The 57,671-nt window shown below is 42.7% G+C and carries 45 protein-coding genes, 2 tRNA genes, 1 pseudogene and 1 riboswitch (1 of these 49 running past the window's edge); of the genes and pseudogenes, 16 read left to right on the top strand and 32 right to left on the bottom strand.

Annotated elements, in window-relative coordinates; genetic code table 11:
- The 7 genes and pseudogenes from AC1DPK_RS26300 to AC1DPK_RS26330 all read right to left on the bottom strand — a co-directional run.
- Positions 1-665, bottom strand: a pseudogene (locus AC1DPK_RS26300) (hypothetical protein); the annotation flags it as partial.
- A gap of 23 nt (positions 666-688) precedes the next feature.
- Complete coding sequence (locus AC1DPK_RS26305; protein WP_477512141.1) at positions 689-1,417, bottom strand: DUF6081 family protein; 729 nt, start codon at positions 1,415-1,417, stop codon at positions 689-691.
- Between the two features lie 29 nt (positions 1,418-1,446).
- The gene (locus AC1DPK_RS26310) at positions 1,447-2,358 is read right to left on the bottom strand and encodes a UbiA family prenyltransferase (RefSeq protein ID WP_477512172.1); all 912 of its coding nucleotides are present in this window, start codon (positions 2,356-2,358) and stop codon (positions 1,447-1,449) included.
- 73 nt (positions 2,359-2,431) lie between these two features.
- The gene (locus AC1DPK_RS26315; RefSeq protein WP_477512142.1) at positions 2,432-3,475 is read right to left on the bottom strand and encodes a hypothetical protein; all 1,044 of its coding nucleotides are present in this window, start codon (positions 3,473-3,475) and stop codon (positions 2,432-2,434) included.
- Entirely contained in the window at positions 3,472-5,244 is a 1,773-nt protein-coding gene (locus tag AC1DPK_RS26320; RefSeq protein WP_477512143.1) for an HSP90 family protein, read from the bottom strand. Before AC1DPK_RS26320 ends, AC1DPK_RS26315 begins: the two co-directional genes overlap by 4 nt.
- A 163-nt stretch (positions 5,245-5,407) precedes the next feature.
- Entirely contained in the window at positions 5,408-7,165 is a 1,758-nt protein-coding gene (locus tag AC1DPK_RS26325) for a methyl-accepting chemotaxis protein (protein WP_477512144.1), read from the bottom strand.
- An 85-nt stretch (positions 7,166-7,250) separates the two neighbouring features.
- A riboswitch (cyclic di-GMP riboswitch) is annotated at positions 7,251-7,335 on the bottom strand.
- 72 nt (positions 7,336-7,407) lie between these two features.
- Positions 7,408-8,178 (bottom strand): DUF1836 domain-containing protein, encoded by a 771-nt coding sequence (locus AC1DPK_RS26330; protein WP_339208676.1) that lies wholly within the window; start codon positions 8,176-8,178, stop codon positions 7,408-7,410.
- A 256-nt stretch (positions 8,179-8,434) separates the two neighbouring features.
- Between AC1DPK_RS26330 and AC1DPK_RS26335 the strand changes: the two genes are divergently transcribed.
- Complete coding sequence (locus AC1DPK_RS26335) at positions 8,435-9,754, top strand: hemolysin family protein (protein ID WP_076268110.1); 1,320 nt, start codon at positions 8,435-8,437, stop codon at positions 9,752-9,754.
- 66 nt (positions 9,755-9,820) lie between these two features.
- On the opposite strand, the gene AC1DPK_RS26340 is transcribed toward AC1DPK_RS26335, so the two are convergent.
- Positions 9,821-10,951, bottom strand: a complete 1,131-nt coding sequence (locus tag AC1DPK_RS26340) for a glycerate kinase (protein WP_477512145.1) — start codon at positions 10,949-10,951, stop codon at positions 9,821-9,823.
- 85 nt (positions 10,952-11,036) lie between these two features.
- On the opposite strand from AC1DPK_RS26340, the gene AC1DPK_RS26345 reads away from it, so the two are divergent.
- Both AC1DPK_RS26345 and AC1DPK_RS26350 read left to right on the top strand, forming a co-directional pair.
- Positions 11,037-11,112: transfer RNA gene (locus AC1DPK_RS26345), tRNA-Thr, on the top strand.
- 8 nt (positions 11,113-11,120) lie between these two features.
- A tRNA-Pro gene (locus tag AC1DPK_RS26350) sits at positions 11,121-11,197 on the top strand.
- Positions 11,198-11,262: 65 nt separating this feature from the next.
- On the opposite strand, the gene AC1DPK_RS26355 is transcribed toward AC1DPK_RS26350, so the two are convergent.
- The 6 genes from AC1DPK_RS26355 to AC1DPK_RS26380 form a co-directional block, all read right to left on the bottom strand.
- The gene (locus AC1DPK_RS26355; protein WP_477512146.1) at positions 11,263-12,648 is read right to left on the bottom strand and encodes a M48 family metallopeptidase; all 1,386 of its coding nucleotides are present in this window, start codon (positions 12,646-12,648) and stop codon (positions 11,263-11,265) included.
- 133 nt (positions 12,649-12,781) lie between these two features.
- Positions 12,782-15,949 carry an ATP-binding cassette domain-containing protein gene (locus AC1DPK_RS26360; RefSeq protein ID WP_477512147.1) on the bottom strand — a complete coding sequence of 1,056 codons (3,168 nt, stop codon included), beginning with the start codon at positions 15,947-15,949 and terminating at the stop codon, positions 12,782-12,784.
- Positions 15,950-16,182: 233 nt separating this feature from the next.
- Positions 16,183-16,599, bottom strand: a complete 417-nt coding sequence (locus AC1DPK_RS26365) for an SRPBCC family protein (RefSeq protein ID WP_477512148.1) — start codon at positions 16,597-16,599, stop codon at positions 16,183-16,185.
- Complete coding sequence (locus AC1DPK_RS26370; RefSeq protein ID WP_372238995.1) at positions 16,596-16,904, bottom strand: ArsR/SmtB family transcription factor; 309 nt, start codon at positions 16,902-16,904, stop codon at positions 16,596-16,598. Before AC1DPK_RS26370 ends, AC1DPK_RS26365 begins: the two co-directional genes overlap by 4 nt.
- A gap of 552 nt (positions 16,905-17,456) precedes the next feature.
- Entirely contained in the window at positions 17,457-20,213 is a 2,757-nt protein-coding gene (locus tag AC1DPK_RS26375) for a glycoside hydrolase family 2 protein (RefSeq protein WP_477512149.1), read from the bottom strand.
- A gap of 255 nt (positions 20,214-20,468) precedes the next feature.
- Entirely contained in the window at positions 20,469-22,205 is a 1,737-nt protein-coding gene (locus tag AC1DPK_RS26380; protein ID WP_477512150.1) for a hypothetical protein, read from the bottom strand.
- A gap of 158 nt (positions 22,206-22,363) precedes the next feature.
- On the opposite strand from AC1DPK_RS26380, the gene AC1DPK_RS26385 reads away from it, so the two are divergent.
- The 5 genes from AC1DPK_RS26385 to AC1DPK_RS26405 all read left to right on the top strand — a co-directional run bounded on the left by AC1DPK_RS26385 (position 22,364) and on the right by AC1DPK_RS26405 (position 27,986).
- The gene (locus tag AC1DPK_RS26385) at positions 22,364-23,359 is read left to right on the top strand and encodes a sugar-binding protein (protein WP_477512151.1); all 996 of its coding nucleotides are present in this window, start codon (positions 22,364-22,366) and stop codon (positions 23,357-23,359) included.
- A complete protein-coding gene (locus tag AC1DPK_RS26390) occupies positions 23,356-24,807 on the top strand; it encodes a sensor histidine kinase (RefSeq protein WP_477512152.1) in 1,452 nt (483 codons plus the stop codon). Before AC1DPK_RS26385 ends, AC1DPK_RS26390 begins: the two co-directional genes overlap by 4 nt.
- On the top strand, positions 24,782-26,116 hold the full coding sequence (locus AC1DPK_RS26395; protein ID WP_477512153.1) for an AraC family transcriptional regulator: 1,335 nt from the start codon (positions 24,782-24,784) through the stop codon (positions 26,114-26,116). The genes AC1DPK_RS26390 and AC1DPK_RS26395 overlap by 26 nt, the downstream gene beginning before the upstream one ends.
- A 234-nt stretch (positions 26,117-26,350) precedes the next feature.
- Positions 26,351-27,724, top strand: a complete 1,374-nt coding sequence (locus tag AC1DPK_RS26400) for a sugar porter family MFS transporter (RefSeq protein ID WP_477512154.1) — start codon at positions 26,351-26,353, stop codon at positions 27,722-27,724.
- 52 nt (positions 27,725-27,776) lie between these two features.
- A complete protein-coding gene (locus tag AC1DPK_RS26405) occupies positions 27,777-27,986 on the top strand; it encodes a YrzA family protein (protein WP_076268099.1) in 210 nt (69 codons plus the stop codon).
- Positions 27,987-28,212: 226 nt separating this feature from the next.
- On the opposite strand, the gene AC1DPK_RS26410 is transcribed toward AC1DPK_RS26405, so the two are convergent.
- The gene (locus AC1DPK_RS26410; protein WP_477512155.1) at positions 28,213-29,664 is read right to left on the bottom strand and encodes an amidase family protein; all 1,452 of its coding nucleotides are present in this window, start codon (positions 29,662-29,664) and stop codon (positions 28,213-28,215) included.
- 305 nt (positions 29,665-29,969) lie between these two features.
- On the opposite strand from AC1DPK_RS26410, the gene AC1DPK_RS26415 reads away from it, so the two are divergent.
- Together AC1DPK_RS26415 and AC1DPK_RS26420 are read left to right on the top strand one after the other, a co-directional pair.
- On the top strand, positions 29,970-30,989 hold the full coding sequence (locus tag AC1DPK_RS26415; protein ID WP_477512156.1) for an alpha/beta hydrolase: 1,020 nt from the start codon (positions 29,970-29,972) through the stop codon (positions 30,987-30,989).
- Positions 30,990-31,083: 94 nt separating this feature from the next.
- Complete coding sequence (locus AC1DPK_RS26420) at positions 31,084-31,941, top strand: SDR family oxidoreductase (protein ID WP_477512157.1); 858 nt, start codon at positions 31,084-31,086, stop codon at positions 31,939-31,941.
- A 127-nt stretch (positions 31,942-32,068) separates the two neighbouring features.
- Here AC1DPK_RS26420 and AC1DPK_RS26425 read toward each other — a convergent pair whose 3' ends face one another.
- On the bottom strand, positions 32,069-32,374 hold the full coding sequence (locus AC1DPK_RS26425; protein WP_477512158.1) for a hypothetical protein: 306 nt from the start codon (positions 32,372-32,374) through the stop codon (positions 32,069-32,071).
- A 315-nt stretch (positions 32,375-32,689) separates the two neighbouring features.
- On the opposite strand from AC1DPK_RS26425, the gene AC1DPK_RS26430 reads away from it, so the two are divergent.
- A complete protein-coding gene (locus AC1DPK_RS26430; RefSeq protein WP_441882885.1) occupies positions 32,690-33,151 on the top strand; it encodes a VOC family protein in 462 nt (153 codons plus the stop codon).
- A 97-nt stretch (positions 33,152-33,248) separates the two neighbouring features.
- On the opposite strand, the gene AC1DPK_RS26435 is transcribed toward AC1DPK_RS26430, so the two are convergent.
- On the bottom strand, positions 33,249-33,863 hold the full coding sequence (locus tag AC1DPK_RS26435) for a glycerol-3-phosphate acyltransferase (protein ID WP_477512159.1): 615 nt from the start codon (positions 33,861-33,863) through the stop codon (positions 33,249-33,251).
- Positions 33,860-34,954, bottom strand: coding sequence for a glycosyltransferase family 2 protein (locus tag AC1DPK_RS26440; RefSeq protein WP_477512160.1), 1,095 nt, complete (start codon positions 34,952-34,954; stop codon positions 33,860-33,862). Before AC1DPK_RS26440 ends, AC1DPK_RS26435 begins: the two co-directional genes overlap by 4 nt.
- Positions 34,955-35,287: 333 nt before the next feature.
- On the opposite strand from AC1DPK_RS26440, the gene AC1DPK_RS26445 reads away from it, so the two are divergent.
- Complete coding sequence (locus tag AC1DPK_RS26445; protein WP_477512161.1) at positions 35,288-36,037, top strand: class I SAM-dependent methyltransferase; 750 nt, start codon at positions 35,288-35,290, stop codon at positions 36,035-36,037.
- A 57-nt stretch (positions 36,038-36,094) separates the two neighbouring features.
- On the opposite strand, the gene AC1DPK_RS26450 is transcribed toward AC1DPK_RS26445, so the two are convergent.
- The 8 genes from AC1DPK_RS26450 to AC1DPK_RS26485 form a co-directional block, all read right to left on the bottom strand.
- A complete protein-coding gene (locus tag AC1DPK_RS26450; protein WP_477512162.1) occupies positions 36,095-37,456 on the bottom strand; it encodes a sodium-dependent transporter in 1,362 nt (453 codons plus the stop codon).
- Between the two features lie 242 nt (positions 37,457-37,698).
- Entirely contained in the window at positions 37,699-38,670 is a 972-nt protein-coding gene (locus AC1DPK_RS26455) for a hypothetical protein (protein WP_477512163.1), read from the bottom strand.
- A 1-nt stretch (position 38,671) separates the two neighbouring features.
- Positions 38,672-39,157, bottom strand: coding sequence for an RNA polymerase sigma factor (locus AC1DPK_RS26460; protein WP_441882875.1), 486 nt, complete (start codon positions 39,155-39,157; stop codon positions 38,672-38,674).
- Positions 39,158-39,321: 164 nt separating this feature from the next.
- Positions 39,322-40,674, bottom strand: coding sequence for an ATP-binding protein (locus tag AC1DPK_RS26465; protein ID WP_477512164.1), 1,353 nt, complete (start codon positions 40,672-40,674; stop codon positions 39,322-39,324).
- Positions 40,671-41,345, bottom strand: coding sequence for a response regulator transcription factor (locus AC1DPK_RS26470; protein ID WP_441882871.1), 675 nt, complete (start codon positions 41,343-41,345; stop codon positions 40,671-40,673). The genes AC1DPK_RS26465 and AC1DPK_RS26470 overlap by 4 nt, the downstream gene beginning before the upstream one ends.
- 56 nt (positions 41,346-41,401) lie before the next feature.
- Positions 41,402-43,360, bottom strand: coding sequence for a serine hydrolase domain-containing protein (locus AC1DPK_RS26475; RefSeq protein WP_477512165.1), 1,959 nt, complete (start codon positions 43,358-43,360; stop codon positions 41,402-41,404).
- Between the two features lie 167 nt (positions 43,361-43,527).
- Positions 43,528-45,033: a M56 family metallopeptidase gene (locus AC1DPK_RS26480; protein WP_477512173.1), complete on the bottom strand. Its 1,506-nt coding sequence runs from the start codon at positions 45,031-45,033 to the stop codon at positions 43,528-43,530.
- A 13-nt stretch (positions 45,034-45,046) separates the two neighbouring features.
- A complete protein-coding gene (locus AC1DPK_RS26485; protein WP_339208637.1) occupies positions 45,047-45,424 on the bottom strand; it encodes a BlaI/MecI/CopY family transcriptional regulator in 378 nt (125 codons plus the stop codon).
- A 240-nt stretch (positions 45,425-45,664) separates the two neighbouring features.
- Between AC1DPK_RS26485 and AC1DPK_RS26490 the strand changes: the two genes are divergently transcribed.
- Positions 45,665-46,561 carry a diacylglycerol/lipid kinase family protein gene (locus tag AC1DPK_RS26490; protein WP_441882867.1) on the top strand — a complete coding sequence of 299 codons (897 nt, stop codon included), beginning with the start codon at positions 45,665-45,667 and terminating at the stop codon, positions 46,559-46,561.
- 1,318 nt (positions 46,562-47,879) lie between these two features.
- A complete protein-coding gene (locus tag AC1DPK_RS26495) occupies positions 47,880-48,956 on the top strand; it encodes a protein kinase family protein (RefSeq protein ID WP_477512166.1) in 1,077 nt (358 codons plus the stop codon).
- 947 nt (positions 48,957-49,903) lie between these two features.
- Here AC1DPK_RS26495 and AC1DPK_RS26500 read toward each other — a convergent pair.
- From AC1DPK_RS26500 to AC1DPK_RS26520, 5 genes are all read right to left on the bottom strand, one after another.
- Complete coding sequence (locus AC1DPK_RS26500; protein WP_477512167.1) at positions 49,904-51,106, bottom strand: trans-sulfuration enzyme family protein; 1,203 nt, start codon at positions 51,104-51,106, stop codon at positions 49,904-49,906.
- A gap of 7 nt (positions 51,107-51,113) precedes the next feature.
- Positions 51,114-51,941, bottom strand: a complete 828-nt coding sequence (locus tag AC1DPK_RS26505) for a carbohydrate ABC transporter permease (protein ID WP_477512168.1) — start codon at positions 51,939-51,941, stop codon at positions 51,114-51,116.
- A 1-nt stretch (position 51,942) separates the two neighbouring features.
- Positions 51,943-52,833, bottom strand: coding sequence for a carbohydrate ABC transporter permease (locus AC1DPK_RS26510; protein ID WP_339209580.1), 891 nt, complete (start codon positions 52,831-52,833; stop codon positions 51,943-51,945).
- Positions 52,834-52,893: 60 nt separating this feature from the next.
- On the bottom strand, positions 52,894-54,222 hold the full coding sequence (locus tag AC1DPK_RS26515; RefSeq protein ID WP_477512169.1) for an ABC transporter substrate-binding protein: 1,329 nt from the start codon (positions 54,220-54,222) through the stop codon (positions 52,894-52,896).
- 95 nt (positions 54,223-54,317) lie between these two features.
- Positions 54,318-54,998 carry a FadR/GntR family transcriptional regulator gene (locus tag AC1DPK_RS26520; RefSeq protein WP_441882855.1) on the bottom strand — a complete coding sequence of 227 codons (681 nt, stop codon included), beginning with the start codon at positions 54,996-54,998 and terminating at the stop codon, positions 54,318-54,320.
- A gap of 274 nt (positions 54,999-55,272) precedes the next feature.
- On the opposite strand from AC1DPK_RS26520, the gene AC1DPK_RS26525 reads away from it, so the two are divergent.
- Together AC1DPK_RS26525 and uppS are read left to right on the top strand one after the other, a co-directional pair.
- On the top strand, positions 55,273-56,067 hold the full coding sequence (locus AC1DPK_RS26525) for a lipid II flippase Amj family protein (protein ID WP_441882853.1): 795 nt from the start codon (positions 55,273-55,275) through the stop codon (positions 56,065-56,067).
- 34 nt (positions 56,068-56,101) lie between these two features.
- On the top strand, positions 56,102-56,818 hold the full coding sequence (gene uppS, locus AC1DPK_RS26530) for a polyprenyl diphosphate synthase (protein ID WP_441882851.1): 717 nt from the start codon (positions 56,102-56,104) through the stop codon (positions 56,816-56,818).
- Between the two features lie 474 nt (positions 56,819-57,292).
- Here the strand turns inward: uppS and AC1DPK_RS26535 are convergent, their stop codons facing one another.
- On the bottom strand, positions 57,293-57,671 hold the end of the coding sequence (locus tag AC1DPK_RS26535; protein ID WP_477512170.1) for an adenosylcobalamin-dependent ribonucleoside-diphosphate reductase. 2,171 nt of this gene lie beyond the right edge of the window; 379 of the gene's 2,550 nt are visible here — the last part of the coding sequence; the start codon falls outside the window, past its right edge; the stop codon is at positions 57,293-57,295.

The following is a 57,671-nucleotide window of genomic DNA, read 5'->3' on the forward strand; positions in this document are numbered from 1 at the left end:
ATCTTCACTCGCACACCCATGAAGCCATAGGTGAATAATGCAATAACAAATACAGTTACGGCTAAACCAATGATCCATGTATTATAGACCCACATCCGCAGCATCCCGAAGCTCGGAAATACGTAATTCATGACCATACAGAACATAACCGGCGGCAGCACGGTTGAACATATTATCCAGTGTGTGCGAGAAAAAGAGGCATGCAGCTGCCGCTTGAGCAGTACCTGTATCGCCCCGTACATAATATAAGGAACCGCCCACCATACGACAATCTTGAACGAGATGGGATACATCGTATTATAAAATGGAGTAAACAAAACACATAAAACAATCGGAATTAACAGTAAAAAGGGCATAAGCTGCTGCAGCCGTTTTGGAAGCCGTACAGGTTTGTAAGCTATAGCAAACAATGCAAAGGAATACGGCAATCCGTAGTAGGAGGTCAACGAGGAGAACGCTTGCAAGCGATAAAGAAGCTGCTGCGCTACTTGATTCATTCCAGCTTCCGCTGCTGCTGGCAGCCATTGCAGGTCAAGCACGGCAGCAAGCGCACCAGCTCCTCCGCTAAACGCCACAGCGCCTAACCAATGATTAACGGATGCTCGCCGATCGGAGAGCCATATAATGGCTGCAATAGCCCACAAAGCAATAAGAACGAATAGCATAACGCAGCTCCTTCATAACAACTTTACTCTTTAATTTCTATTGTAATGGGAGACCATTCTCCGATCACAGTCTGTCCATGCACCGACACGCTGCCCTCCGGCGACAAATCCTTTTCCGTCATAATGCCTAGCGCAACGATAAATTGGTTAAATTTAACCGGAACATCACGCTCTCTCCGCACTTCTTGGCCATTCACAAAAAATACGACTTCATCATTGGTGCGATTGTACGTAATTTTGTACGTATTAAATTCGCGCGCCGCAAAGTTTGTGTCTTCCTTAAACACACAGAAATATCTCGTTTTATCCGTCTCCGGCACCTTAACTCCCGGAAAAGGAAGAACGGCATATACACTTGCATATTTGTCATTTCCCGCAAAAAAGTCGAGCGCACCGCCCGTCGTGAAATCGAGCAGATTCAAAGAAACAAAACCATCATAAAGATCATCAGGCGCTGTATTTTGCGAACGTGCGCGAATTTGCAGCTCAAAGCTAATCTCACCGGTTTCAGGTACAAGAACAGGTTCAGCAGAATAATACATATGCTTAGCATTATCCAGTATTTGAATTTGATCGTTCGAGCGGCTAAGCGGTGCTCTTACATACAGCAGTCCATTGCGAACAATGACAACCGCATTAGGCTCGCGGTACTGCCAGAAGGTTCCGTCTTGCAGCGGAAAACCGCCGATTTTCCATACTTCCCCTTCATTTAGAATCGTATGAAAATCTCCTAAAGTCCATTGCTTCTCCATATCCATGACCTCTTTCTAAGTTGTATGTTTTAAATAAGACCTTGAATGATTAAGGCAACGATTAAGATCACACCGCATCGCATCGTTGCTTTCAGCGAGGCACCCATAAGCGGCACGTATGCAGTCGATACATTATTTGATGATAACCTGCCGTATACCAAATATAAAGGTATCGCTGTTGGCAGCGCCAGCAGCCCGTAAATAGGCAATGCTTTCACGACCACGCATAGGATAAGCGAAATATAGGCGAGAAAAAGCAAAACGCGCGAGAAAACGAGTGCTCTCTTTTCTCCCCAAACGACGACTAATGTTCTTTTCCCTGCTTGACGATCAGCCTGCCAGTGCAGGAAATGGTGATTAAACAAAATTAGGGTAGTCAAAAGTCCTATTGGCAGCGATAGCAAAAATGCCCGAGAATCTAGCTCCGAGGTTTGTACAAAATAAGCGCCTACGACAGGCAGTATGCCGAAGGAGATCAAGATCGCGACTTCACTGTAGCCTTTGCCGCGGTATCCGAACTGGATCGGCGGAGCTACATAGAAATAAGCAATTAACGCCCCAAGCCCGCCAAATACGAGCACCGGCCAGCCGCTTGTTATACTAAGTATAATGCCGCAAATCGCTGCAATGCCAAATAATGCCCATGTTACAGTCGCAAAGGTGYGAATGCTCCACGTCCCTTTTGTCAAATAGCCAGAGTTGGTTGCAATTACCCCTTCCGTCGATTGAGCGGCCGTATCCGTACCGTTATAATAATCCCATAAATCATTGATCATATTAGAAAATAAATGGGCTGTTCCTGCCCCAACTATGGTGATGATAAATAATAAAGGATTGAAAATGCCGTTCCACACAAAAGCCCCCAGCGCACCTAACGCCACGGGAATAAGCATAACAGGAAGAACGCTCAGCCTGGATGCTTTCATAAATTGTTTAAACATAAGCTGCCACTGCCCTCTCTGTTGTCGATCGTTCAATTGAACCACTTCCATTTGCTATACGTCAACACATGGATTAAAAATGGCTTAGTTTTTGAACTTGTTTAAGCTTCTGTTTGAGCAGCTCGGTGCAATAATGATTTTGGTTTCTTAGATCAAAAGCAGCAGCTAATTGTTCGGTATCCTTTACAATCATCTCATACGTAATATCGCTGCTAACATTCAGCTTTCTCCGACGGTTTTTCGCATGCCACAATTGTAGAAATGCTCTAGCTGAAATCATATACAACAACCGATCCCAGCCTACTCTCGTATCCATTGCATATTGGACGGTTTGTTCAAACCATTTGGCGGCTTTATGAATGTCGGTTGCTGTGTAATAAGCAAGGAAGCTCCCATATTCGCTTAAGTAACCAGGTCCCTTTAACAAACGCGCGCCTTTTTTTGCCATCTTTACAGCTTCATCTGCTTGCTCTGTCTCAAGGAGCGGGAGAAGAAGATGGCTGTACGTATTTTGCGGAATGGATTTGCAGGTCATTCGACCATCCATAATAGGCTTCATAGCTTGCAGTCCTCGCCGATATCTGCCAACTGTAAAATGATAGTAGCCAAAGCCATTTTGCTCACAGGCGCTGCAATCAGACATTCCATCTCTAGCCGTCTTGCGCCAAAGCTCATAGTTTGCTTGAGCCGACTCATGATCGCCTTGAGATAGCGCGTATCGATGAAGACATTGATAATATGGGCGCAGRCTGTGACCGTATTGTAAGCATTTCGCCTTAAAATCATTAAAAATCGAAGTGATTTGATCCGTACCAAATTGCGGAAACCGCCAAATTTGATTAACAAACCATTTATAGTGCCAAATAAGGGTGAAGCTCGAATAAGCAGCCGGATCTTTTTCAAACTGGGTTAAGCACCAGGTAAATGAAACAAGAAATCGCTCTTCATAGCCCGAATCAAGCGCTGCCTCGGAATAAGACATGCGGGCGTAATAGGAGTCTTCCTTCGTCATATGCAAATCGGCTATCCGAATAGCCTCCTCAAGCACCGCAAGCTTCTGTTTTCCCTGCGGCAAGCTCCATGCCTCGCTTCGCAATTGATCATATCGCTGCTTCATAGCTCTCGCTCACCAGCCTGACTAAGACCGATTTCCAGCACCTGCATAAACGATTTGTTCATTAACTTCAGCTCCTCAGGGCCAAGAGGATATTGACCAAGCAGCAAGGCCTGCGTATAAACGGTCTCAATGCTTAGCTTCTGCATATCCGCATTCTGACAGGTCATAGCCTGCTGCATAAGCGGATTGTTAAAGTTGTAGCAAATCGTCGCATATGGCACCTCATATAGCTCATGGATGACGACATCCACAATGTTTGCGAACAAATCATTAGCTTCATCTTTCGTTTGCTCTGCCATTCTCAGAAAATTCACTTCATCATTTGTATTGTATAAAGCGGCCAAATCCACTGGTTCAAATCGCTTTACTACGCTTCTGCATTGAAATGGAGCTAGCAGCTGATCCGAGAGCTCCAGAAAGGAAAGAATGCTTTTATGCTCCGCGGGAGTTATGGATTGGAAGACGTTCGAGAAATTAATCGGATCTAGAACTAACGCCTCGATATCCTCATCCAGCGCAGGCAGCTTGCGCACAAGCTCAAAATCATGGACATAACCGCCATTAATAACCATCACATTTTGCGCTTTGGCAACGCGAGCCACTTGGCGGAATTCATCAAGCGTTGAAGATACAACGATACGTTTGTTCTGTTCCAATATTTCGCTCATCTTCATCATGCCAAATGAAGTCTCAAACGACAAGAAACGGATAAACAATCGATAAAGCTCATCATCTTCGGCAGCCATCGCTTTAATGGAAGCAGAATGAATAACAATAATTTTACCGAATAGTTCAGGGTTTGATTCTGAAAGCTGAATCATATGCTGTTTAATGTTTTCGCCAATTTCATCCTTTACGGTGTGAAAAAGCTCATTTTCCATAAATGACTCCCGAGAAGCCGTTGGTCGAAGTCCATTCGTATTCATGATACACGTAACAAAAAAAGCCCAATCCGGAAGCATATTGTTAACTTGATCGGAAAGCAGCATACGTTTCATATATACCTTATGTTTTTTCTCGGCTTGCAAGCTTACAGCATAAGGAAGAATATAAGCGACACCCTCAAGCTCACCAATTACTGATTTTAAAGGTATGGCATCCAAGAAGGTTTGATACAAGTGATCTTCGCCATAGGTGAGTGCATCACTGCTATTCATGGACCACGGAGGAGATTCCTCGTTAATCCTAATATCTGATTTCCCTTCGGACAAATGAATCGGAACAGGCAGGAACTGACCATAATGGCTCATTAACTCCATCACACGATCCCACTCATAATAGTCCTCGTAACCCTCCTTGCATGTCAAAAACACGGTGGTGCCGATTGGAGCATCCTTCTCAAGCTTGCGGATCGAGTACGTGCCGTCTGGCCGCCCGCGCCATTCTAAAGTATCGCCTTCTAGAGCGGAGCGGGTAATAACAACGATTTCGCCGCTCACTACGAAGCAGGACAGCAAACCCACGCCAAATTGTCCAATATAGTCATCTGCTGAATCCATTTCGTCACGCTTGGAGGTACTTCCGATTTGAGCCAAGAAAAGCTGGATTTCGGATTCGGACAAGCCTATCCCATTATCGTGAACGGCAATCGTTCGAGAACCGTAAATTTCAACTGTTACGCGTGCATCAAAACGATGTCCAAGCCGTTTGCGTGCTGTAATCGCATCAACGCCATTTTGCAGCAATTCCCTAATGAACACGCCTGGGCTAGAATATAAATGCTTTGAGAGAAGCTCGATCATCCCTTGTAAATTAACTTGAAAGTTCATTTCGCTCATCCTGTCTCCCATAGTGGATCTGTTTTTTATTGGTCTATTCCATTCATTGATTCGGCATTATACTCGCTTATCCTTCTTTATTTGCACAAAGAGGCAGGCAGCACCCAAATCCTATGGATGCTGCCTGCCTCACTCGATTATCATTTATTGTTGCTTACACTTTGAAAACAGATGCTTTCTCCTTCAAATCCTGCGAGGAAAGTGAAAGCTTCTCCGCAAGCGTGCGCAAATCATCGGATATATCATTTTGCTTAACTGAAAGCTCGCTCATATGTTCCATTTTCCCATTCACTTCTGAAGACGTCGTCAATAGCTTGTCTACTGCAGACACGATATGAGACATGCCTGTTGTAATTTCACTAATTGCCGTAGAAATCTCGCTCACTTGATCTGACAGCATGCTGCTTTGTGATTCCAATGCTTGGAATGTGCTGCTTGCGGTTTCGGATGCTTGACGAGTCGTGTTAATAACATTCGCGAAGCTGCCGATCGTGCGGCTGCTTGCTGCCACATCGCTTTGTATGAGTGTCAGCTCCTTCGTGATCTGCTTCGAGATCATATCGGTCTGACTGGACAGCTTGCGGATCTCATCAGCGACAACTGCGAACCCTCTGCCATGCTCACCCGCTCTTGCCGATTCAATGGATGCGTTCAGTGACAACAAATTCGTCTGTGTGTTCAAATCCTGAATGCCGTTCAAAAACTTAGCTACATTGTTATATCGTTCATTCATCGTTTCGAAAGCTTCAGTTAGCTTTGAGAACTGGTCTACTGTTTCATTTACCATCGAGACCACGCCAGCCATCTGCTGCGTGCCGTTATGAGATGATTGCTTCATATTTTGCATATCATTGTTTATGTATTCACTCGACGCAGCAATTTGCTGAGAGCTTGCTGAGATTTCTTCCGTAACTGCCGAAATGGATGAAGCATCGTCATACTGCGACAGCAACACTTTTCTGCCCAGCTCCACTTGGCCATTTACATCCTCTGATGCTTTTCGATTAATACCAATCATATTATCCATATTATTCGAAATGTGGAGCACAGATTCGCTCACTTCAAGCGTAGCTTTAATCGTTTCTCGCAGCTGATCGCCCATATTAGCCAAAGCGTGGTCAAGATCGCCAAATTCGTCAGAGCGAACGAGTTTTTCTTGACTTGTAAAATCATTATTGCCATACTGCTTAATTCTTTTTGTAATGCCTACAAGTCCTGTTCTAATCGATTGTGAGATGACAAAAATCATAATAGCAGGAAGAATAGCTAGCAAAATGACATTTATAAGCACAATAAGGTTCGCACTGGATATGTCTTTATCGAGAAGCTTCTGCGTCGCGTTAGCGTCTGCGGTCAAACGCTCGTGCATTGTATCGTTGGAATAACTTAGAATGACGGTATATACGCTTATTAGATTGCTTATGCGGAGCGATTTCTCATCTGATGATAATCCACTCACATCTGTATTCGTCACTTTCAAGTTATCTAATGCAAGCTTAAGAACATTAACCTGATTCGCATAATAAGGACCATCTTCCGTTGCAGGCGGATATTTCTTATCCATATCGATAAGCTGTTTCTCTAATTCATCGATGTTGGCAGGCATCGTTTCCAAATCCTTCATGATCAGCGTTGCATCGCTTTTGCCATTTTCAATGGCATCTACCATTAGAAGCATCACTTTCAGCAGCCTATTCGATATACCTTGATAATTGCGTTCAGCACGCTGCAATTCCTCTGAGCCTTCGACTGAGGTTGCTACTGAATGATTTTGAAAATAAATCAAAACGCCCGAGCCTACATTAAAAAGTGTGATGATTGCGGTAACAAGCAATAATTTGCTCGTTATTTTCTTCAAACTCAATTTCTTAAACAGTATTTTTGCTCTCTCTATCCTATCCTTAAAAACCATCCTGCTTGCTCTCTCCTCTGTCTCCTGAAAACAAAAAAAGCTATCCAGCCACAGGAGGCGGACAGCTCAGTTAGCTTATTATCCTTCCGGCGGTCTGGCAGCCATAGTGCGTACACCTTAGGCCCATAACTTTGCGTCCTTGTCTTTCAACAAGTTTGCCTTTTTCAGTTTGTCTATTTTGTAGTTTACAACTTAAACCAGTATAGGACTATTTAGTGAATTTGTCATCCCTTGAACCATATTTATTCTGTGGCTAAAAATAAGGTTGCATTGCAATAACGCCTTGCTAACGAATGAAAATAGGAGGTTTGGATGGAAATAACCGCAACGAGCAAAATATTTCGCACCGCTTCCCATTGTTTTTCCGTTAAATTCGGCAATCTGCTTGCAAATTGATTCGCTGAAGAGCGAATGACATGCTCTGTCAATAAATCTTGATGCGGATTTTCCTTCAAATGACCGGAAATGTCGAGCAGTTGATCGTTATTCGCATCTAGCTCCTCAAACATACTGGTATAAGATGCATATAATTCAATAGGCCCAACTAAATCGTCTGCTTCATCCTCTGGTTTCTTGAATACGATCTCAAAAAGCTTGCGTATTGATTCAAAATCAAGATTTGACTTTAAATCATCAATAATGAATAATAACGCAGCTTGGTTCAGAGAATATTTTTTCCCAGCTTTCGGACAATCGAAATAAGGTTTGAAATCTCGCTTTACCCAGTTTTGCATGGAGGTAATCGACAGATTCGAATATTCGATTAGTTGGCCCAACGCAGCAATTTCATGTAGTGAAAAGCCTTTAATCTCATTTCCTTTAATGAGCTTTTCAATAATTGGAGGCAGCAGCGTAGACATAAATGCAGGCAGTCCCGTGCCTTTCTCCAAGTCACATTGATGCGTTTTGGTCCATGCGGCTTGCAGCACTTGCAGTGGCTTCAAATTATACTTTCCGTCCAGAGCCAGCAGCAAGCAAGCCATCTCTTTTCGAGTAAGCGTAAAGGACTCCATATCGCTTCCTCCTCGCGCATTCGTCTTGCATTCCTATATTACAAGTTCATATGAACTCATCATATGCCGGAGAATGACGCTTGTAAAGGCTCGAAAATCAATGAGAATAAGCCTTTCATTCTCGTTAAATCGCTTTTAAAGCGCGTATAAGGCTGTTACCGTTGGATATGGCATTTGTCATATCATGTAATCATTCGTTATAGTAGATCATAAGAATAAAAAAAATATAAACATAAAAGGGTAGTGAAAAACGAAAATGGGTATAGGATTCAATTTATTCATGATTGCTCTTCTTATTTTATTAACTGCTTTTTTCGTCGCAACGGAGTTCGCCATCATCAGACTTCGCTCCAGTCGGATCGATCAGTTAGTGCTTGAGGGCCGGAAGAACGCACTTGCCGTTCAACGGGTTACGAGTAATCTGGATGCCTACTTGTCAGCCTGTCAATTAGGTATTACTATTACAGCGCTCGGGCTGGGCTGGCTGGGAGAACCGACAGTTGAAAAAATGCTTTTACCCTTGTTTGAACGTTTTGCTATTAACGATGACATCAGTCATATTCTATCCTTTTTAATCGCATTTATTTCAGTCACATTCCTGCATGTTGTTGTCGGGGAGCTTGCACCAAAAACGTGGGCGATCCAGAAAGCTGAATTTATTAGCTTCTTAACAGCAAAACCGATTATTTTATTCCACAAAATTTTATATCCTTTCATTTGGTTGCTAAATGGCTCGGCTAACGCTTTGGTTCGCTTGTTCGGATTGAAACCAGCTACAGAGCATGAAGAAGCACACTCGGAAGAAGAAATTCAAATTATTCTTAACGAGAGCTACCAAAGCGGAAAGATTAACAATACAGAATACGGATATGTAAGCCGCATTTTCGCTTTTGACGAATTGCTGGCCAAAGAAATTATGGTGCCCCGCACCGATATGATTTGTTTGTATACAAACAAATCATTAGCTGAGAACATGGAAATTATTCGCAAGGAACAATATACGCGTTTCCCGGTTGCACTTGAGAGCAAGGATAACATCGTCGGCATGATTAACACGAAGCAGCTTTTCCTAGAATATGAATCTGATCGTGATTTGGATTTCAAAAAGCTTGTTCATCCTGTACTGAGCGTTTCCGAGGTTACGCCAGTCAAAATGCTTCTAAAGCGAATGCAATTAGAACGTGTTCACATCGCTATTCTCGTCGATGAATACGGCGGTACTTCCGGACTAATTACAATTGAAGATATTTTGGAAGAAATCGTTGGTGAAATTCGTGATGAATTTGATGCTGACGAACGCAAGGAAATCGAACAGTTGGCCGATAACTGCTATCTTCTCGATGGTAAAGTATCACTTAGCGAGTTGAGCGATCTAACCGGCATGAACTTCGAGGAAGAGGATGTGGATACAGTCGGCGGCTGGTTGTACAGTCAAGTGACCGATCCAAAACCAGGCAAAGAGCACTTTTACGAAAATTATAAATTTATCATTCGTGAGACGAGCAAAAACCGGATTCGCAAGGTCGAAATGCTAATTGAGCAAAATCAAGAAGCCGTTGAAGGCGAAACCGCATAACGATAGGTTAACAAGAAAGAAGCAGCCTTTGCTCACTGCATAGGCTGCTTCTTTTTTGTTATGTCTTTATAACAAGCTGAAAATATGAACGATACGATCAAGCAGCCACTCATCCGTGTGGTCTATCGCCTCTTCTACAGAACATGGACCCGGCACGAGCGAGAAGCCTGCACGAAGACCAAGCTCCGACGTGTATGCTGAACTCGCATCAATTGACCCGCAAACGGCGATTACAGGGATGCGCTGCCCCCGAGCGGCATCACATATCGCCTTGATCACCTTGCCTGATCCCGTTTGGCTGTCTAATCTCCCTTCGCCTGTCAAAATCCAATCAGCGCCAACAATATGCTCCTCAAATCCAATTCTATCCATTACAAGTTTTGCTCCAGCGTGCATAGCGGCGTCAAAAAAAGCTAAAAGTGCTGCACCTGTTCCTCCTGCCGCTCCGCTGCCTGGCAAATTCGCCACATCAATCCCAGTATGCTTGGATATACATTCAGCAAAATGAGCTAATGCAAGGTCAAGCTGCTTGACTGCTTCTGACGATGCTCCCTTCTGAGGACCGTAAACCAAAGAAGCTCCACGCTCCCCGCACAATGGATTACTTACATCGCCAGCAATAATGAAGCTGCTTTCGCGAATGCTCGAATGGAAACCAGCATCATCAATCGATGCAAGCTTCGACAAATGAACGCCTCCAAGCGGCAGCTCTGCTCCACTTTCATCTAACAGCTTCATTCCGAGCGCCTGCAGCATGCCCGATCCGGCATCATTGGTCGCGCTGCCTCCTAAGCAAATAATAAATTGACGATAACCAGAACCGAGTGCATGCCGAATCAATTCACCGGTGCCAAATGTTGAAGCGATAAGCGGATTTTTCTCTTCACTCTTGAGCAAAGCAAGACCAGATGCTTCAGCAAGCTCAATAACCGCGGTTTGGCCATCTCCCAGTACGCCATATCTTGCATGAATGCTTCGGCTGAGCGGATCGTGAACAGGAACCTCGATAAAACTCCCGCCTGTAGCTTGTACCAAAATCTCCATCGTACCTTCACCGCCATCAGCCATTGGGAGCTGTACGATTTCAGCATGTGGATGTACTGTGCGAATGCCTGCTTCCATTGTGCTAGCAATTTGAAATGCGCTGCTTGACCCCTTAAACGCATCCGGTGCAATAACGATTTTCACCCTAATCATCCTTTCAGAAAAAAAATTAAAAAAACACTTGCAATTATTTCAGTTTATATGCGATAATACATCTTGTGTTTAGCGAATACATCTTGCCGTTGTAGCTCAACTGGTAGAGCAACTGACTTGTAATCAGTAGGTTGGGGGTTCAAGTCCTCTCGACGGCACCATCTTTTCCCGGGACGTAGCTCAGCTTGGTAGAGCACCTGGTTTGGGACCAGGGGGTCGCATGTTCAAATCGTGTCGTCCCGACCATCCTAAACATAAAGAATTGAATATACATAAAAGAAAGAAGCTTGAGCAATCAAGCTTCTTTTCTTTTATATTTGATCGCCTAAATTTTGCAACAGCTCGGCGAGCTCGTCAAACCCAGCATCAAGCGCATAATCCTCAGCTGTATATCCTGTTTCATCAACTTTCAACGGATCAGCCCCTGCTTTTAGCAAAAGTTCCGCTCCCTCTATGTCACCATTTTTTGCTGCGGTCATTAGCGGTGTCCATCCGGAACTATCCTGTAAATTCGGATTAGCTCCTTCATCCAGCAATAACGCTACCATCTCTATGCTTTCATTATACAACGCTATCGTTAATGCCGTTTCTTCATAACTTTGCTCAATCACATTCAATTGCGCTCCCGCATCTATCAAAGAAGAAGCGATAGCTGTTTCATTTAGCTGGGCTGCCCACATTAGCGCTGTCCACCCTTCATCGTCTGCTGCATTCGGATTTCCTCCAGCATTAAGCAGAGATTTAACGAGCTCCAAATCAGCCTCTGAAGCTGCACCAAGCATTTGATCATCGGTTGGCGGCCCATCAAGAGAAGACATGAAGGTATCAATCGATTTCGAGAAGGTCACTCCGATCGTAACAGATCCCCCGAGAACAAGAATAACAGCCAAAACGATGATAAGTGCTATTCGCGAAGAGGATGTCTTAAAAATGATATTCGATGAGATGCCTGCATATTGCTGAATCGCGTAGATACGCTTCGGCAGGGGCGGGTGAGTCGATAGCTTCTCAGCCAGCCATACAAATAAACCTTTCTCATAGCTGCTTTGCAGCAAATATTCCTCACGGTCTACCCGTTTGTAGAGCGTTTTGCCGATCGCTAATATCGTTAAACCATTCATTGCGGCTTCAGCATCATTGGTGTAATAAGCAGCCATACGGTCGCATGTATATTCGCAAGCCCGCGAGTATGCTTCACCAAGAAATGGAAGCCATAACGCCGGCAATATGAGCAGCTGCTTCGACAAATGATTTCGTTTGATGTGGGCGAGCTCGTGTGAAATGACAAAAGTGAGCTCTTTTTCCCCACCCGCCTGAATCATTTCGAACAAATCGGAATAAAGCACCACCATATTGCGGCCAAAAAAGCGCGAAGCAAACGCATTTAATATCCCGCTCGACTCCATGACATAGAGATCAGGTACAACAGTAAAGCCCATCCGCTCACACTGTGCCTGGGCAATTGCGAACACTTCCGGGAATTGTCTCGGCGTGATCCGAACGCCATTGGTTCGAATGCTTGCCATCATAATCGCTTGAGCGAATAAGGGCAGGAGTATAAGAATCGGTAGGATGAAAATGAAAATAATAGAAATAAACAGACATAAATAAATGAAAACACTAAAGATAAGCGCAAGAACGAAGTAACGATTCTCTTTCTTATGTATGAGCGACGTTTCTAAATCAATTGCATTCAATAAATGGCATCCCCTTCTAAAATAATACCCACATTATACACGATTTCCCAAAGTTATTATACAACCTTCAGCATAACAAAAAAACTCATCTGCAATTTAGGATAGCAAATGAGTTTCTTTCAGTGAATGACATCTAGCTTTGCTCAAGAAACTGATATACAGCCATCATTTCTTGTTTATTCAACTCACGAATGCGATTGAAAATTGGAATATCAGCCACTGCCTCAATATTTGAGCTGTCTTTAACAACATCACTTACTTTGCCGGTCAGCCATGTTTGCACGTCTATGCCTTCAACAATTTCCTTAAGCCCTTCATCATTGATGCCACTTGCATAACAGCTAACACATGGTACCGATAATTTGAACACGCCATCATGGAGCCCATCTTCCGAAATTACTCTTTTCCCTTTACAGAATGGACATGGCTGGCTAGCTTTAATTTTATTTATTAAGGTGACAATTTTTTTGTAACCAAACGCTTCATAGACATAGGTCAGTTTTTTGTATTTACCATTAGTGAAATACTTATCAATGATCGTTTCTCTCGTTTCGGTGATATTGGCAAAATCACAGACGGTGATCCGATTATTAATACTGATGGATTCGATACTGTTGCTAATACTGCCCCAGAATGGCAGCACATTTTGCAAGACCATTTCGTAGTGGGAAAAGCTCGCAACCTCTAGTTCAAGCATTTTCAGCGCAGCTTGCGTCTCCCTAGGCAATAGAGAAACCTCTTCCGTCAAAACCATATCGCCCCCGACAATCGCTTTCATTTTGTCTAGAACCTGTAGATTTCCAACGGTTTTAATGACTTGATCAAGAGGCTGCTGAATAATCTCACGAATATCCGTCTCGCCAAACTTTAGCTTTTTATGATGCTTTAATACCGTTCCTTGACAAATTGGGCAAGTAATCAATTTTTTGGATTCTTTTATACGCTCTTTAATCTCCGATTTCGATACCACCATATACATCCCAATGATGTGATTAAAGCCTTCCCAAGTCCTTGATGCCTTGCCTACTTTATCATAGAATGACTTTTCCCAATATCCGTACAAAAAAGTATGCTTTTCTGCGTCTGTCATCTCTGCATAACTTTTGCTTATATCCTGGCCGAGCTCATTTTTAATCTCTTCAAAAATAAATTTTATTTTTGGGAATTGATAAAACTTCAAAATATCCATCACATCTGGATGCAATAAGCCATCCCAGAATGGCGCGGTTTTGTCCTGAATAACAATATCAAAATCAAATTTTTCAATTACACGGCGGCCCGAGCAGCATGGGCAATGATTGCCTTGATTATAGAAATCGAAGCTATTCGTATCTTTATTGGTTGGATGTGCCGCCACAATATGGTTGATTAAGCCGCCAATTTCGTAGAGAAAAGTATATTGGCTGTACAAGTGGCGTTCCAAATCAATGGCGATGACGGGTGCAATGGTATCCGATTCATATTCGCCATAAATGAGACGAGCCATGGATGATAAGCTTTTTAAGATGCCGCCTTTATAAACGTTTTCTGCATTTTTAAAATAGGTAATCTGGTTTTCTTTTAAATAATTTACGCCATTTTTTTGATCTAGTGTTGAAGGAATATGGAAAGGAGCAGCTTTATCTTCATGGTTTTGTTCCCGGTAATAATCATCATGACTGACCACATCAAGATGCTCCACGGGTGCAAGCTGTCTTTTGCCAAAATCAACGATAAAATCAGAGCTTTCCAGCATATACGAATTATGTTCAATCATGATTATAGAGACGGATTCATCCTGAAGAATGACCCTCACACTATCAATGAATTGATTCAAAATATTTTGTGATAACCCTTTTGATGGCTCGTCAAAAATAAATAGCGTATTCGGGTTTCTGGAGCCCGCAAACAACTCAGAAACTAAATGAACACATTGAAATTCACCCGTTGATAAGGATTGTGTTTTTCTCTCCAACGTCAAATAACCAAGTCCTAGCTTGATCAATAAGCTCAAGCGTTTATGAGCGATGTCTTCATTTGGCAGCTCAACAATAATATCTTCAATCGAGCGCTGAAAAATATCATCAATATCATCACTATATTTTGTAAGCTTCTTTTTAATATCTAGAAAAGTGGCAACGGTTGACCGGCTAGTGATCGATTGGTTTCGATCTTGCCCAACCATAACCAGCTTATCTTTCGGATAGCGCTTCACAAAATCTTTGGACATGCACTCATTAACAAGTGTGGATTTGCCACAGCCTGACTCGCCTGTAAATGTGACAAGTCTATTTTTAGGAATCTGAATTTCACTGATTTGAATATTCCGGCAGTGAAGATCAAGAAATTGATAATATTCTGTTGGTGCTGCCTCGTTTCGTTCCCCGTGGATTGGCTTTGGACGTGGTGATTCTTCCACTATTTTTCCGCCGTATTTACCGCTGCCAGGGCCAAAAAACAAATGCTTATCCGCTGTGTCCAGCACCGTGTCAGAATGGTCAATGAGCCAAATTTGATTTTTAACTCCCAATTGTTTAATCTCAGCTAAAATTTTCAATAACGTTTGATGATCAAGACCTACGGAAATTTCGTCGATAATAATAACCGTATTCTCACTTGTAGCCATAAATTCAGCCAAGTAGAGCCGAGTTACTTCTCCACCTGACAATGTTCCCATAATTCGATTTAACGTTAAGTAACCAATATTCATATTGATTATATTTTTTAAAATGTTTTGTTTACCTTCACTAATCTTTAGAACTTCTGCTAGTGAATAAATTGTTTCCACACTGAAGTCGTTGATGTCCGATACACTCTGTGCTTGATCCAATAACTCAAATTTATATTGTTCAACTTCTTGATTGTAACGTTTCCCCATACATTTTTTACATTCGATATTTTTAGTTGTTCCGCGGCCTTTACAGTCTGGACACCAGCCTAATTCATTATTAAATGAAAAAACTTCTGGAGAAAGATTATACTTTTCAGCAAGCGCAACTCGAATTTCAGTAAAAACGCCAGTATGCGTACCAATAGTTGAACGAGGATTTGAAGAAATGGATGATCGACCTAGAAAAAGGACAAGCGGCATTTCCTCCATCTTAATGGCACTGAAATTGGTTTCCATAATAGTAGGAAATAGATACTGATACTCCGCCTTTGGCAATAAGGAAACAAGACGTTTCTTCGATTCTTCACCAATGGTTTGAGAAAAAGTTGTTTTTCCAGATCCAGATAAACCAGCTATGCCTAACGATTTATCTACTGGCAGTACTTCATCTAATTTGTTAATATTGTTCGCAATCAATTGCTTTATTTTCATTGTGATCTCCTCTCCAATCTCTAAAAATTTGTCTCTGTATATGATAAAAGCAAGCTTCTACAGCCAACCTGCTATGTTTGCTCATTTAAAATGATTTCAATAGGCATCTTATCAAAAAGAAAGAGCACAATTCTTACTGCGGAATTGCGCCCTATTTTAAAAAATGATTTATTTGTATTGATGAATTAAGTTTTGTGCTGAAAAACTAGCATCATGAAAGTTGAAAAATCATATTACAGTTCGGCTAACACTTTTCCAAGCTGATTGCCCTTGTAAGTCCAAGCAGATTTAGCTCCCTCAATTGCTCCCGGACGGGATTTTGTTTCTTCACTAAATCCAGTTTGATCGAGGTGTAGATGAACCGTTCCATCTGAACCCTCTTTCAAAGTCCATGTAATTGTCGTATTTTCTCCGGCACTTATCCAAGTGTAAGATAATGTATGAGGCTCGTCCACTATAAGCACTTCACAATCTACAATGCCGTTCCACCATTCGGAAGGCTCCGTTTTGAACTGAAATTTATGTCCAACAACCGGTTCAAAATCATTATTCCAAATCCATTTCGCAAGCGTATCTGAATCCGTTAAAGCATTCCACACTTGGTCGATCGAGCTTGTAAATTGATAATCTAATGATACATCTGGTTTCATTTCTTTTCCTCCAATATAAGTTTTAATTTATCTATTCTTTCATTCCAGAAACCTTCATAAAAAGATACCCAATCTTTTATTTCTTTCAACGGATTAGCATTCAACCGATATCTCGTTTCTCTGCCAACCTTTTGAGCAATGACAAGATCAGCATCTTTCAGGATTGCCAAATGCTTGGAAACCGCTGTCCGACCCATTTGAAAATGAACCGTTATCTCATGTAGGGGCAAGTCTTCAACTTCTGCCAACAATTGAATTAGTTTTCGCCTTGTTGGATCGGCAACAGCGTCGTAAACATCCCTCATCTGACCTTTATCGTTCAAAACCACCCCCACCTTTTCATTATTATTTACTGTAATGTTGCCGATTAAACGACATAACAGCTTATTAAGACACCTTTTGGAGTCATATTGATTATAGGACACCAAAAGGTGTCGTGTCAAGTTTCTTGCTCATCCATAATATGGCCTTTAAATCTTACTTTGTTAGTTTAACAGAGTACACTACTTACACAAAAAAGACTCTTCAGCCGCTTAGCTAAAGAGTCTCTCTTTCTATCTCTTCTTATCTAAAGTTTAGTTTATCATTACAACTAATGATCTGATTCATCCCATTTTTTCGAATAGGCTTTTTTTGTAACCCAAAGTGTCAGCCATGTGAGCAATACAACGATAATACCCGAAAAAATCCATACACCTGCAGGAACGTTCATCTATATGTACCCCCTCTTTGTCTACTCCCTCTATTTTACAAGATCCCATTCGATTATTTTCAACAGATCCGTTAACAAATTCGTAACTTTTCTAATCATAAATCATCATGGACGGAGTAGCAAATAACGGATTACACTTCATGAATTAACCTCTATGGTGAACGATAATATCGATCGGATAACGACCAGCATTGCGTCCGTAAAGCGTCAAACCGCCTTGTTCAGCTTCGAGCTGAAGCTTAAAGCTGCGGTTTTGGTTCAGCTTAGCAGTCAGCGCACTAGGCAACATGACCTTGCAGAGATAGCCGTATGAGCCTGCATCCTCCAGCTTGTTAGAAACCGCTTGATAGTGCCAAGACAGAACGCCACGGCTATCCGCTGGATCATCTGTCAACACAATCGTATCAACTAGCTGTCCATCAATGAGAACATTTAGCTTAGCTTCATGGCGATCCGAATCCGTCATAAAATACGAGTTTATATTGTACTCAGGATCTGACAGCGCACCATGCATAAAGGAAATGTCCAGCTTTTTCTGAATGCTTTCCTCAAGATCACGTTTTAGCAGACGCTTGGAGCCCGCTTCAAAAAACAGTTCAATATCATAAATCATCGTTTGCTCCGTAATGGATGGCAGTTGTACATCATACGTAAATTGTCCTGCAATTCCGCCATTCACTTTCTGATTCTGCAACGAATTCCAGCTATGCGGCCACTCGCTATCGGTGAAGCTTGCAACCGGCACGCTTATCGTTTGGCCGTCAACCTCGTATTTCCCATTGGTTTGACCGCTGCGAACGTCGAAAGTAACGAAGTTGCGTGTAATCGTTTTGCCTTCGGAAGACAAGAGACGTACTGCAATTACCGCAACCGCATCCTGCTGAGGCATTTTCAAGGAAAGCGGCTGCAATGCACTCACGCCGAATCCGTTCCAGTCAATGATTTCGTGTCCTGATTGTGCGACAGTACGTACACCAAAATGATCATACGACAGCTCCCACGCCAGTTGAAGCGCTTGACCATGATAACGGTCCGAGAAGCTGGAACGCAAAAGCTCCAATGTAACCTGCGAGCCTGTATCCAGCGTTTGACAAGGAGGTGCATCAATAACGATAAAATCTGGCGAGTGCAAATCTGCGATCGTCATGCCGGGAACGAACCACTCGTAGCCAAAATGCTTGTCGGTGCCGTCCAAACGGTAATAACCGTTAAACTCATTTACAACATCGCGGAATTCTGTAAATACGAAACCGCACATTTTATCATGACGGCGGAATTCATTCATCATATAGCGGTAATGCCAGGCTAAGTCGCTATCTCCTGCTCCGCCTTCGATCCCCCACACATTGCCGCATTCGCTGTTCATTAATGGTGCATCTGATTGTACATTGCCCGCAGTATAGTTAAAGGTAGAACCTACGAACGTTTTATCAACGACCTCTGTTACATGGTTTCGTAGCTCATTGTAGCCATTAATGTAGAAATGCCAAGTGTTAATATCAGACTCCACATGATCATAGTTACATGGTGAATTATCTTCAACTATACGGGTTGGATCAACCTGTTTGGCCCAACGATAGATGGAACGAACCCACTCCTGCGTYTGCGGCAAATAATTTTGCGGATGTGATGCATCTGTTGTTAGTGACGCGGATTCACTTTCCGTTTTCAAGCCCCATGTCTCATTAAACATGACCCAAGAGAAAATCGACGGGTGATTGTAGTCACGATCAATAATTTCACGCGCTTCACTCTCGTAAGCAAGCCGTGCCTGCTCATCCGGGTCCCCCCAGAAGCATGGCATATCCTCCATCACGAGGATTCCAAGTTTGTCGGCCCAGTAAAGCTTGCGCGGCTCTTCCGGCTTAATGTGAATCCGAACAAAGTTCAAGCCCAAACGTTTTAAAAGGAAAATTTCATCATGCATTTCTTGATCGGACGGGTACGTGAAAAATCCGGTTGGATGGAAGGATTGATCCAACGTTCCATTCAAATAAACAGGCTTGCCATTCAACATAATCCAGCGATAATTCCGATCACCTACAAGTGCAGTCGAAATTTCACGAATACCAAAATAAGTGCTTATAACATCCGACTGACCATTGCTGGATAAGGAAACTTCGCCTTCATATAAGAAAGGAGATTCTGGACTCCACAGCTTAGGATCTGCCACTACAAATGAAGTGCTGATCGTATTGGCTCCTTCTGTCAGCTCTGCTTCGAATTGATGTGATACAGCACCCTCTGCAAACAAGAAGGAAAGCTGAGCATGACCTGCGCGGCTTGCTATCACTCTAGTCGTAACTTGTATAGTACCGTCCAATTTTGTATTAAACTTCGAATCCTGTACATAGTTTTGAGGACGAGCCTCCAGCCATACGGGCTGCCAAATGCCGCGAATTTCTCCATAACCTTGCTTGCCACGGCCTTGGAATGAATGATCAAAATCTTCAACACGAACCGTAATCGAGTTTGTGCTGTCGATTGACCAAACGTCTGTTACATCAAATTCGAAATGGCCATATCCGCCTTCATGCGAACCAATGGAGATCCCATTTACCCATACGTCGGACTGAAAATCGACTGCTCCAAAGCGAAGGATTACTCGCGCATCAGCTAGCTCTGGTGCAAAATCTACTTCCTTATCATACCAAGCGATGCCTTTATCATTGCTTCCGATTCCCGACAACGGGCTTGACCAGGAGAAAGGAACAGTGATTTCCGACTTTAAGGATTGACCTTTCGATTTATGCCAATCTGCACCGATGCCACGATTCTCATGGTCAAATTCAAAGGACCATGCTCCATTCAAATTCAACCATTCCGAGCGCTGCCAATCTGGCCGAGGATACTCAGCTCGAGGGATGTTCACTTGTGATGCATGTACCGTATTTAAAGACATTATTAATCACACTGCCTCTCCATTGATATTTTGATGACGTTCATAAGATTAATTAATAAGTTAATAATAAACTGAAATAACGACCATTTCGTAACAAGAATACGTCTTCATTAACTTGTTTGTCAACTATTACTTTGAAAACCCGTGATAAACCTATTATATAGTTAACTATTAAGTTACTCTAATATATGGTGAATCCTCATTGAAATCAAAAAAAGGAAGTTAGCCTTAGCCAAGCTCCCTCCAAATATAATGTTAAAGCTTTCTGATCTGACCGATAAATATCTCGGAAGTCAACCATCTCCGGAATATAAGAAATAACATAACTGACGGCAGGCTTGTCAATGCTCCAAGCTGCAGCATTAATGTACTGTCCATTTCTCCTCCTGAGCTTGCTAACTGTACTAATTTCATTATCGGTGTTTGCAGCTCCATATTAGAAATATAAATTAACGCTGGTAAGTATGAGTTCCATAATACGACGAAATGGAGCACGCCAAGCGCAAGCAGTGGCTTCCATATTTTTGGGATAAACAGAGTGAAAAACGTATGCAGTTCCCCTTTTCCCGATAGCTCGGCCTCAGTCTTTAAGTCGGCGTATCTACTGTTGAAAATACTTTTGAGAACAAAAACCGCCGCTAAATTAAAAAAGCCGAATATCATTTGCGGAATAATCGTATTGACCATTTCCAGGCTCCGAACGAATAGGTACTCATTAATCATCCCGCTTCCCATCGAAATGACGATAAGCAGAAACAACTTATACCAGCTGCGCCCTGGCAAATGTTTGACAGTCAGCGGATAAGCCAGTGTGACAGTCATCAATAAAAATATAATTACAGCAACAAAGTTAAAGACTGAATAAGAAAAAACGTTCCAGAACGATATGAAGCTCCACACCGATTGCCTTGCTTCTCCGGCTCCAGTAAACGGATAGATGAACAGCATATACAGTAAAAAAATTACAACGATTGAATATAAGCAAGCTGTCACAATCCCAATTATGCTGCGTCCATTATTCGTTGTTTTAATGTCAGCTGCACCAGTGTGATTACTGAATAATTGCTTTAAAAACAGTCTTTTTACAATGAAATAAGCGATGATCGTAAAGAGCAGTTGAACCGCAAACTGAAAAATGCCCGCAGCAGCGGAAGGACTTACGTTCATCATCAAAAAACCTAGTTGAAAAATATAAGCGTCAAGCGTCTCTCCTGTCTTCGATACCAAGGGATTCAGCAAGCTTCTAATGAGCTCATAGTCCGTGGACATGATGGCAGACAGCTGCAGCACCATAAAAGCGGCTACCGCTTTCAGTGCTGGAATCACATTCATTACAAGGTAGCTATTCCCGAAGCCTGCAAGCCCCGTTTCTTGCCGGTTCACTGAAGCATGCTTCGAGGCTATAGCTGCAAGCGCGATGATGATCGGAATACCGCATGTTTTTAACACTTCAACGAATACAATGATCGGCCGAAATAATGTCTCATCACCCAAAATCAGAGTCCCCGAGGTTAGAAAGGGAGATGTGCTTATCGAAAGTATATAAATGAAAATATACACAAAAACAATAGAAGGAATGAAAAAAGGAATAAGAAATAAAGACGAGAACAGCCCTCTCAACCACTTGTAACGAATATTGCTCAGAGCAAGCGCCAGAAGGAATGCGATACAACCGCTAGCGAGTATATAACCCGTTTTGATAACAAATGTATTTACAATTACCCTTCGGAAGTTCTCATCGTTAAACAATTKGGCAAAATGATTAAAGCCTACCCACGAACTCTCAAATAGGCCAACAAAAACTTTGTAGTCGACAACCGATAGAATTATACCGTTAGCAAATGGAAGCAGCTTAAAAATCAATATGAGCATAAGAGCGGGAATGACGATCAAGTAATGCAGCTTGAACTTCCATATTCTCTGAGGAAGACTGTCTGGATCATGTAATTGGTTATGTAGATTGCTTTGGGCATTAGGCGGTTGATGCTCCATAATAATCCCCTTTCTTTTTCCGTAATTTTACTAAATTATAATGATTTAGTTGTATGTTGTATAGCTTCAATATCGCTCATTTTCGCTGTAGCTTTTGATTATTCGCCTGTTCTTGTATAATAATCCGATATAAATGGACGCAGTAAGGGAGTTGTATAATGTCTAATCGTAAATGGAACATAGGCATTGCCATTCTGTTTATTGTATTTTCCAGCCTTCTGCTAAGCTTCTTTCTCTCCACGCTTCGGATAAAGGATCTGCTGCAGCCAATTCTCTCAAGCGAGATAAGCCAGAAACCTCCTTATCATATTGTCCTCATCTCCCAAGAAATCGATAATCCATATTGGCGATCAATTGAACGAGGTGCAAAAGATGCAGCGGTTGAATTTGGGATGGAGCTTGAATATACAGGACCGTTTCGCATTAATCCCGCGGAGCAAATGAAGCTGCTGGAGAAAGCTATTGCAGCCAAAGCTGATGCGCTGCTCGTACAGGGGCTTAGCGACCCGCAGTATATCGGATTAATTAATAAAGCGATTAGCTATGGCATTCCTGTCTTAACGATTGATACAGATGCTCCGAACAGCCGCAGGCTCTCTTATGTCGGCACAAACAATTTCGATGCAGGCAAAGTTATGGGTGAATTGGTTGCCGAAGCGGCTGGAAATCATGGGCAAATCGCCGCTTTAATCGGAAACGAGCAAGCCCCCAATCAGCAGCTGCGGCTTGCTGGATTTCGAGAGGTTATTTCACGTTACCCCGAGCTGAATCTTGTCGAGGTGCGCTCCTCAAACATTTCACGCCTCCAAGCATCAGGTGAAACAGAGGAACTGCTTCAGCACTATCCACAGCTGAATGTAATGGTCGGATTAAGCGCACTCGATGCGATCGGCATCGCGGAGGCCACTGAACGCATTCGGCCAAAAGGCCTGCAAATTTTTGCATTTGATGCGCTCGATGAAACTTTGGAGCTTATTCGCAGTGGAATCATCCATTCAACCATTGTCCAGCAGCCTTACGACATGGGCAATGAAGCTGTATCACAGTTGAACGATTACCTCCATGGCAAGGAGCTTCTTGTGCAGCATTTTACGAAAATATCGGTACAAGGCCAGAAGCCCTTCGTTCAAGAAAATGGAGAAACTAGCCCATGACCATTCGGACTAAGCTGCTCATTTTCATCCCATTACTCGTTCTCCTCATTAATATGGTTACGTTCTTTTTATTTCAAAGTGGAAAGATGGTTCAGCAAAGCTATAATCAAATGATCGATCGTATCCTTTTGTACAACCAGTCCTCCAAGGTTGTAAATAACAACTTAAGTACGCTGCATAGCTATTTGCTTAATCCAGACGACAGCAATAAAAAGCGATATGATCATAGTCGAGTGGAACTTCAGGATCTGCGCTTGCTGCTCCAAGAAAAGTCGAATGTTTCCATATCTTCCTCCACTATTACTAGCTACGTTCATCTGTTAGATACTTTTTTGGAGCAGCAGCAAGACGCTTTCATTGCAGCTTCTGCCGAAAGGTCGGAGGTGTCGCTCACTCAATACGAGAATGCGGAAAGGACAGCAAGCTTCATACAAGAGGACAGCCAGCAGCTGGTTGAATTGGAGTTAAACATTTATGAACCTGTATATGAGCAGATTCAAGCTGAAAATAAACGCATGTATTTGCTCGGTGCCGCCGTCTTCATAACGAACACCCTGCTGAGCATTTTACTTGCCATATGGATTTCACGCAGCATTACTGGACCTGTAAGCAGTCTTGTCTCACGTGCGAAGCAGATCTCCAAGGGACATCTAAAGCAAAGCTCAAACGAGCTGCAAGCCAAGGATGAGCTTGGCGTATTATCAGGCGCATTCGAGCAAATGTCGAGCGACCTCCTCGAATTGATGGAGCGGGATAAAGAAAGCCTGGAGAAGGATCGACTCGTTAAGGAATTAGAGCTGCAAGCGCTGCAAAGCCAAATTAATCCGCATTTTCTCTTTAATACGCTCAATGTATTATCCAAGCTAGCGCTCATTGAAGGAGCCGAGAAAACAAGTGATCTCATTATTTCGATGTCCAATTTACTGAGATATAACTTGCGCAATCTGGAGCATGCGGTCACGCTCAGAGATGAGGTAGCACATGTAGAGGAGTACTTCACCATTCAACAAGCACGCTTTCGCGACCGCATTCAGCTGGTGAAGGATATCGACCCATCTGCATTGTCATATCACATCCCTGCGCTCACGCTTCAACCCATCGTAGAAAACGCCTTTGTTCATGGCATTGAACGTATGGAGAATGGAGCGAAGATTCGCCTTGAAATAAAGCATGATCAACATCATGTACGTATCTCCATATCCGACAATGGCAGCGGAATGACTGAAGAGATTCGAGTTTCGCTGCTCCGAATGGAAGCTGGCGCATTCACCGAACAATCAACAGGCCTTGGCACAAAAAATGTGTTTAAGCGCCTCCAACTATTTTATGGTCTACATGGATTAGTCGATATTGAAAGCGAACGGGGTAAAGGAACGACAGTCACAATCCGAATACCTGTTAGAGAGGACGGTGAAAACATACATGTACCGACTGTTAATCGCGGATGATGAAGCACTTGAGCGGGAAGGCTTGGAATTGATCATTGAACGAATGCTTCCGAATACCTTTCAAATAATCCATGCCGAGAATGGACGTGTCGCGATAGAAAAAGCAGAGGAATATCGCCCCCATATCGTCCTTATGGATGTCAATATGCCCGGCATTCAAGGTTTAGAAGCAATCCGCGAAATCAAGCATACCTTGCCGGATGTGAAGTTCGTCATGGTGACCGCTTATGATTATTTTGCATATGCCAAAGAAGCCCTTTCTCTCGGAGTGAAAGAGTATTTAGTCAAGCCTGCCAAACGCGAGCATATCATACATACGCTTCAGCAGCTCATACAGGAACTCGAGCTTGAGAAGAGGAAACGCTCGGACGAACTAGAGCTGCGGCATAAAGTTTCTCAATTAATGCCTTTAGCAGAAAATGAACTCGCTATGATGTTTATGGTCGATCATGTTACAAATACCGATATCGAGCAATTATCAGAATGGCTCAGCTTTCCACTAGGACAAGGCTGTGCGATCGTGATCGCATTTCCCGAGCATGTCAAAGCTAATCGTAAGCAAAAAGTTTACGATACGATTAGAAGCTTTATCAAATCATCTTTAACGAATAGTGTTGTAAGCTCCTTAATTGATCGCCATATGGCTATCTTCATCAATCATGATAAATCTGTTGTGGACGCAGATTGGAAGGCAGCCGGAACCGCTTTAGGTGAAGATCTATGCACGATCGCAGCACGTCAGCTTGAGGTTGACATCTTAGTCGGAATCGGAAAAACGCGCTTGGGTGTTGAGGGTTTGCGCAAATCCTATTTTGAGGCTGTATTTGCCTCCAATTATTATGAGCAATGCGGCAAGATATGCCACTTTGATGAATTGATACATGGTGCAGTCCCTTCACTGAATCGTGATAACAAGCAGCATGAACATGTGGAAGCTATACCTGAAGCGTATGTTATCTCAGCAATGCAGCGCATTCGAGAGCAGCGGGAGCAGCAAACCCAATCCGTGCTAGACCGTGCACAACGTTTTATTCAGGACAACTATACAAAGGACCTCTCACTCGAAGAAGTAGCCGAATCCGTTCATCTAAACCCACACTATTTCAGTAAAATATTTAAGCAGCAAGTAGGCACAACCTTTATCGAATATGTCACTGCCCTTCGTATCGAAAAGGCGAAAGCGTTAATGGCAACTGGAAAACTGAGTTTAAAGGAAGTTTGCTTCGAGGTCGGTTATAATGATCCAAACTATTTCAGCCGTGTCTTTAAAAAAGTGACCGGTGTTCCCCCCTCCGACTACCGGGGATAAAAAAATGAGCAAATAAGTAAAGTCCATGCTGCAACGACATGGACTTTTTTGTGCTGGGATGACAACAAAATGCTAGTTCTCTTTATTCGTTTCCCTATGCGTGCAATGTCTAAAATAAATGCGGGAACAACACTCATTAATGCAGGTTTTTACGAGCGGATTCGCTCTTTTTGCATGCTATAATAAAGTTCGTTTTCACGCAGGAAAGGTTTTTGACAGAGAGGAGAAACGGAAATGGAAATGCCGATTACTAACAAAAATGAACAAGTAAGCATGAAATTTGTGACGCTTGTTTCCATTGTTTCCGCTCTTGGCGGATTATTATTCGGATTCGATACAGCAGTCGTATCAGGTGCTGTCGGTTTTATGGAGGATCGATTCGACTTATCAAAGCTACAAGTGGGATGGGCTGTATCGAGCTTAATTATTGGCTGTATTGTTGGCGCGGCTATGTCTGGTATTTTGGGAGACCGCTTCGGACGTAAAAAGGTACTTATTGCTGCCGCGATTCTATTTATTGTCAGCTCGATTGGCTCAGCTATTCCGGATACTTTTTCCGCGTTTATTGTGGCTCGGATTATTGGTGGAATCGGAATCGGAATTACCTCTACGTTATGCCCGCTTTACAATGCCGAAATTGCACCTGCAAAATATCGCGGCAGACTTGTTGCACTTAACCAACTCGCCATCGTTACAGGCATCTTTCTTACTTATTTCGTAAACCTATGGATTTCCAGATCAGGTGACGAAGCATGGGGCATCGCCTCCGCTTGGCGCTGGATGTTCGGAGTTGGCGCTATACCTGGTTTGTTATTTATGATTTTGCTATTTTTTGTGCCCGAGAGCCCAAGATGGCTGATCAAGCAAGGGCGCGCAGCAGCAGCTCTTCCGATCTTATTGCGTATTCACGGCGAAGAGCTCGCCAAAAAAGAAGTGATCGATATTAAGCATTCGTTCGAGCAAGAGAGCGGTTCGATTCGGCAGCTAATCTCTCCAGGGCTTCGAATTGCATTAATTGTAGGAGTTGGACTTGCTGTGCTCCAACAGGTGACAGGCATCAACGCCGTCATGTATTATGCGCCAGAAATTTTCAAAGCAACAGGCGCAGGAACAAACGCTTCATTGATCCAAACGATTTTGGTCGGCTTTATCAACTTATTGTTCACCCTCGTTGCTCTATGGCTCATTGATAAAGTAGGACGCAAAGCGCTTCTGCTCGTTGGTTCGGCTTCCATGTCGATTTGTTTGATTGTTATAGGCATCGCTTTTCAAACGGGACATGCAGCAGGTCCACTCGTGCTTATTTTTATTTTATTGTATGTGGCTTCATTTGCTATTTCGCTTGGACCAGTCGTATGGGTCATCATGTCTGAGATCTTTCCTAACCGTATTCGCGGAAAAGCGACGGCTATTGCTGCAATGGCGCTCTGGGCAGCGGATTATCTCGTTTCACAGTCGTTCCCGCCTATGCTTAGCTCTACAGGACCTGCCGCTACGTTCTGGATTTATGGTGGCATGGCCTTGCTCGCCTTCTTGTTTACATGGCGTGTTGTACCGGAAACCAAAGGAAAATCACTTGAAGAAATTGAAGCTTTGTGGGTGAAGTAATATCTCTGTATAATGGGTTTAGGTTATAAATCTATTTATAGGAGATAAACAAATGGACTTCCGACTAGATTTAATTGAAAATAAGATCGAATTTTTTGAAGCCTATGACTTGAAGACGCTAGAGCTAAAAATCGATCAGCAAATTGAAAATAATAAAGGTTTGCTGCTAGAGGTGTTCCACGTCAGCCATCATGCTGTATTTAATCCTAAAATTGAAAAGATGCTATATAGCGCGGTTGTTCACTTTAAAGCGAAGAAATAGCGCTATAAAGGCATACAAATCCTCCCGACTCCAACAGTCGAGAGGATTTTTTTTAAATATAGGAAAGTATATCATTTTCTCATACTTATCTTATATTTCACCATCAAAGCTACACAGCGTCTAAAGGACGACGAAGGCGTTTTTGATTGTTACGCGCTTAAAAAGCTCTGAGTCAAATCTCCGTCCAACGTATAATAGTCGAGATGCGGCATCTCGTCCTATCCCATTAAATAAAGCTCTTTAATGAAGGCGGACGCCTCACCATGCTGTGCTGCTCGTATGCATAAGCGAGTTTAATGAGCATCGGCTCCTCAAAAGCCCTCGCAGCGAATGTCACACCAAATGGCACTCCTTTTGAAGTATAGCCAGCTGGCACGACAATTGATGGATAACCTGCACGCGATGTAATCCTTGCTCCAAAGTCAGCAGGAAAAAGCAGCGCGTCAAGCTGATGCTCCTTCATCGTCGCATCTATTCCCTCTTCCTTGCATAAACGGAGATCTGCAATCCGATCTCGAAGATATGGAAGCTCAGTCTGTGTACCTGAAGTCGTCGTTTCTGCTAGCAGCAGAGTGGACTGTCCATACTTCAAGGTTTCAACCGGATACTCGTTATTAAAAGCAATAATGTCTTTGAGCGAGCGAATTTTGCCGTTTGGAGGCAGCTTGGACAAATAAGCGTTTATCGAGGATTTGAATTCATTCAGCACTACTGATGAATAAACGATTTGCCTAGCAGTTCTTACATCAGCCGGGTCAATGATGACCGCGCCTTGTTTTCTCATCACCTCTACTGCGTCGTTAAATATGGCTAGCTGCTCGTCCGTTAATTCCTCAAAAAAATAATCTCTAGGAATGCCAATTCGTGCACCCTCAAGACCTTTCGGATCAAGGAAAACACGATAATCCTTATGTTTTTTAAAGTACCCCGCACCCATTGCAGCATCCCTGTCATCATGCTCCGTTATAGCGTTTAATACGATCACTGCATCCGTTACGGTTCTTGCCATTGGTCCCGCAGTATCCTGTGAGTTTGAGAGTGGTAATATGCCTGATCGACTCACCAGTCCAACGGTCGGCTTAATGCCCACGGTTGAGCTTAAATTGCCTGGATTTAAGATCGATCCTGAGGTTTCCGTGCCAATCGAAGCCATACAAAAATTACAAGCCACCGCGACGCCTGAACCAGCGCTTGATCCGCCTGTCGGCGTAGATATGTTGTAAGGATTAAGAACTTGGCCGCCCCGCGAGCTATAGCCAGACGGCATTCCATCTGTCATAAAGTTAGCAAACTCCGTCATATTCACTTTCCCTAATATAATGGCCCCCGCTTCGCGCAGCCTTTGTACAATAAAAGCATCTACTCCCGCATAGGAATTGGCAAGCGCAAGCGAGCCAGCGCTCGTATGCATGTTATCCCCTGTATTAATATTATCCTTGAGCATGATGGGGATGCCGTGAAGCGGACCTCTTGGGCCTTGGACAGCTCGTTCGCTGTCTAATGCAGAAGCTATAAATAAAGCATCGGGGTTAAGCTCAAGCACCGAATTTATCGTGAGTCCATCTTTATCATGCGCTGCAATTCGGTCAAAATAAAATAGTACAAGTTCGCGAGATGTGATCTCGCCAGATTCCAAAGCGGCTTGAATGGACGAAATGGTTGCCTCTACGATTTCCATGCCTCTTATACCCCTCATCAACCCGAATATGTACGATATGAGCCTAGTATATACTATTTTTTGGTAATGAACATCATTGATAAAGGCAAGCTAATGAGCTTAGACTAGAAATATTGCAGACAAGGAATGATTTTCATTAGAAAAGAAACAATAATAACGATTGATTCCATAAAGAAGCTGGCAATACCTTTATAATCTCCACACTMAAACCATCACTTCAACAATCCGCTCCCTTTTAGCAGCTTTCTTCAGTATGATAGAGACATAGCACAAATTCACACATAACCGCCTACTTGGAGGAATGAATGACTATGACGATGCTGATGAGCAGAATTGTACTTGGAATAGGAGGTTTGGTGGTCCTTTTTATCAGTTTACTTACCGTGATTAGTTATTATTTCTATTACGTGGCAATCAAACGAAACTCAAAAGCATTTTTAAGCAATAATCAGGATTTAGCGCAAATTCACGGAGAAAAGGAAACGGATGATCAAGCTGCCATTGCGTTAGCAGACGAAACTGGTCCAACACCGGTTGAGGCTATAGGGGTAGAATGGATAGAAAAACAAGCTTATGAAATTTGGCACCTTACTTCAAGTGACGGTCTCTCCTTGGTTGGCTATTACCTTGAAGCCAAAACTTTGACGTCCAAAACCGTCATTCTTGCACACGGCTATTCCTCGCAAGGGAAAGATATGGGCAGCTTCGCTAAATTTTATTATGACAGGCTTGGGTATAACGTGCTCATGCCTGATGATCGAGGTCATGGCGATAGTGAAGGCGATTACATCGGCTTCGGCTGGCCAGATCGGAAGGATTATCTCCTTTGGATAGACGAGGTCGTACAGAAACTTGGTGAATCGGTGCAAATCGTGCTGCACGGCATTTCGATGGGTGGAGCGACTGTGATGATGGTAAGCGGTGAAAACGTTCCAAAACAAGTCAAGGTCATTGTGGAGGACTGCGGCTATACGTCCGTTACCGATCAGCTCTCTTATCAACTAAAGCGGATGTACAAGCTGCCTGCTTTTCCGATTTTGCCTGCAACTAGCTTATTAACCCGCCTTAAAGCAGGTTATAGCTTCGAGGAGGCATCTGCAATCAAGCAGCTGGATAAAAATAAGCTGCCCATGTTCTTTATTCATGGTTCCGCCGATACTTTTGTACCTACAGAAATGGTGTGGAGGCTTTATGAAGCTTGTAAAGCTGACAAAGATATTTATATCGCCGAGGGTGCTGGTCACGGCATGTCCTATGGTACGGATACAACAGCCTATGAACAAAAAGTGGCGGCATTTCTCAGTCGATATGTTATGAATGGATAGTGTCTAAATGATTCTTTATTTTGCACATAACCTATACCACTCCCTGATATGAATAAACAGACAGAATCATTCTGATTCAGAGGAGGGTGTGCATTTGGGACCATTTACAAACGATTTATTGCAAGGAAAGGTCGTTCTCATAACGGGAGGAGCTACAGGCCTCGGCCGAGCTATGGGGGAAAAGTTTCTTGCTCTAGGCGCTAAACTCGCCATTGCAAGTCGCAGAGAAGCCGTACTGAAGCAGTCTGCTGAAGAAATGAGTGTACCGACAAGCAGCGTGTATTACAAAAGCTGTGATGTACGAGACCCCGCGCAAGTACATGAGCTTATTACAGCCGTTGAGAACCATTTTGGTCAAATCGATATCCTCGTCAATAATGCAGCTGGCAATTTCATCAGTCCTACTGAAAAGCTTTCTCCAAGAGCGGTAGATACCATCCTACATATTGTTCTGCACGGAACCTTTTATACGACGCTCGAGGTAGGAAAGCGATGGATTGAACAAGGAAAAGGCGGAACAATGCTAAATATCGTCACAACTTATGCTTCAACCGGCTCAGGATATGTCGTCCCGTCCGCAGCAGCCAAAGCTGGCGTTCTAGCTCTTACTAGATCACTCGCAGTAGAATGGGCGCAATACGGAATTCGACAAGTCGCAATCGCACCCGGTCCGTTCCCAACAGAAGGCGCATGGTCACGCTTATCTCCAACTCCCGAGCTTGAAGAGAAAATGATCAACCGCATCCCCTTAAAGCGGGTTGGTGATAAAGAAGAACTAGCCAATCTAGCCGCATATTTAGTATCTGATTTTGCTCATTATTTGAATGGTGAAGTCGTTACGATAGACGGCGGTGAGTGGCTGCAAGGAGCAGGTCAATTCAACAGCTTGGCTGAGGTGACCGACGAGCAATGGGTTGCCCTTGCTGAGTTGACACGTAAAGGTAAAGGGTAAGTTACCACCATTCATCCCCTTCCTATGAAGCCTTGAAAAAGAAAAGCAGCTCAGTACTCAAAAGAGTCATGAGCTGCTTCCTTGTTCAAGCATAGCTTATGCAAATCTTAGGCATCTTCTGCTTTAATTAAAGTTCAGTGCCTGATTCAATGCCACCAGCTGGATTTCCGCCAGACCGGTTGCCTCCAGTTCTGTTACCTCTTGTGCGATTGCCGCCTGTTCGGTTACCTCCAGTACGGTTGCCTCCTGTGCGATTGCCTCCTGTTCGGTTACCTCCAGTACGGTTGCCGCCTGTGCGATTGCCTCCTGTTCGGTTACCTCCAGTACGATTGCCGCCTGTGCGGTTGCCACCTGTTTGGTTACCCCCAGTACGATTGCCGCCTGTACGGTTGCCTAGTGAACTGTTTTTTGCATTTTTCTTTTCTTTTGGCATATGCGTAATTCCTCCTCTTAGAAGATACTTACAACATATGAATCATCTCTATCATTTGCAACCTGACATTTGATTGATTTATAGATTTGGTTTAGTACCTATATGCTAGCTTGCGTTACAGACGTTTATGCATCCTTTTTTCAGCATACGCACTAGCGTGCTATCAATACATAAGTCGACATTGGTTTTGTTTGATCTTGTCTCACCGCTTCTTGTAGCATACCAATCTCGGTGTAATTGCAGGAAAACATTGGCAGATAATCGAATATAGTCAAAAATGCTTAATAAAATTTCTGGTGACAAAGGAGAAATAAAATGAGCGAGCAAGCTGCAAAGACACTTACAGGTCAAAAAGCAATATTCGGTCACACCATTCAAGTTCGGCTGGTCTCGGACTTAAAGAAGTCCCAGGAATACTACCGTGATGTGCTCGGCTGCCATATCGATAACTGGGGGCATGCGGAAAGAGACGGAATGACCGTCATTCTGCAGCAGGCGGCTTCCGCTGAAGATGTCCGGCCTAACGCACGCGCACAAAAACGTCCAGATTATCCTACAGAATGGGAAGGCCCCGACTATGGATGGGACACATTTATTCATGTGAGCTGGGATGACTTGGACTCACTTATTGAGGAAGTGCGTAGACTAGGCGGACATATTGCGGTCGAACCGTTTACTGATGCTCACGGCAATCACGAATTTAAAAACGCTTATATCAAAGACCCTGATGGTTATCACATCGTATTGGGCGCTATGCGTGAAAATTCCCGTTCGTAGTATAAATACAACTCCTGATGAAGGCTTGTTTGGCGGGAAGATAATTAAAGAGATTGTCTCGAAAGGCATCACCTTAAGAGACAATCTCTTTATCATTTTAGACACCTTTGTCATATCCTTTTTTCCACGACTTCCCTATTTCAACTCTGTGCTTATAAACAAGAATTGCAAAATTTCCAAGCCATACGAGGAGTATGGCAGCTGAAAACATCCTTATATACAAATAAACGGAAAGAAGCAGCATGCCAACCACAACCTGCAAGCCATCCACCTCGGTGGATTTAGGCTTTTTTTTATATATCATACGGCTCACACCGGCCATCAGCGCTAGAATTATGGCATAAGCCAAAGAAACCTCGAACCCCGTGAGCGCACTCCATATACCGAATGAGACAGCAATAGCTTTGCCGCCCTTCCCTTTCAGGAAAGGAGAAAAGGCATGCCCTGCTACAGGCGCGATGGCAAGCGGAACGATTAGATAACCATGATTATAGCTGCTGCCCATTATAAAAAGCACGGGCAAGTACCCTTTCAAAAAATCCAATAAAATACCGGCCACACCGAATTTATATCCAGATGACTTCCAAAGATTCAAAGCACCAGGGTTGCCGTCGCCAACCGTTTTTATGTTTTTCTTGCGAATTAGACCAAGCCAATACGAAAACATAAGAGATCCCGATAGAAATGAACCCGCAATCCATAATATGATCATAGGTCCCTCTTGCCCCCTACCCGGATGTGCCTGCCTTTCCAGCTTACATGCCCTAGAATAAGCACCTGATACATGGAATAAAGCATAACAATGATAAAAAATAACGAAGCAAAAACATGGAGCAGCGGAATAACGATCCCAAAAGCGCCTACATACTTCGTGAAGTAAAATAATTGAAACATATAGACAAAATAACCGATTAAGAGAGGCAAAGCCCATGAAGTATTCGCAAATATAAACACCGTTTCCGATAGAAGCAGTCCTACCACCCAAATAGCTATCGGGATAATCGTCCACGGACTAAGCGTCGAAGTGCTTAATACCGCCCCTTTGCTAAATCCTTCAATTTCGCTTTGAATGCCTTGCGGATACATGCGGAAAGAAACCAAGCCATATCCGATAAAATTAGTGACTGGTACCCCTGCTGCCATAAATTTGGAGCCTAGAAACAAATCGTCCAGCACTTCAGCTTTTACGCTTTCGTGGCCATTGATTTTTTCGTAATCCTCCCTTAAAGCAACAATGCAGGAGCCATAGAGCCCTTTCATCCGGTTTTTCTTTTCAAAGACCGATGTAAACGCAAATATCCCAAGCACATTCATAATCAAAGCAAGCTTCTCATATAGCTTCTCGGTGTGATGAAAAGGAACAACTGAAATCACACCCTTCGATCGCTCCCTAGCCTTTATTAATGAAGCCAAGGCGTTAGGCGCCAGTCTTATATCCGCATCTAAAAATACAAACATATCACCAGAGGCATGCAAATATCCATTCCATACCGCCCAGTTCTTACCTGTCCAGCCTTTAGGGAGGCTGCTATTTGAAATAACATTCACCCCATAGCCTTCAGCAATTTCTTTGGTTCGATCATCGGAATAATCATCTACCACAATAATTTCAAAGGGTTGAAGCGTTTGCGACTTAAGGGATTCAAGCAAATGTGGTAAATTACATTCTTCATTTCTAGCTGGAATAATAATGGACAGTTTCCGCACGCTCTGATCTGTCTGATTAGTGACGGTCATAGTATTTTTTCTGAACAGAAAAAAACCAGAGAGACATCCGACTAGCATTAGAATGAGCATCCACATTTTCTAATCCCCCCTCATGTATTTATGTATATGAAGGGGCCGTCTGTATTATTTTAGTTTCATTGATTCCTCCATCCATATGGGATCGGTACATTTTGCACGATGGCTTGATTGATAAGCTCACTTAGCCATATAATGAGAACAATCTTTCAATCGAGGTGAATGGAATGTCTTTCCGAATGGTTCGAAGTAATTAGTTTCCGGGCTGGATAAAACGCGTACCAGCTGCAGAGGGGATCGTCTGTCCTTCTGACCACATGAAACTAAATTTTGAACGGATATCGGCAGCAATCCATTCGTTTTTTATTATCCTCATTGGAAGGTGGAAGAAATATGAATGCAGTAGAATACAAACAATTTTATGATCAAGTCGGGAAAATCAACGGTTGGGATTTCAGCAAAGTGAAATCTGTCTCAGAAGGAGTCGCATGGGATTTTTATGATGAAGTCATCCAGTCGTGCAAGAAGTCTGATCTTTTGCTTGATATCGGCACTGGCGGCGGAGAAGCATTATTATCATTAGCGGATTCAGCTTTGCTTCTAATTGGCATTGATCTTTCCACAGGCATGATTGAGACCGCATTAAATAACGTAAAACAATCAAATAAATCAAATATACGCTTTTTACAAATGGATGCGGAGAAGCTCGATTTTCCTGACCACTTTTTCAATGTAGTCTCTTGCAGACATTCCGCTTTTTCTGCCAAAGAAATCGCAAAAGTATTGGTGAACGATGGTGTATTTTTTACCCAACAGGTTAGTGAGCACGATAAGCTCAACCTTAAAGAGGCATTCGGAAGAGGACAGTCATTTGGTACAAAAAAAGGTGTCTTGAAAAATCAATATATTGCAGAGTTAGCTGATGCAGGCTTCACAGACATTCAGTCATTTGAATACAACGCAACCGATTATTTTGAGACGGCTGAAGACTTTATTTTTCTATTGAAACACACGCCAATTATCCCGAACTTCGGACAATCCGAGACAGATTTTCAAATCCTTCAACAATTTATTAAAAACAACCAAACCGAACAAGGAATCAGAACAAATTCAGAACGATTTATGATTACTGCAAGGAAATAAAATAAAAAGGGATACCCGGTTATGGGTATCCCTTTCTTTTGCTCATAATGTTGGATACTACAATAATGAAGTTATTTTATTAAGCACCCCAGTAATATCAAGAAATACGATGATAATGACTAGAGGAATAATAAACCTGATAATAAAAAACCAAATAATAAAAGCAGTAGCGCCAAAACGAGAATGCTGCAATAACTCCTCTCGCAGCGTGCTTTTCTTCATTTTAAGCGGTACAAAAATCGAAATCAAAAACACGCCGAGCGGCATCAAGATATTACTAACTAAATAATCAGCTGAATCAAATAGATTTTTCGAAAAGATTAAAATGTCGGCAAAAGCACTATAAGATAACGCAGACGGAATGCCTACCGCAAATATGAATGCACCAAGCATATAGGCATATTTTGTTCTCTTCTCCTCTTTGCCTTTAACCATAGAAGCTACAATGATTTCTAGCATCGAGAAGGCCGACGTTAATGTTGCAAATAAAAATAACGCTAAAAAGCCTAATAAAAAAACTTCCCCAAAAATAATTTGATCAAATACCGCGGGCAAGACAACAAACAACAAGCCAGGTCCTTCCGCTGGTTCTAAACCTAGTGAAAATACAGCCGGAAAGATGGCCAATCCCGCTAATAATGCAATCAGCAAATTCATGGTTACGATAGAAATAGCCGGTTGAATCAAGCTTTCCTTTTTTGACAAATAAGAGCTGTATGTAACCATTACGGATACTCCGACACTTAAGGAGAAAAAAGCTTGACCCATCGCAAACAATATACTTTGGGATGTGATCCTTGAGAAATCAGGTGCTAGAAAAAACTTCACACCTTCCATCGCGTTATCCAGTGTAAGTGAGCGAATGATGAGTACGATAAAGAGTACAAATAAAGCTGGCATCAAAATTTTGCTAACCTTTTCAATCCCATTTTGAATCCCTTTTGCCACTACAACAACTGTCAAAGCCAAAAATACAAATTGTGCCGCAATAACTAAAATAGGATTAGCAATGGTATCGTTAAAGACCGCTCCATAATTTGCGCCTTCACTAATGATTCCACCAAACAAACCTTTTGCAAAATAAATAACAATCCAACCGCCAATAACGCTATAAAAAGACAATAAAAGAAAGCAGGTAAATACCCCGAGCTTTCCGATCCAATGCCAATTGCTATGAGGAGCTAAGCTGCGATAAGCACTAATGGCTTCTTTTTGTGTGCTTCTCCCGATTACAAACTCTGCTAATAACAATGGGAAACCCATAAAAAAAGTGAATAAAATAAATAGTAGAAAAAATGCCCCTCCCCCGCTTATCCCCGTAACATAGGGGAGCTTCCATATTGCGCCTACTCCAATAGCAGAGCCTGCCGCGGATAAAATAAAACCAATCTTCGATGTCCATTGCGCTGATGTTTGCATACAAATCAATCCAGTCTATTTTTATTATGTCTTTTTTTAATAATGTAAAAGACAAAAAAAGCCACATCTCTATCTTTAACGATAGGGACGAGGCTATTCACACGGTATCACCCTAATTGAAAACAAATTTTTGTTTCCTGCTTATCGCTCTTACGCTATTAATAGTATACGGAATTATAGTACGGCAACAACGAAAGGTCAACCTTTATTGTCGATATTTTATTACCAAAAAACTTGCTGCCTTATTGCAAACGATCCCATAGCGCTGAGAAAGCTGCCGGCTCTAACTGAAAAAAGACAGGTGCATTTGAATATTTCACATAGTTTCCTTTAAACAACCACATCTGCACTTCCGTCTGATCCTCCAGCTTAAAGAACAAAACCTTCTGATTTTGTGCACCTTCGTTGTATATGCCTTCCTTGTAGAGCTTATCCCCATCAATAGGTTTAGCATCATATAATGCTGTCATGAACACATGAAGCGTTTGATCAATTGGGAACTTATTAAATTGCGGCTTGCTATAATTCCAGCTATTATAATCCTGCCATCTTACTGATTCCATATGATCCTTTACTTTCGTTTTTCCTATTAAATCTTCGCCATTCGCAATCGTAATGCCATTTAGATGTTCATACAATTCAGCATAGATCTGTCCCTCATGCTCTTGGTAGGACATAATTCTAAAATCACTATCATATCCGTTCACGGAATAAATGTCAGCAACGCCAATCGTTGAAGCTAGTTCAACATAATCTGTTTGCTTGCTCCACTCGTCAATACCAGATTTTGTACGTCCAAGCTTTTCGCCGCGCAGCTCCTTCGCATTTTCCGCAGAGATGCGAGTTTGCGTTTGTGTATAAATATTGCCTTTATAGACGATTAGACCGATCATATCAGCCATGGCATTTGATTGATCTGGAAGCTTTATTTTCGGAATCGTAATTGCATTCGGGTCGTTTATAGGTTCAACTGGATCTCTTTGTACAATGGGCTCCGTTATATCAATAAGAAGTTTATTATCACTCATCCACCTATCTGCACTTATCCATCCAAGGATAACGACCAACAGTAAACTACCCACAATATATTGAAATCGTTTGATTCGAAATGGACTAGCTGGTTTCTGACGAAGCAGCTGTTGAGCAATTCTATTCTGTAAATCTGCCTCCGGCTCTATTTGATCCATAACATGCTTGTACGCCTTGTGATTCATATTATCGTTCTCCTTCCAATTCCAGCTTTAACCGCTGCCTTCCCCGTTGCAAACGCATCTTTACTGCAGACTCACTAATTTGCAAAATGTCTGAAATTTGGTTGACCGAGTAATCCTCATAATAATAAAGGTGAATAACCGCTTTGAATTTAAACGGCAATGCCATGACATGATCCATAACGGTACGATCCGTTTCCGATTCAAAAAAATCATTCATTTCTTCCATCTTCACTACACGTCTTCGCCATAAGCTGCCTAACATATTTTTGCACTGATTCGTGATGACTCTTATGAGCCATGCCTTTTTATGATTCTGATCATTGAATTCAGGTGATTTATACAACAATTTCGCAAATGTTTCCTGCATGGCTTCTTCTGCGTCCTCTTTGTTTCCGAGGTGAATCATTGCGATTCGGTAAAGCATTTTGCCGTATAAAAGATAGGTTTCCCCAAAATCCACGCCCGGCCGGAGCGAACTGCTTGGCATTGTAATATGACCTCCTTTACCCATTAACACAATTAAGAACGTAGATTGGTCACATATTGTTTTTACTTTTTTTTGAAAAATCGTTTTTTAGTTTCAAATTGGGTTCTACATTATGCTAAAAAAAAAAAAATGATCGGTCATTTGACCGATCACTCCAATTATTATTATTGAATGGGTAAACATACCATTACTGTCGTACCTTCGCCTAGCCTACTTTTCATTTCGATCGTTCCATAATGAAGAGTAACAATTTTTTTGGCGATCGCAAGCCCCAAACCATTACCGCTAATATTGCGGTTGCGTGATTGGTCCGACTTGTAAAACCGCTCAAACACATGTTCAAGCTTATCCGCCGCAATGCCAATACCTGAATCGGTTATTGTGAATAGCACTTCGGTACCGGATTGAGTTATAGAAATTTCGATAAGTCCACCTTCAGGTGTGAATTTGATGCTGTTGCCGAGTAAATTCATCCATACTTGGTTCAACTGATCCTGATCTGCTGTAATCTTGATCGTGTTCGCCCATTCTAATTCGATACGAATGTCTTTGGCCGACCATTGAGGCTCGCAAGTAACGACGATTTGCCTAATTTGCTCGTCGAGATTATACGTCATCGGCTCGAATGGATGCTGATCGGAATCAAGCGAGGCAAGCCTCAGCAAATTATCGCTAAGCCTCGATAGCCGCCCGCTCTCCATAATAATAATATCCAAATAATAATTACGATTATTTTCTGCTACCAAGCTGTTATTCTTCATCGCCATTGCAAAACCCGATATTGACGTTAGCGGAGTTTGAATTTCGTGTGATACATTCGATACAAAATCCTGCCGCATCTGCTCCAGCTGTTTCAGTTCACTAGCCATTTCATTAAAGCTATGGCTTAAGACTCCTATTTCATCCGCGCTTTTCAGTTTGATTTCCACATCGAAATCTCCCTTGGCAAGCCTCTTGGTCGCTTGTGTCATCGCTTGAATCGGTTTCACCAAATAACGAGCCGCAATGAGAATGCATAGGCTCCCAATAAATAAGCCAAGAAGCAGTATGATCAGCATCATTCGATTTATAATATTTTCATTTTGCGCTGAAAACTGCATAAACATGGCCTGTATCTTCCCATCGATGGGAAAAGGAATACCAACGAATGTTTGACCTTCCTTACCAGGTGAGCGATAATATTGCCCTCGAAGCACCTGCTGAACAGCTTCCGGCGCAATTTTCACATTACTCGTATTGTTTAATGCATAGATCGTAACATTTCCGGATGCATCATACATGTGGATTGGATAAGCGGACACCTTTACCATTCTTGTTAGGAAAACACTCAGATCATCCGGCTTTGTTTGTTCATAGAGAGTAATCATTTCCTCTCCTGCTGCAAGCATGTCGTTCTGACCGACATGGTTTATTTCTTTCTTGAATATAAAAAAGCCTATAAAAAATGAAGTCAACAAGCTGAATATGATGACGGCCAGAAACGTGCAAATGATGCGGACATATAACGTATTAATCATGTAATGACAAGCCGATACCCCAGACTACGGGCTGTTTCAATCTGAAAATGTTGTGCATCGCCAGCAAATCTTTCCCTTAGCCGTTTAATATGAACATCGACGGTTCGGTCGTCACCTTCATAATTTTTACCCCAGATCTGAGTGATCAGCTGTTCCCTCGTAAAAATTTGCCCAGGATGGTTCGCCATTTTAAACAGCAGCTCAAACTCCTTCAATGGAAGAGTTAGCGTTTCATCTCCTCGAATCACTTGATAGTTGCGGCGATTGAGGGTAACACCGCCAAGCTGTATCGTTTGTGAAGACACGATCATATAACGCTTCAGCAGCGCTTTTACTCTCATCACAAGCTCCATTGGGTCAAACGGCTTCGTTAAATAATCGTCCGTTCCAAGCTGAAATCCCTTCACTTTTTGCACAGACTCTCCCTTGGCTGTGACCATCAGGAGAGGAATATTGGAATCAATGCGTCTAATCTCCCTGCATAATTCCCATCCGTCTACGTGAGGCATCATAATATCGAGGATAACCATATCAATTTGATTGTTTTCCCAAATTTCTTGCGCCTCCGCACCGTCTTTTGCCTCTAAAATTTCGAAACCTTCGTTTTTCAAAAATAAAGACATCAATTCGCGAATATGTGCATCGTCATCCGCGATCAGAATTTTGGCCATTAAGATGTACGTCTCCCCTCTTTAACATGCACTTCCCATATGGGTGGATTGCTGTTTCAACCAAAATGCCATCCAAGCAAGTTCCAATGATAGAAAAACAAACTGAGTGCTACTGCCGATAGCATAATAAGAGAGTAATGCACGCGTTTTAGTACCGTCCAATATTTGTTTTTCCAAGCAAGCACACTCAAAACGATCATTGCCAAAGTAAATCCAACGAGTAGAATAGGCATAAACAAATAAAGATTCAACGACTGTGTAATGCGGCTAAGTCGAGTGAGCAAATCCATATTCATCACGATAACAAGCGTCGCAACAACGGTTGATAGTGCCCAGACGGCGGTGGCTGCAGACAGCCGATGTGCCCACTTCTGCTCTTTCGGCATCGCGCTGATTTCACGTCTGCGATTTAGGAAGCCCAGTATCACCGTAATAAATAGAAAGACTGAGATGCCAAGCAATGGAAACCAGAACGATGTTTGATCCAGCAGCGACGCGCGTTCAAGCGGCATCGCAGGTAAGAAATCAAGAAGCAAATGCGTGACTTTTCCTGATTCGTCGGTGCGGAATCCAATCCGTCCCTCTCCGCCTACTTGTTGAAATACATCAGGTCCAATAGGTTCAAATACTTGCTGTTCGGCACCACTCCCAATGAATAAACGATTACCGGAAGCTGCTACACTGATCTTGGACATAAAACTGTAAAACTTATCAATATCGGTATGATTGCGACGAGTAAATTGATAGGAGCCCGCATATTTTTGTACAGCATCATTAAGTACAGCGGATACTGGAGGCAGGCTGGCTTCCTCGACTGGGAAATAGCGGTCTAAAAAGGCTTTTGCGAGCCCATCCGCAGCTAATGCGCCGTCACCGCCATTGTAGGAAACAAAAATGCCAATCTGTTTATCTGGAACAAGATATAGCTCCGTATTAAACTGCATATCTGCTCCACCGTGGGAAATAACCTTCCGCCCGTTCATGTACAGCTCATAGAAACCAAGATCCATTGCTGGTAAATCCTTATGAAACTGGAAAGCTGGTGCATGCATCAATAGGGCAGTTTCTGGCTTCAAAAGTTGCTTTTCACCATAACGTCCATTTTGAAGATGAGCAATCATGAAATGAGCCATGTCAATTGCAGATACTGCAGCTGATCCCGCGGGCCGAAATCCCCCCTCAAATGTTGGCGGCTGAGCTTCGAATACGCCGTTTTCCTTAGCATAACCCGGTACAGAAAAAGCTTCTAATGCAGCAGGAATAGGCTCTTGAACCGTAGCGTATTTCATATCGAGCGGATCAAAAATATATTTCYGTATATAATCATTGTACGCTGTCCCGCTAACTTCCTCGACGATTAATCCTGCTAGCGCGGCGCCATAGTTGGAATAAGACGACATCTCGCCCGGAGGTCTTACTCGTGCTGGCATATGCTTGGCAAGCGTTTCCGAAATCGATACCGGCAGCTTTTTAGGATCTGTAGTAATTTGATAGCCGACTCCGCCTTCTTCAAAGCCAGCGGTATGGGTCATTAGATGACGCATCGTAATCGGCTCTGAATAGGTTTTCGGTATTTTCACCGTTTTCAAATAGTTATTGACGTCTGTGTCCAGATCGATCTTGCCTTGCTCAACAAGCTGCATCACAGCGGTCCAAGTAAACAGCTTCGTTGTTGAAGCGATTCGAAATAGATCTGTCTCTGGGTTCGCCAGCTGGTTCTTCTCGAGGTTAGAGTAACCATACCCCTTAGCGAGCAGGATTTCCCCATCCTTGACGATTGAAATAACCGCACCTGGAAACTTGAAATTGTCCATATGCACTTTCATAATACCATCAATGAACGCCGTTAGCCCAGCGACATCGTTTAGAGAGTTGGCTTCTCCCTCAGACTTTACGGGTGTGGACTGCGCTGCCGATACCGGCGCTTGTGCTCCGAATAAGCTCACTCCCGCAACAGCAACCAGTAAAGTGACTAACATTATTTTGTAACCTATTTTCTTCATAATCGATAACATGATAAGCCTCCAACATTCTGCGTATTTTTTTTGACAACCTACTCTCGACTTGCTTGTGAGAGCATATCATAAGCTTGTGAACGCAGAGTGAACCTCGCTAGTTTTCACAAAAAAAAGAGCCGCCCGCATGCTGCTTGGGCGACTCTTAATCGTAATAAACCATCTATTTATTCGGGAAACTGCTCGTAATCAAACTTTCCATCCGAAGCAAAAACATATTCGCAGCTATTTTGCCCCCAAGTGGCTGTGATGCTATAAACTCGGCCAGTTGTCGGAATGTCGCTCACAGCTGTTGGTGGATTAATGAATGCATACTTTCCATTAACATGGTTTACGGCAACTTCTTCAATCGGCAATAACGATTGCTCAAAGCTTTCAGTCAAAAAAGCCATTTTCACTGTAACTTTATCTGGTGTATTTTCTCCAAAATCGACTTTCAATTTCTCACCTGGCTTTAAACGACGCAGACCTGTTAGAAGAGTAGGCTCACTATGCCAAGCTGCTTGGTAAAAGGACATTCGATCATACTTAACCCCATTCCAACTTGATTTTAGAATTGTATAATTTTCGATGGGATCAGTATTTCTCTCATGTGAGATGACAATTGCGGGTGGTTCAACTGGACTGATGCTGCTTCTTACATTGGAATTGCTTGCTCCCACACTAGCCCCAAGTGCAATTGCACTAAAAATGACGACTGCAGCTAATACGAATGAGGATAATATTATGAATGTCGATCTTTTGCTAGGTCGCATAATAGCCACCAGCCTTTCTCTTAAAATCGTCTTCTCATCGCTAAAAGTAGCCTGTAATCCTCCAACGGGGTATTGTTCATTTGAGGCTACCGCAATTAAGGTTTCACCGTATTCCTGCTTCTCTGATGAGGTGAATTTACGAATAACCACTTCATCGCAAGACAGCTCACAAAGACGGTTAATCTCTTTTTCTACAAAATAAACTACGGGGTTAAACCAATGCAGAGAAGTAACGAGCATGGAAAACCATTTTACAACAATATCAAACCGTTTCAGATGTGTGATTTCGTGAATCAAAATATTTTTGAGCTGAACCTCAGTGAAGTGGGTATCCGGTAAGATGATTATTGGCCTAATCATTCCTATAAGCATAGGAGTGGTGATGTAGGAGTTGCGTACAAGCTTCGCTTTATACCGTCCATTCAACATCATGCCAAGCATCCTATTTTCCCAATCATATGCAGGTTTGCTTGCTGTTTTCATATACTTTAGAAATCGAGTATAGCCTCTTAATTTTATAAAGAGTGATAGTATTGTCCCAATTAACCAAACGTAAATGGCATATTGCTTAATTATTGTAATCACAAAAATTTCTGAATTATCAGCTCTGATACTTTCTACTGCTTGAGCATCATTAGCTTGAGGTAGGGTGATCGCATGAGTTGGGTCGATCTCTATATCAAAGTTTGCAGCTTCCCCACCTTGTAAAATGGGACCTGTTAGAAATGGATTTTTGTTAAAAACATCATTCATGATACTCCCATCAAACGAAAACGGAATCGTCAATCTTAGGAGAACCACGATCCAGATGTAATACTGAAGCGTCTTCGAAAATTTATACTTGATTATTGGCTTCATTAAAAACAATAAAAAGAAGAGGATGCTTCCTGATATCGAAAGCGACAATATAAGTTTCATGATGTCATTCAATTCAGTCACCTACCTTAAATAAGGTACGCAGCTCCTTAATGTCTGCTTCATTTAGCTTATTGCCTCCTAATAGCGTTGCAACTAGACTTTTTGCACTTCCAGAATATAAACGATCAATTAACGTTTGTGTCGCATGCTCGTTATATTCTTGCTCGCTCACTTGTGGCTTGTAATAGAACACTTCCTTCTTGGTTGCAATGACTACACCCTTCTCGCACAATCTCCGAAGCAATGTTTTTATTGTAGAGCTTTCCCAGCTGCTTGATTTTTCAAGACATTTTCTAATTTCAGATATAGGCAGCTCGGTCCCGGCTTCCCATAATACACGCATAACCTCAAGCTCTGAATCCGTTATCTTTGAAACTAAGCTGCTCATCATCCCACTCCTAAAGGTTACATATGTAGACTCTGATTAGAGTTTACAACAGTAACCTCTGACTGTCAAATCATTCCTGTAGCTAACTGACAGCTGTTGGTGGAGGTTAATTATTGAAGGATTCAAACCATTAAGTTTACATCGTTTTCTCCTAGTCTTTCAGATTAACGACGAACCTTGAGGGGTAATAGTAAGTGTTAAGGAACGAACTCAATAGAAATGTCCATAGAGAGGATACTATTTATGAAAAAAGCGATGATCATTATTAATCCCACTTCTGGTAAAGAAGAGGCACTCAACTATGTCAGAAACGTGGAAGACCTTTTGACTGATCAAAGGTACGAGGTTACGGTCAAGGAGACGGCAAAAGAACAGGACGCAACCCTGTTTTGTATTTCTGCGTGTGAGGACAGTTATGATTTGGTCGTTTCAATCGGAGGGGATGGCACGCTTCACGAAACGATTAATGGTCTTATCAATCAAGAACATCTTCCGAGGCTTGGAGTAGTCCCTCTTGGAACAGTTAATGATTTTGCTCGCGCATTACAAATACCGCTTCTTCCCGACAAAGCGATTCAGACCCTCTCTTCTTCCCGTGTAAAAATAGCAGATTTGGGCCAATTAAATGACCAATTGTTCGTCAACACCGTTGCTGTAGGCTCATTTGCTGAATCACTCTCTTCCGTTACGTCAGACGATAAATCCCGGCTCGGCGCTTTAGCCTACGTAAAAGAAGGGATCAAAGAGCTTATGAACCAGCCGACTCATCCTCTTTGCATTCAATATGATGGAGAAACATGGGAAGGAGAATCTCCACTCTTTCTCGCTGCGTTAACCAATTCAGTAGGCGGATTTGAGAGGTTGGCACCCGACGCGGCTGTTGACGATGGTCTGCTTCACTGTTTTATTATCAAGGATTTGACTATATTCAATACAATTACAGCCAGCCTGTCATTGCTGTTCGGCAATTTCAAAAATCATAAAGACGTGGTTTATTTTACAGCCAAAAATGTAAGTATAAGCTCGCCTGAATCAGTAAGGACTAACGTTGATGGTGAAGAAGGGCCCTCCTTACCCATCCAAATAAGCAGTATGCCTCGTCATATTCAGGTGATTGTACCGGAAGAGGCTACAGTGTAGTCCTAGTCAGTAGCTATTCGTAGATCAAGATCAATATAATCGGCTGGTGGAATCAATGAAATCGATGGAGTCCGTGCGATCGGCGAGATAGATGGATTCGGTGAGATCGGTGGGGTCAGTGGATCGCTGCAGAATCAATAGGAATGCTAAGATTGCTGGGGGCATTGGATCGATGAGGTCGGAGGTGTCGGTGAGATAAGAAGGATCACTCAGGTCGGCGGAATCAATAGGAACGCTGAAATTGGTGGAGTCAGTGGGATCGGCGTGATAGGTGTCCTTGTCAATGGAGTATTACAAGCCTTTTCGGATTCTACAACGGTAGGTCCATTCATCGTTGTTTACGAGGGCTAATACTAGCCTTGGAGCAAGGTTGCCTACCAAGATTGGACAGATGAATGTAAGACGTAAAGGCTAGCATCTGCTCATTTTACTTATTTTACGGACATAGGCTCCACTATTTGTGAATATTAGCTCATTATGCTCGTCGTATGGACATTGATCATAATCTTCGATCATTTAACCTATTTTCGCTTATCATACGGACATAGGTTCCGCTATTTGTGAATATTAGCCCATTTTGCGAGTTTTACGGACATAGGTTCCGCTATTCGCTATGAATCTGTGTAATTTCGGGGGTTTTATCGCAAATAACGGATCTCATGTCCGTTAAAATCTCAAAACCCCCTTTAATTGTTATTTAGCGGATCTCATGTCCGATAGCACTGCTCAAAACCTTGCAACCTCGAAATTGCCGCTTCTATTCAAGTTCTTCCGATGCAAAATCCCGCACGATAAACACTTCGCTGTATGTTATTTGTCTTACAGACACATTTCCACTCTTTGAACTCTTCATCTCACATTGCTCGTCTTACAGAGATTGGTGCCGATCTTCGACAATATTCCGTTCTATAAACAATTCGCGTATGTTACTTGGCTTACAGAGACAGGATCCGCACATTGAACACCTCTCCTCATTTTGTTCGGCATTCAGACATAGATTCCATACTCTGAACACTTCTTCTCATGTTGCTCGTCTTTAGGATAAAGATTCCGCTCTTTGTGTTAAAAGAAAATAAACCATTAGACCGAAAAATATAGTATTAGACTCGGAAAATATAGTTGTAGACTGGCGATAGTGTTAGACTAACTGGGAGATTTGCGCAACTTTCCAATATTGAACTGCGGATCGAGCGGATTATAAACGGCTTGGTGCCGGAGACGCATTTTCGGCTACGATGGGAACGTGTTATGCAGGATAATTGGTTAGTGGCCGGGAATTTATGGTGTAAGAAGGAAAAGAAAGGATAGTGATCTATCTATGAAAACTTCCCAAGAAGAACTCTATGTATCTCACGAAACTCGACTTACCCGTTATGCAGACGTGTCTACTGCCTTATCGTTGCTCAGCGATGAACAGCTTCGAGAACGAGTGGAAGATGCTAAGGTTCTTGGTACGGGCATAGGTGGTGCGACGGCGCTGTTGCAACTTGAAGACACATCCATATTCGTAAAAATTATACCGATTACGGAACTAGAAAGACGCAAAGAGAATATCATGTCCACTAGAAACGTGTTCGAGCTTCCTTCGTTTTTCCACTATGGCTTAGGTTCATCAGGTAGTGGCGTGTGGCGTGAGGTAGCCGCCCATGCCATGTCCACCAATTGGGTGCTAGCGAAACAGTGTGAGAGCTTTCCATTAATGTATCACTGGCGGTTGTTACCTGGTTTAAAGCGATCTTCGCCAATTGATGTTTCCCGTATGGTTGAGTTTTGGGGATCTGAGGCAGTGCAATGTCGTCTCGAGGCCATTGAGCAATCCGTGGACAGTGTTGTACTATTTTGTGAGTACATCCCCTATAACCTTCATGACTGGCTTATCGAACAGGTCAATATTGGTGAGGATACAACTACCTCAGCGTTTGCCATGGTGGATCTCAACCTGCGATCTGCTGTCTCATTTATGATTGCGAATGGGTTATTACATTTCGATGTTCACTTTAGGAACATTTTAACCGACGGATACCGTATTTATATTGCGGATTTCGGTCTTGCAACATCTTTTCGGTTTGAACTGTCCGACAGCGAATCCGAGTTTCTCAAATTGAACAAGGCTCATGATGGGTATTTTGTGGTAACAGAGCTAGTAAACTGGATTGCAAGAATTTTAGGCGGTGCGGCGAATCATATAGAAATTATAGAATTCATACGCCGATATGCTGAGGGCGAGATGCCGAGAGAGGTAATGGATTCAGCAGCGGCGATTATCAGGAGGTATGCTCCAATAGCCATGGTGATGAATGATTTCTATATGAATCTCGTTTCAGAGAGCAGAACAACGCCATTTCCAATCGAGGAACTTCAACGAATCTGTGCAACAACGGGGTTCGAGCCGTAATATCAAAGGGCTTATGGGAATTACGCTAATGGGACACATTAGTTGAATGACTACAGCGGCAGTCGAAAACTTTGTTTCTCTAGTCTTGGTCCGCCGCTGTTTCTTTTATAGCATCAGTCTAAAATTATTTTTCAAAAGCTGATGATTCATCCATTCAAAAACCGTATTAAATCCACGACTCCCTTCTAAAACTTTATTTTCATCGCACTATTTGAACACTTCAGCTCATATTGCTCAACTTTCGGATATAGTTCCCGCTTTTCGAACACTTCAATTCATTTAGCTCGTCATTCGGAAATGGATTCCGCTCTTTGAACACTTCGCCTCATTTTGCTCGTCTTACGGACATAGGTTCCGCTATTTGTGAATATTAGCCCATTTTGCGAGTTTTATGGACATAGGTTCCGCTATTCGCTATGAATCTGTGTAATTTCGGGGGTTTTATCGCAAATAACGGACCTCATGTCCGTTAAAATCTCAAAACACCCTTAAACCGTAATTTAGCGGAACTGATGTCCGTTAGCACTGCTCAAAACCTCAAAAACTCGAAAACTCGAGACTGCTCCCCCTTGCTACGCTCTACTAATACAAAAAGACCACTTCCGAAGAAGTGGCCTTGAAGATGTTGGCATGATATTAGCATAATTTTCAAAGGATGTCCGAAAATCGTTAAAAAAGTGCTCGAGCACCAGGTCGAGAAAGTTCAATCCACTAAAGCAATCGTATCCTTCAATGGTTCTCAGCAGCCTTCGTTTCCTATCCCAATATCCGCAAGTTGCTCCAAATACGCTCGATAAGCTCCGCAAGGAACGAGGATTCTAAAGCTCCCAAGCTAGCAATCCGCCAAGCGTCCCCCGACAACCTGCACTTCAAAAAATAATACTGCTGCTCGCTATAGCAACTACGGTGAAATAGCAGCTATCATTCCCGATGAGTCACTATTTGCCCTAGTAAGCTTTTACTAGCTTCCACGCTCTCTCCATATCATCGATTAGCGTATACGGATCTTCCATTCCGATGTACAATCTGGCTACTGATGGGTTTGTTCCGTCCGGGTTTCTACGCTCAGGCGTTGTATTGACCGTAACGAGACTCTCATAACCGCCCCAGCTGACTGCAATTCGGAAATAATGCAGCGCATCAGCCCACTGCTTCATGACAGCAACGGGAAGCTTGCTTTCGAAAGAAAACAAGCTACTGTATCCGTCCAGTTGCTTCTGTGCCAATTCATGCTGAGGATGTGAACGAAGACCTGGATGGTTCACACGATTGACCATAGGGTGTTTCTCCAAATACTCCGCGATGATCATGCCGCTCTTCTGATGGCGCTCCATACGAAGCGGAAGCGTACGTAAACCACGAATCATTAACGACGCTGTATGAGCGGTCATGATTCCTCCTAGCAGCATATACCCTTTGTTCTCAATTTTACTAATTAGCGCAGCACTTCCAGTTACAACTCCGCCCAGACAATCACTATGTCCTGAAAAAAACTTAGTCATCGAATGCAGCACGAGATCGATGCCCATAGTCAACGGCCTTTGGAAGCAAGGTGTTGCCCAGCTGCCATCTATCATTGTAATGATCCCTGTTTTTTTCGCCAGCTCAGCTATTCCTTCAAGATCCTGCAGCTGAAAAAGGCCTGATGTAGGGCTCTCCACGTATATAATTTTTGTATTTGGCTGTACTGCATCCTCGAAATCGGAGAGCAAACTGCCATCTACATAAGTGACTTCAACCTGATATCTCTCTGTCATTTCGTTTAGAAACTCTCGTGTTGGCCCGTAAGCCTGATCAACACAGATGACATGATCGCCTGAACGAAGCAGCGCATGCAGCGTTCCTGCAATTGCAGCCATGCCCGATGCGAAGCAGCGCGACTGCTCACCGCCCTCCAATTCGGCGATTTTGCTTTCCAAATATTTTACCGTTGGATTGTTGCCGCGGGAATATACGTTGGCAGCTAATACATCCTGCATCGCATGATCGAAGGTTTCATGATTCTCGAAAGTAAATAAGCTATTTTGATAGATCGGTATGGTTACCGCACCGTAATGTTGTTTATCTACCTGATCGTGAGAGACTTTTGTATGCAGTTGATTATCCATTTCTTTTCTCTCCATCATGTCGTTTCCCTCTATCCATTCCATGAATTTATTATCCTTTTTCTGCTCCCTGTGTTAATCCCTCTACGATGAAACGCTGGGCAAAAGCGAACAATACGACGGTAGGAATGACCGAGAGTACCGTTCCAGCCGACATTGCACCCCAATCGACATCAAATTTCATAACGAAGGAGTTCATAGCTACCGGCAACGTCTTCAATGCCTCGTCATCGATAAACATGAYAGCCATAAACAGCTCATTCCAGTTTTGTACAAATGCAAAGATGAAGGTTGAAGCAATGCCCGGCAACATAACCGGAATGATCACTCTTAACAACGCCGTCAGACGCGAACAACCATCAATCATGGCTGCCTCCTCTAAGCTGCTCGGAACGCGTTGGAAAAAGCCTCGAAGCATAATAGTTGAGAATGGAATAAGCATAACCGTGTAGCAGATAATTAATGACATCCTTGAATTAATCAAATCCAAGTCCGCCATCAATAAGTACAATGGAGCTAGTGCAATAAATCCCGGAAGCATTTGCGTAACGAAAAACGCCATCATAATCTGTTTATGCCCTCTAAACTGAAAGCGGGCCATGACATATGCGCTTAGAGTCGCAATAAAAATAACGATCGCGGCAGCAAGGACGGCTACCAATAAGCTGTTGAAGATGTAAATATGGAATTTCGATATTTTAAAAATCTGGATGTAGTTATCCAGCGTGAATTGCTTTGGCCAATATTGAAGCGGGAAAGAGAATATATCCTTTTGAGGCTTAAGTGAAGTAATGACGATCCAGTATAAAGGAAATACCATGATTACAAAATGCAACGCTAGATACAGCACCTTCAGACCTGTCAGTATGCGTGGCTTCATCTTAAAAATCACCCACCTTTTCTGACTTGGTCACAAACAAATAGAAAATCGTGTACAAGATTAGAATGCCGATCATCGTAACACCAATTGCCGATGCCATCCCGTAGTCCCCGCCGTAAATAATTTTATCCAGCATTAATGAGGATAAAATATGGGTTGTTCCCGCAGGACCGCCGTTAGTCAAACCGTAAATAATCGTTGGATCATTGAATATCCATATCGCTCTGAGCAAAGTCGTTGCGATAATCGTAGGAAGAATAAAAGGAAAGGTGACATTAACAAACTTGCGAATGCTCCCCGCTCCATCCATATCCGCTGCCTCATACAAATCAGCTGGCACCGATTGAAGAGCCGCAAGCAGCATGATTGCAAAAAACGCGATGCCGTACCATACATTGGCGATAATGACCGATGACATTGCCCAATCTGGATCAGAGAGAAAACCGATTCTAGTATCAATAAGGCCGATGCGCATTAAAAGATCATTAATAACGCCCATTTGGGAGTTGAACATCCATTTCCAAATCAAGCCGATTAAGAAACCAGACAAAGCCCAAGAGTAAAAGATAAACCCTTGATATACCCCTCTGCCTTTAAACGGTTTACGCAAAATCAGTGCAAGTGAGAGGCCAATCAAAAATTGAAACGTTAAGGAGAAAAACACCCAGTATGCGCTATTCGTCATTGCTTTCAGAAACTTAGCATCTTGGAATGCGGTTACAAAGTTCTGGAATCCGATGAATCGAACGTTTGTCAGATCGAACAGAACGTAGTTCTGAAACGCCATGACTACCCCTTGCAGGAATGGATAAAACGTAAATATGAGCAGCAACACCAAAGCTGGTAGCAAGCTGAGCAAAATATACGTTCGCTGCTTTCTCAATGCAATCACCGCCCTTGACTTAGAAAATGCGATGGGCGGCTGCTGAGCCACCCATCACTATTTTTCAGATTATTTTTTCATGTCCGCTTTCGCTTTCGCCCAATATTCATTCCACTTCGTTAACGTATCCTCAACTGAAGTTTGACCTAGCAGCATCGCCTGACCACTTTCCATAGCGACGGTACCCCATTGTCCATTAGCTGGATATTCGAATGGCGGTTTGAAATTGATGAACGTATCTGGTTTGTTCGTCATATCAAGCAAAGTTTTGTAAGGTCCTTTTTGGAAAAACTCATCCTCTGTAGCCGAAGAGTGGATCGGTACAGTACCATGACTTTTGGATAGCTGTGTATTCTCCTCAGGAGAGGATAGGAACGTAATTAATTTCCAAGCAGCTTCCTTGTTCTCTGAGTGGGAAGTGATACCCCAGCCTGCTCCACCTGCAGAAATCATCGCTTTGCCTGAAGGACCAGTAGGCATTGGAGCCGTTGCCCAAGTTCCTTCTTGCATGTTCTCGCTCAATACTTGAATAACGTCTGGATCTTGCAAAAGGAATGCAGTTACACCAGAAGTAAATGCCTGTACCTGCTCTTGGAAGCCCCAGTTAATGGAATCCGGAGGTGATCCTTCTTTGTACAGCTTCACATATAGATCTAGTGCCGTTTTGGCTTCTGGAGAAGAGTAGATTGTTCCGCCATCTTTCAGGAACATCGCATCATCAACATTGATCTTGTCTGCGTCGTACGCTTGAATCAATGTATCCGGAACACCGTTGGCACCAGGACCGCCACGGAATGAGAAGCCGTAACGGTTTTTCGCAGCGTCCGTCAGCTTAACAGATGCATTAACTAACTCTTCGTAGGTAACCGGAGCATTGATTCCCGCTTCCTTCAACCAATCTGCACGATAAAACAATTGGCGCTGATACAATCCGTTTGGTATGAAGTAGAGCTTATCCTTGACGGAAGCAACGGATTTAGCAACAGCCGTTACAGTGCCAAAGTCGCTCCATGAGCCTGTGTAATCGTTCAATGGCTCTACGTAGTTGTTATTTACGAATTCCGCAACGTTAAGATCGCGTACTTCCAAAACGTCTAGCGGTTGTTTGGCGGCCAACATCGTTCTGATTTTGTTATCAGCCTGATCAAACGGTGGAGAAATCAATTCAACCTTGATGTTCGTGTTCTGGGCCATGAATTTGTCGATGCTTGCTTTAATCAATGCTGTACGACTCGGGCTGGTCAAGCTTTCAATCATGCGAAGCGTAATTACTTTCTCTTTACTTCCGCTGTCAGGCTTTTTCCCATCATTTGAAGAACTGCAAGCTGTAGTGAGAGTAAAAACCATTACAGCCGTCAAAGCGGATAACATCCATGTTTTCATTGGTTTACCAAACATATGAATCCCCCTAGAGACATAGTGTCATACTATCTACCTGTATGATAGGTTAAATATAATGTAAGCACTTTCATCTTGTCAATAACAAATTTTAATTAATAATGACGTATCGTTTCCTCGATAATATCCATCATTTTGTTAAATTCAGCTAATGCATGCTGTACATCATGTTTGGCAATACCGTCAAATAACGTACGATGGAACGGATAAGTATTATCAAATAATTCCTTAACGCCGAACGGGCCAGCAAAGAAACGTTTGATTAATTCAGAGATAGATTCATAGACGCTGTGAAGCAGCGGATTAGCGGCAGCATCATAAATATGCTGGTGAAACTTATAGTCAATTGCCGATGTATCCAGACCTCTGTTTTTGCACACATCATACTCTTCTAAACATTGTCTCATCTTCTCGATTTTTTCGTTGCTAATCCGTATAGCAGCAAGCTCTACAGCCTTTCCTTCCAAAGCTCTGCGCACGTCAAGAATATGAAGAAGAAACTTCTTCTCATTCTCAATTTTCACCTTTCCGCTATAGCGATAGGACTCAGAATCATTAACAAATATACCTTTTCCATTCACCACTTTAACAATATCGATAGCTTCAAGATACCTCAGTGCTTCGCGCAAAGAGGAACGTCCTACACCTAATAATTTTGTCAGTTCTTCAGCTGATGGAAGCTTGTCTCCCTCCTGCAAGCCTTTAACCTCGATGTATTTTTGAATCTCTTCTGAGACCAACTCATGGACATTTTGCTTCTTAACTTTCTGAATCATTTCTATCATCCTTTTTACCTTTCAGATAGGTGAATCTTATTCGATTATATGTATTTTGTCAATAAAGCGCTCTCTTTTTGCAAGCATTGCTTACAAGCCGATAGAGTCTGCGTTTACCATTTTCACAACTAATATTTTGCTAGATGAGAGATGAGAATGCTCCTTCGAACATAAAATAAGAAAAACTTGCTTATTTACTTTCTATTTTTTAATTTCGGTATTTCCTATTTAATGATAGTAGAATCTTACCTCCATAAGGGAAAGAGGTGCTGCCATGCTTGAGCAGATTATTCTAGTTAGCAGCTTTACGTTTATTATTCATTTTGCAGAAACGATTACATATTCTCTTCGATTAGCTGGCGTACGTATGGGAAAAATAGCAGTCGCTATATCACTAACTGGCATTATCCTGCTCGTATCGCGAACAGCCAACATGGTGCAAGCACCCCTTATGGGAAAGCTCATCGATTCTGCTAAAACTTCCATGGAGTATTCACTGATTGAGCAATTTCGAATCATAATCTTAAGCGCATCTCTAGGAACAATTGCAGCGATGCTAGCATTTCCAACCGCGGTCATGCTGGCTAGACGAGTCATTGCCCATTTGGAGGTAGCAGGCTCTATCCCAGGCTTGCTGAAAACGACAGTATCTATAGAGAAACTTAAAAACTCGCGTTCACACATCCGTCTGCCAAAGCTGGGAATGCTGGCGCGATTAAGAATTGGCGGTATACCGAAACGATTGTTTTTACTCAACATTATCGTAACCGCGGTCTATACCATTGGCGTGCTTGCTGCTTTACTCGCTTCTTCTATGACGACCGAGCATGCGATTTCCGCATCTCAATCATCAGGGCTAATTAATGGGGTAGCAACGATACTGCTGGCACTTCTTATTGATCCTGAAATCGGCTTATTGACGGATAAAGTGCTAAAGGGAGAGAAAAAAAGCGCTGCGTTAACTAAAGTATTCGGTCTGCTTATGTTGTCCCGTGTGATGGGCACCGTACTGGCACAATTATTGCTCGTACCGGCAGCAACCTTGATATTGTGGGTCGTATCTAGATAAAAATAGAATGTTAACTTGCTTGAGGAGGAAAGTCATGCTGTGGTCACATTTATTTTTCAAGCAGGATCGTTACAAATATTTTCCAAAACATATCGCGATCATTATGGACGGCAACGGGAGATGGGCAACTCGCAAAGGGCTGCCACGAAACGTTGGACACTTTTACGGGATGAAAACGATGCAGAAAATCATAAAAAGATCGATTTCGCTAAAGCTTAGCTGCTTGACCTTATATGCATTTTCAACGGAGAACTGGAGAAGGCCCAAAGCCGAGGTTGATTATTTATTGGAGCTGCCTATCAAATATTTTCAGAATCAAACGATCGAAGAACTAAACAAAAAAAATGTAAAAGTAACTTATATCGGCGACATTAGCTCGTTTCCCGCTCATACGGTGGATGTCATTCAACGAACCTGTGAAATAACGAAGAACAACACTGGCATGCTTCTAAATATGGCTCTTAATTACGGGGGGAGAACTGAAATCCTGCAAGCTGCAAAAAAGCTCATCGCAAGCGGAGCAGACCCGCTCACTTTCGATGAACAATTTGAGAAAACGATCGCTACCTCCGATTATCCGCCGGTTGATTTAATCATTCGGACAAGCGGTGAAAAGAGGCTGAGCAACTTCCTACTATGGCAGGCAGCGTATGCTGAATTATGGTTTACGGATAAAAGCTGGCCGGATTTCAACTATGCCCTATTGAACGATGCGATACAAAATTATTCGAAAAGAAAAGAACGGGAATAATGAACCTGCAAAGACCAAACCCTTCACATATATGAAGAGAATGGTCTTTTTTGTTTGAAAATCAAGCTAGTTTTGTTTCGCTATTTCTACAAACTTGGCATTGAATTGCTGAGCAATCTCATCCAACTGTGGAGTCAAAACATTAGATTTTTGTTTTAAAATGGTAAACTTATTCATTAACGCTGCGATTTCATAAGGGGACCCATCGATTAATCATTTGCATGAGCAGCTTTTTGTTCTTCGCCATTTTTTTGAATTGATTATCGCTTGTTATGCTAATTGCGTTCATCGCCAATACGGGGACGATATGACTTTTAAGCCATATCGTCGAACAATTGTGGACACTGCTGGAGCGTCATCATATCTTTCCAGAGCCAGCCTAACTCTTTTGCATTATTGGAAAGACTACACAAAATAAAAAAGAGAACCATGAGGTTCTCTTTTTTTGCTTGCCTAATTCATTTCTATACCCTATCAATTACACTTGCTAAAACCGCACTGCGTACACTGCTTGCAGCCTTCTATATTAATAAGCGCTGCCGAGCCGCAAGAGGGGCACAAATCTACGGAAGTAGTGTCTACAGCAGCTTTGGAGATCGCCGTATAATCCGCAGACGCTGCTGCTTCTTCTCTTTGCACTATTTTCGCTGCCGTCTCCTGCTCCGTCCCATTCTCCATATGAATCTCAAGCGATTTTGCAACGGCATCCGCAATGGACTCCACTCGGTTGACTCCGAATCCGATCGCCCCCGATCCGCCAATCCCTTTCAAATGCTTGACGAGCAGCTTCACCTTGTTTCCATGATCGCCATAACGCAGAAATAACGAACATACACGCCCTAATGCTTCAGCC

The sequence above is a fragment of the Paenibacillus sp. 01T424 genome (assembly GCF_056398745.1).

Coding starts and splice junctions, on each gene's coding strand:
- AC1DPK_RS26425 (WP_477512158.1), bottom strand. CDS start 32,374: ATGCCAAAAGAAAAGAAAAATGCAAAAAACAGTTCACTAGGCAACCGT.
- AC1DPK_RS26330 (WP_339208676.1), bottom strand. CDS start 8,178: ATGGAGTCCTTTACGCTTACTCGAAAAGAGATGGCTTGCTTGCTGCTG.
- AC1DPK_RS26395 (WP_477512153.1), top strand. CDS start 24,782: ATGTACCGACTGTTAATCGCGGATGATGAAGCACTTGAGCGGGAAGGC.
- AC1DPK_RS26450 (WP_477512162.1), bottom strand. CDS start 37,456: ATGCAAACATCAGCGCAATGGACATCGAAGATTGGTTTTATTTTATCC.
- AC1DPK_RS26520 (WP_441882855.1), bottom strand. CDS start 54,998: ATGATTCAGAAAGTTAAGAAGCAAAATGTCCATGAGTTGGTCTCAGAA.
- AC1DPK_RS26305 (WP_477512141.1), bottom strand. CDS start 1,417: ATGGAGAAGCAATGGACTTTAGGAGATTTTCATACGATTCTAAATGAA.
- AC1DPK_RS26455 (WP_477512163.1), bottom strand. CDS start 38,670: ATGAATCACAAGGCGTACAAGCATGTTATGGATCAAATAGAGCCGGAG.
- AC1DPK_RS26390 (WP_477512152.1), top strand. CDS start 23,356: ATGACCATTCGGACTAAGCTGCTCATTTTCATCCCATTACTCGTTCTC.
- AC1DPK_RS26370 (WP_372238995.1), bottom strand. CDS start 16,904: ATGAGGGATGTTTACGACGCTGTTGCCGATCCAACAAGGCGAAAACTA.
- uppS (WP_441882851.1), top strand. CDS start 56,102: ATGCTGTGGTCACATTTATTTTTCAAGCAGGATCGTTACAAATATTTT.
- AC1DPK_RS26500 (WP_477512167.1), bottom strand. CDS start 51,106: ATGGAATGGATAGAGGGAAACGACATGATGGAGAGAAAAGAAATGGAT.
- AC1DPK_RS26460 (WP_441882875.1), bottom strand. CDS start 39,157: ATGCCAAGCAGTTCGCTCCGGCCGGGCGTGGATTTTGGGGAAACCTAT.
- AC1DPK_RS26465 (WP_477512164.1), bottom strand. CDS start 40,674: ATGATTAATACGTTATATGTCCGCATCATTTGCACGTTTCTGGCCGTC.
- AC1DPK_RS26325 (WP_477512144.1), bottom strand. CDS start 7,165: ATGGTTTTTAAGGATAGGATAGAGAGAGCAAAAATACTGTTTAAGAAA.
- AC1DPK_RS26440 (WP_477512160.1), bottom strand. CDS start 34,954: ATGTGGATGCTCATTCTAATGCTAGTCGGATGTCTCTCTGGTTTTTTT.
- AC1DPK_RS26430 (WP_441882885.1), top strand. CDS start 32,690: ATGAGCGAGCAAGCTGCAAAGACACTTACAGGTCAAAAAGCAATATTC.
- AC1DPK_RS26335 (WP_076268110.1), top strand. CDS start 8,435: ATGGGTATAGGATTCAATTTATTCATGATTGCTCTTCTTATTTTATTA.
- AC1DPK_RS26400 (WP_477512154.1), top strand. CDS start 26,351: ATGGAAATGCCGATTACTAACAAAAATGAACAAGTAAGCATGAAATTT.
- AC1DPK_RS26485 (WP_339208637.1), bottom strand. CDS start 45,424: ATGATGAGCAGCTTAGTTTCAAAGATAACGGATTCAGAGCTTGAGGTT.
- AC1DPK_RS26415 (WP_477512156.1), top strand. CDS start 29,970: ATGACTATGACGATGCTGATGAGCAGAATTGTACTTGGAATAGGAGGT.
- AC1DPK_RS26385 (WP_477512151.1), top strand. CDS start 22,364: ATGTCTAATCGTAAATGGAACATAGGCATTGCCATTCTGTTTATTGTA.
- AC1DPK_RS26365 (WP_477512148.1), bottom strand. CDS start 16,599: ATGAAACCAGATGTATCATTAGATTATCAATTTACAAGCTCGATCGAC.
- AC1DPK_RS26405 (WP_076268099.1), top strand. CDS start 27,777: ATGGACTTCCGACTAGATTTAATTGAAAATAAGATCGAATTTTTTGAA.
- AC1DPK_RS26470 (WP_441882871.1), bottom strand. CDS start 41,345: ATGGCCAAAATTCTGATCGCGGATGACGATGCACATATTCGCGAATTG.
- AC1DPK_RS26445 (WP_477512161.1), top strand. CDS start 35,288: ATGAATGCAGTAGAATACAAACAATTTTATGATCAAGTCGGGAAAATC.
- AC1DPK_RS26340 (WP_477512145.1), bottom strand. CDS start 10,951: ATGATTAGGGTGAAAATCGTTATTGCACCGGATGCGTTTAAGGGGTCA.
- AC1DPK_RS26360 (WP_477512147.1), bottom strand. CDS start 15,949: ATGAAAATAAAGCAATTGATTGCGAACAATATTAACAAATTAGATGAA.
- AC1DPK_RS26525 (WP_441882853.1), top strand. CDS start 55,273: ATGCTTGAGCAGATTATTCTAGTTAGCAGCTTTACGTTTATTATTCAT.
- AC1DPK_RS26495 (WP_477512166.1), top strand. CDS start 47,880: ATGAAAACTTCCCAAGAAGAACTCTATGTATCTCACGAAACTCGACTT.
- AC1DPK_RS26320 (WP_477512143.1), bottom strand. CDS start 5,244: ATGAACTTTCAAGTTAATTTACAAGGGATGATCGAGCTTCTCTCAAAG.
- AC1DPK_RS26410 (WP_477512155.1), bottom strand. CDS start 29,664: ATGGAAATCGTAGAGGCAACCATTTCGTCCATTCAAGCCGCTTTGGAA.
- AC1DPK_RS26480 (WP_477512173.1), bottom strand. CDS start 45,033: ATGAAACTTATATTGTCGCTTTCGATATCAGGAAGCATCCTCTTCTTT.
- AC1DPK_RS26435 (WP_477512159.1), bottom strand. CDS start 33,863: ATGATCATATTATGGATTGCGGGTTCATTTCTATCGGGATCTCTTATG.
- AC1DPK_RS26490 (WP_441882867.1), top strand. CDS start 45,665: ATGAAAAAAGCGATGATCATTATTAATCCCACTTCTGGTAAAGAAGAG.
- AC1DPK_RS26515 (WP_477512169.1), bottom strand. CDS start 54,222: ATGTTTGGTAAACCAATGAAAACATGGATGTTATCCGCTTTGACGGCT.